Source organism: Streptomyces virginiae (assembly GCF_000720455.1).
In the GTDB taxonomy this organism is placed as follows: Bacteria; Actinomycetota; Actinomycetes; order Streptomycetales; family Streptomycetaceae; genus Streptomyces; species Streptomyces virginiae.
The window spans coordinates 1-56304 of record NZ_JOAK01000015.1; the positions used below are offsets into that span (position 1 = coordinate 1).

Below are 56304 nucleotides of genomic sequence, written 5' to 3' on the forward strand. Positions count from 1 at the left end.
GCAAGCCCGTGAACGTCTCCACCCACACCGGCTCAGCCCGCAACACCCCACCCATACAGGCAAAATGCCCAAGACTGAGCCTTCTGCAACACCCTTTAGAGCGCCCGGCCCGGCGGGAGGGGTTCGGCCATCGGCCGGGCCCCTCCCGCCGCGCGTGGCGCGACCTAGGAGGCGACGCCCACCGCGCGGCCCCTGCAGGAGGGGTCCGTCAGGGCGGTCAGGAGGGCGTCGGCGACGTCGGCGCGGGGGATGACCCGGCCGCCGGGAACGTTGGCGTCGATCGCACGGCGGTAGGTGCCGGTGCGGGGGGTGTTCCGCAGCATCGGCGGCCTGACGACCGTCCACTGCGTCCCGCTCGCGGCCATCGCCGCCTCCATGTCCGCGAGGTCCGCGTACAGGTCCCGCAGCAGTCTGCGCAGCAACGGGTAGACGACGGCGCGGGTGAACAGCCCCTCGCCGTCCGGCAGCCGGCCGACCGGCGCGGCGCTCACCGCGGACAGCCGGCGCACCCCCGCACGCTCCATCGCCGCGGTGATCGCCGCCAGGGCCGGTCCGGCGACGGGCTTCGCCTTCGCCTGCTTGTTGTTCGCCGCGCCCAGCGCCGAGACCACCGCGTCCCGCCCGCTCACCACGGGCAGCACCGTCTCGACGTCGGTCACATCGGTCACCGTGGCCACGAGGAGCCGTTCGTGGGCGGGCACGGCAAGCCGGGCCGGGTCCCTCACGACCGCGGTCACCTCGTGCCCCGCGTCGAGCGCCTGCCGTACGACCTCGCGGCCGACACCGCCCGTGGCACCGAACACCGTGATCCTCATCGGACACCCCCATGGTCGAAGTGGGATCGGGGGTGGGTGAGTATTCACTCACCCCCGCTTCGACTAGGGTGAGTGAATGCTCACCTCAAAGTCAAGCCGTCCCACCCCGGAGCGGCTGCTGGACGCGGCCGAGAAGCTGATGCGCACCGTCGGGCTGGCGAGCGCCACCACGAAGGCCATCGCCAGGGAGGCCGGCTGCTCGGAGGCCGCGCTCTACAAGCACTTCGCGAACAAGGAAGAGCTGTTCGTGCGCGTGCTGATGGAACGCACCCCCAACGCCGGCCCGCTCATGGCCGCCCTGCAGGCCGGCCCCGGCGACCCGGGCGCCGGTGTCGAGGAGGCGCTCGCCGACATCGCCCGGCACGCCTCGCTCTTCTACGCCGACGCCATGCCCATGGCCGCCTCGCTCTTCGCCGACCCCGCCCTGCTCACCCGCCACCGCGAGGGCGTCCAGCAGCTGGGGACGGGCCCGCACGTGGTGCTGGACGCGCTCGCCGGCAGGCTGCGGCGCGAGCGGGACGCCGGCCGCCTGGGGCCCGACGCGGATCCGCGCACGGCCGCCGCGCTGCTGCTCGGCGCCTGCTTCCAGCGGGCCTTCTTCCTGCACTTCTCCGGCGCCCATGTGGTCCAGCCGGTCGAGGAGTTCGCCCCGGCAGTGGCCCGCAGCGTCTGGGCCGCTATCCGCTGAGTTCCGCCGCGTACGGGGGCTCCGCCCCCGGACGGGTGCAGGTCAGGGCCGCCGCGTGGGCGGCGTAGGCCAGGACGTCCGGCCAGTCCACCGGGCCGCCCGGCGCCGCGGCGAGGCGGTGCAGGAGGGCGGCGTTGACGGTGTCGCCCGCCCCGATCGTGTCCGCCACCGTGACCGGGCGGGCCGCGGCCGAGTGCTCGGCGCCCTCCCGCGTCCAGACCGTCAGGCCCGCCGCACCCCGGGTCAGCACCACCGCCGAGGGCCCGGCCGCCAGCCAGTCGCCGACCCGCCCGCCCAGCCAGGCCGCGTCCTCCTCCGACAGCTTCAGTACACCCGTGTGCGGCAGCAGCCGGTCGGTGAAGCGGGCGCGGTAGCCTGCCGGGTCCGCGATCAGCGCCGGCCGGATGTTGGGGTCCAGCAGGGTCAGCAGTCCGCGCCGCGACTCCCGGCGCAGCAGCGCCTCGTACGCGCTCGCGCCCGGCTCCAGGACGAGCGAGCAGGTGCCGAGCGCCAGGGCCCGTACCCCCTCCGGGAGGGCGGGCGGCAGGGTGAACAGCCGGTCCGCGGTGCCCTCGACGTAGAACCCGTACGAGGCCGAGCCGTCCGGGGCCAGCGACGGCACCGCGAGGGTGGTCGGCTCCGGCCCGCGCTGGACCAGCGACACGTCCACCCCGGCCGCCCGCAGGCCGGCCAGCAGGCTCTCGCCGAAACCGTCCGTCGAGACCCGGGAGCAGAAGGCGACGCCTGCGCCGAGACGCCCGAGGGCGCGCGCGGTGTTGTACGGGCCGCCGCCCGGGCGGGGCAGCAGCGCGCCCGGCGGCCCGGCCGCGGGCACCAGGTCGATGAGGGCTTCTCCGCCGACGACGATCACGCGGAGGAAGGTACTCCATGGGGCGGCGGTATCGTCGGGTGGGCCGTCCGGCCCGTGACCCCCGTCCGTGCACCTCAGGAGAACCGCATGCCCGCGCCGCAGTCCGCCGCCCGCCGTACCGTCCTCAAGGGCGCCGCCGCGCTCGCGGGGGCCGCCGGCGCCGGGGCGGCGCTCACGGCCTGCTCCACCGAGACCAACAGCGGCGGCAACACCCCCGCCACCCCCACCGAACCCGTCGAGCTGGGCGCCGCGGCCGACGTCCCGGTGGGCGGCGCGAAGCTCTACCGGGAGCGGAAGCTGATCGTCAGCTGCCCGGCCGAGGGCCGGTACAAGGCATTCAGCGCCCAGTGCACCCACGCGGGCTGCGTCCTCGACAAGATCGACGAGGGGGAGGGGAACTGCCCCTGCCACGGCAGCCGTTTCGACGTCTCGACGGGCAAGGTCCTGCGCGGCCCGGCCGACCGGCCGCTGCCGGAGGTACCGGTCCGCGCGGAGAACGGCAGGCTCGTCGCGGGCTGACCCGCGCCGGGCGGCGCCAGGCCGTCGCGCGTCAGTCCCAGTCCCAGGCGATCCCGAGGATCCCGCGCCGCACCGCCTGCTCCACCAGGTGCACCGCCCGGTGCCGGCCGCTCGGCGTCAGGTCCGCCAGGCCGGTGCGCGGGGCGTCCGGCCCGCTGCGGGCGAAACGCCGGCAGCGCACCGGGAGGGCCGCCTCGTCGAAGCGGACCTGGAGCACGTACTGGCCGCCCGCGTAGCTGAAACCACGCACGTACTCACCGCTGCGCGGCCCCGTGCCGTCCTCGACGCCGTAGCCGAAGACATAGGTGTCGCCGCGCCGCAGCCGGGCGTCGAAGAGCAGCTCCGCGACCACCACCCCGGTCTCCGGATGGCACCGCACCCGGCCCGTGCGGCAGTTCTCGTACGCGCTCACGCGCACGCGGGACACGTCGCAGCCCGGGTCGCCGTGGTGGACGGCCAGGTAGCGGTCTACCCCGTCCCGGTGCGCCCGGACGATCTGCTGCGACTCGCGGACCCGCAGCTCGCCCGCCGGTCCGATGCGGACCCGCTCGTGGTGGCCGAGCGAGTGCAGCCCGCCGTCCGGCGGGAGTTCCATCCCGTCCAGCAGCCGTTCCACCGTCCCGCCCCCGCTGAACAGGGCCCGGTAGGAGCGCCCGGCGGGCCGGGAGGCCCCGGCACCGGGGACCGGGGCGGCCAGCAGCCGGACCAGGGCGCCGTCGGGCAGCTCCAGGATCCGCTCCAGGGCGGTGACGGCCCGCAGGGACTCCGGATGGCGCGGCCTGCGCGCTCCCTGCTGCCAGTAACTGAGGCTGGTCACGCCGACCTTGATGCCCTGTGCCGCGAGCCGGTGCTGCACCCGCTGCAGCGGCAGCCCGCGGGCGGCGAGGGCGGCGCGCAGGGCGAGGTGGAAGGGGCCGCCGCGCAACAGCCGGTTCAGTTCGGCCGTGTCCGCCGGATCCGTGGAAGGTCGCATGGCGACTCCTCTGTGAACGTTCACACGCGCCGGGGTGGGGGATCACGGCGGCAGTCCCGGGGGACCAGGTGGAACGGCAGTAACCGTTCACACCGCAGCCCCACCGTTCACACTGCAACGTCAACGCGTATTCAAGCGCGTTGACCTGATCGCGACAACTCCCTGATGCTCCTCCACAGCGTCCGGACGCGCTCCTCCACCCCCCCCACTCCCCACCTCGGGAGGAACGCGATGCGCAACCGAAACCGGCGGCTTTCCCCGGCCGCCGCCCTCACCGCCCTGCTCACCGCCCTGCTCAGCGCCCTGGTCCTCGCGCTGCCCGCCGGCACCGCCACCGCCGCGGAGGCCGGCGCCGACTCCGCCCTCGCCTACAAACGCCTCGACATCACCATGCAGGCGCAGGCGAAGACCAACTGGTGCTGGGCCGCAGGAGGCAACACCATCGCCACCTGGTTCGGCCGGAACCACTCGCAGAACCAGTTCTGCAACGCCGCCTTCAACCGCCAGCAGGGCACCGAATGCCCCAACAACCAGGCCACCCTCGGCAACGTCCAGACCGGACTGCGCTGGGCGGGCGTCAACCCCGGCTCTTACGTCACCGGCTGGCTGCAGTACTCCACCGTCCAGACCGAGATCAACGCGGGCCGGCCGATCGAGACCCGGATCCAGTGGTCGAACGGCGGCGGCCACATGCACGTCGTCTACGGCTACGACACCGCGAGCAACTGGGTCTACTGGGGCGACCCCTGGCCCTCCAGCGACCGCTACAACTGGGCCTCCCACGCCTGGTACGTCAACAACAACACCTTCTCCTGGACCCACTCCCTCTACCGGATCGGGGCGTGAGCGCCATGACCCTGCGTGCTTCGGCCGCCGCTGCCGTCCTCGCCGCCACCGCCCTCCTCGGCCCCGCCCCGCAGGCCGTCGCGGCCCCCGTGCCGCAGCCCGTGCCACAGCCCGAGGCGGCCACCGCCGAGCACCGGGCCGCCGCCGGGCGGGCGGCCGGCGCCCCCGACACCCTGGCCACGCTCGCGCGGTTCTTCGCCCGGGAGGGCAAGGTCTCCCTCACCGCCGCGCAGCCCCGCATCGAGGGCGAGGCGGTCCCGGTCAACCACCTCTCCCCGGACTTCGTCGCGGGCCGGCCGGGCGCGTCCGTCGCCCGTCTGGAGTTCCTCGCCAGCCAGGCGGTCTCCTCCGACGGGCAGCAGGCCGCGCTGTGGACCGCGCGGACGGAGAACGGCTGGCAGGTGGTGAACATCGCCACCGGCGACGACGAATTCCGCTACGCGCGACTGGGCGCCGCGAAACTGCCCGGCGGGACCGTGTTCCGGGAACCGCAGATCGACGCCTGGTACGTGGCCGGGGGCGGGCGGGTGCTGCCGCTGGACGAGGACGGCGTGCGGGCCGTGGGAGGCGGGGGCACGACGCTCGACGCCTACCGGGCGCGGGTCGCCGAGGCGTACGGGGACAAGCTCCCCGGCTCCGCCTACGCCGGGCGCGGCGCGGCCGGCGGCTACGCGGAGTCCGGCGCGGATGCCGATGCCGTGCCGGACGCCGTGCCGGACGCCGTGCCGGGCGCCGTGTCGGCTGCCTCCGAGGGCGCGCAGGTGCCTTGGACGGCGGGGGCCGGTGTGCTGGCGCTCGGCGCGCTGGCCGGGGCCGCCGTCCGGCGATCCCGCCGCCGGGTGGGCGCGCGGGCCTGAGCGGCGGCGTCCCGCCCGCAGGGCCCGGTCCGTCCCCCACCTAGGGGCCGGGCCCTGCGGGCGGCTCTCCCCGCCCCGCCCTTTCGCCGTTTCCCGGGGCTCCGCCCCGGACCCCGCGCCTCAAACGCCGGCGCGGCTGAAAGGGCGGAGCCCGCGCCCCAGGCGTACGGGTCGTTGTCGGTGCGCGCCAGTAGGGTGGTTGGCATGGCCGACCCTTCCAGCTACCGCCCCCAGCCGGGGCAGGTCCCCGACTCCCCGGGGGTCTACAGGTTCCGCGACGAGCACCGCCGGGTGATCTACGTCGGGAAGGCCAAGAGCCTGCGCCAGCGCCTGGCCAACTACTTCCAGGACGTCGCGGGCCTGCACCCCCGTACCGCCACCATGGTGACCACGGCGGCCTCCGTCGAGTGGACGGTGGTCTCCACCGAGGTCGAGGCGCTCCAGCTGGAGTACTCCTGGATCAAGGAGTACGACCCCCGGTTCAACGTCAAGTACCGCGACGACAAGAGCTACCCCTCCCTCGCCGTCACCCTGAACGAGGAGTACCCCCGCGTCCAGGTCATGCGGGGCCCCAAGAAGAAGGGCGTGCGCTACTTCGGGCCGTACGCCCACGCCTGGGCGATCCGCGAGACCGTCGACCTGATGCTGCGGGTGTTCCCGGTCCGGACCTGCTCCGCCGGGGTGTTCAAGCGCTCCGCCCAGATCGGCCGCCCCTGCCTGCTCGGCTACATCGGAAAGTGCTCCGCGCCCTGCGTCGGCCGGGTCACCCCCGAGGAGCACCGCGAACTGGCCGAGGACTTCTGCGACTTCATGGCCGGCCGCACCGGCGCCTACCTCTCCCGGCTGGAGAGGGAGATGCACCTCGCGGCCGAGGACATGGAGTACGAGAAGGCCGCCCGGCTGCGCGACGACATCGGAGCGCTGCGCCGCGCCATGGAGAAGAACGCCGTGGTGCTCGCCGACGCCACCGACGCCGACCTGATCGCCGTCGCCGAGGACGAGCTCGAAGCCGCCGTGCAGATCTTCCACGTCCGCGGCGGCCGCGTCCGCGGCCAGCGCGGCTGGGTCACCGACAAGGTCGAGGCCGTCGACACCGCCGGGCTCGTCGAGCACGCCCTCCAGCAGCTCTACGGCGAGGAGAAGGGCGAAGCCGTCCCCAAGGAGGTGCTGGTCCCCGCGCTCCCCGAGGACACGCCCGCGCTGGGCCAGTGGCTCGCCGAGCGCCGCGGGTCCCAGGTCAGCCTGCGGATACCGCAGCGCGGCGACAAGAAGGCCCTCATGGAGACCGTCCACCGCAACGCGCAGCAGTCCCTCGCCCTGCACAAGACCAAGCGCGCCAGCGACCTCACCACCCGCTCCCGGGCCCTGGAGGAGATCGCCGAGGCGCTGGAGCTGGACGGCGCACCGCTGCGCATCGAGTGCTTCGACATCTCCCACCTCCAGGGGGACGACGTCGTCGCGTCCATGGTCGTCTTCGAGGACGGCCTGGCCCGCAAGAGCGAGTACCGGCGCTTCCAGGTCAAAGGCCGTGTCGGAGACACGCAGGTCTGGCACGGCGAGGGCCAGGACGACGTCCGGTCCATGCACGAGGTGGTCTCCCGGCGCTTCCGCCGCTACCTGCTGGAGAAGTCCAGGACGGGGGAGTGGGACCCGCAGGACGGCGAGGACGGGCTGCCCGAGGACGACGGGAAGCCCAAGCGCTTCGCCTACCCGCCCCAGCTCGTCGTCGTCGACGGCGGGCAGCCGCAGGTGGCCGCCGCCCGGCGGGCCCTGGACGAGCTCGGCATCGACGACGTCGCAGTCTGCGGCCTGGCCAAGCGGCTGGAGGAGGTCTGGGTGCCCGGCGAGGACGACCCCGTCGTCCTGCCCCGCACCAGCGAGGGCCTCTACCTGCTCCAGCGGGTACGTGACGAAGCCCACCGCTTCGCCATCCAGTACCAGCGCAGCAAGCGCGGCAAGCGCCTGAAGTCGGGGCCGCTGGACGAGGTGCCCGGCCTCGGCGAGAGCCGCAAGCGGGCCCTGGTGAAGCACTTCGGTTCGGTGAAGAAGCTGAGACAGGCGACAATCGACCAGATCTGCGAGGTCCCGGGCATAGGACGGAAGACGGCCGAGACCGTGGCCGCGGCCCTCGCCGGGGCGGTCCCCGCCGGTCCTGCCGTCAACACGGCCACAGGAGAGATCATTGAGGATGAGAACCCCGCGCCAGCGGGAGCATCGTCCGAACGGGGGACCGAGCAATGACCGAGCACGAGACCACGCACGACCGAGACGGAGCACAGGTGAGTACGGGCACGACAATGGAGCCCGGCGAGACCGCCGAGGCGGCCATCCCCGAGCTGGTGATCATCTCCGGCATGTCCGGGGCCGGCCGCAGCACGGCGGCCAAGTGTCTGGAGGACCTCGGCTGGTTCGTCGTCGACAACCTGCCGCCCGCGCTGATCCCCACGATGGTGGAGCTCGGCGCCCGCTCCCAGGGCAACGTGGCCCGCATCGCCGTCGTCGTCGACGTCCGCGGCCGCCAGTTCTTCGACGCCCTGCGCGAGTCCCTCGCCGACCTCGACAGCAAGGGCGTCACCCGCCGCATCGTCTTCCTGGAGTCCTCCGACGACGCGCTGGTCCGCCGCTTCGAGTCGGTCCGCCGCCCGCACCCGCTCCAGGGCGACGGGCGCATCACCGACGGCATCGCGGCCGAGCGCGACCTCCTGCGCGAGCTGCGCGGCGACGCCGACCTGGTGATCGACACCTCCAGCCTCAACGTGCACGAGCTGCGCGCCAAGATGGACGCCCAGTTCGCCGGTGACGAGGAGCCCGAGCTGCGGGCCACCGTCATGTCCTTCGGATACAAGTACGGCCTCCCCGTCGACGCCGACCTCGTCGTCGACTGCCGTTTCATCCCGAACCCGCACTGGGTCCCGGAACTGCGCCCCTTCACCGGGCTCAACGAGGAGGTGTCGGGGTACGTCTTCAGCCAGCCCGGCGCCAAGGAGTTCCTCGACCGCTACACCGAGCTGCTCCAGCTCATCGCCACCGGCTACCGCCGCGAGGGCAAGCGGTACGTGACCATCGCGGTCGGGTGCACGGGCGGCAAGCACCGCAGCGTGGCCATGTCCGAGAAGCTCGCCGCCCGCCTCGCCTCCGAGGGAGTCGAGACCGTCGTCGTCCACCGGGACATGGGGCGCGAGTGACCGCACGGACCCCGCGGCTGAGCCGCCTGCGCCGCCTGACCCCGGGACGGGGAGAGGAAGGCGCGGGCCGCTCGGGCCGCCGGAGGGGCGCCACGCCCAAGGTGGTCGCGCTCGGTGGCGGCCAGGGCCTGTCGGCCTCCCTCGCCGCCCTGCGCCGGATCACCGGTGACCTCACCGCCGTGGTCACCGTCGCCGACGACGGCGGCTCCAGCGGACGGCTCCGTGAGGAGCTCGGCGTGCTGCCGCCCGGCGACCTGCGCAAGGCGCTGGCAGCGCTGTGCGGGGACGACGACTGGGGCCAGACCTGGGCCCGCGTCATCCAGCACCGCTTCCAGTCCGAGGGCGACCTGCACGGGCACGCCGTCGGCAACCTGCTGATCGTCGCCCTGTGGGAACAGCTCGGCGACCCCGTCCAGGCCCTCGACCTCGTGGGCCGGCTGCTCGGCGCACAGGGCCGGGTGCTGCCGATGTCGGCCGTGCCGCTGGAGCTCCAGGCCCTGGTCAGGGGCCACGACCCGGCACGTCCCGAGGACGTCGACACCGTCCGCGGCCAGGCCACGGTGGCCCTGACCCCGGGCGAGGTGCTCTCCGTACAGGTCGTGCCGAGCGCCCCGCCGGCCGTGCCGGAGGCCGTCGCCGCGGTCCTGGACGCCGACTGGGTGGTGCTGGGTCCCGGCTCGTGGTTCTCCTCCGTGATTCCGCACCTGCTGGTGCCGGAACTGCTGGACGCGCTCGTCGAGACCAAGGCCCGGCGGGTGCTGTCGTTGAACCTCGCGCCGCAGCCCGGCGAAACAGAGGGCTTCTCTCCGCAGCGTCATTTGGAGGTTTTGGCCCGACACGCCCCTAAACTCGCCCTGGACGTGGTGCTGGCCGACGAGGCCGCCGTGCCCGACCGCGAGTCCCTTGCCGATGCCGCGAAACGGTTCGGTGCCGCGGTCGAGCTGGCCCCCGTGGCCAGGCAGGACGGCTCACCGAAGCACGACCCGGAGCTGCTGGCCGCCGCGTACGACCGTATTTTTCGGATGCATGGAAGGATCGGCCCATGGCGATGACGCCAGCGGTGAAGGATGAGATCTCCCGGCTCCCCGTCACCCGGACCTGCTGCAGAAAAGCGGAGGTCTCGGCGATCCTTCGGTTCGCGGGCGGGCTGCACCTGGTGAGCGGCCGGATCGTCATCGAGGCGGAGCTCGACACCGGGATCGCCGCCCGCCGCCTGCGCAAGGACATCCTGGAGATCTTCGGCCACTCCTCGGACCTGGTGGTGATGGCCCCCGGCGGACTGCGCCGCGGCAGCCGCTACGTGGTCCGCGTCGTGGCCGGGGGCGACCAGCTGGCGCGCCAGACGGGCCTCGTGGACGGCCGCGGACGCCCCATCCGGGGTCTTCCGCCCCAGGTGGTCTCCGGGGCCACCTGTGACGCCGAGGCGGCGTGGCGCGGCGCCTTCCTGGCCCACGGCTCGCTCACCGAGCCGGGCCGGTCCTCCTCCCTGGAGGTCACCTGCCCCGGCCCGGAGGCCGCCCTGGCCCTGGTGGGCGCCGCCCGCAGGCTCTCCATCGCAGCCAAGGCGCGCGAGGTGCGCGGGGTGGACCGGGTCGTGGTCCGCGACGGCGACGCGATCGGCGCCCTGCTGACCCGGCTCGGCGCGCACGAGTCGGTGCTGGCCTGGGAGGAGCGGCGGATGCGGCGCGAGGTGCGCGCCACCGCCAACCGCCTCGCCAACTTCGACGACGCCAACCTGCGCCGTTCGGCACGGGCCGCCGTGGCCGCCGGAGCCCGCGTGCAGCGCGCGCTGGAGATCCTCGGCGAGGAGGTCCCCGAGCACCTCGCCGCGGCCGGCCGGCTGCGCATGGAGCACAAGCAGGCCTCCCTGGAGGAGCTGGGCGCGCTCGCCGACCCGCCGCTGACCAAGGACGCGGTCGCCGGCCGGATCCGCCGCCTGCTGGCGATGGCCGACAAGCGGGCCCAGGACCTCGGCATCCCGGGCACCGAGTCGAACCTCGACCTCAGCGAGGAGATGGCCGACAACATGGCCGGATAGGCCGGCCGGGCGGGAGACCGCCTACGGCAGAAGGGGCTCGCGCGATCACTCGTGCGGGCCCCTTTGCGGTATGCCCCATTGACATGAGCATGGGCCGGTCTTGAGTCTGGCGTCCGAACCTTTCGTGGCAGCCGACGCCCAGGGGGGCACATGAGTCACCGCGCGAGAGTCGTCCTCGCCGCAAGCGCACTCGTCATCGGAACCACACTCGCCGCCTTGCCCGCGACCGCCCAGGCCCGGCCCGGCACCGCCGCGCCCGGCCCCGCGTCCGGCGCCGAGGAGGTGCGGGTCTACGACGCCGACATCACCAGGGAACAGGTGCCGCTCGTCCTCGCCGCCGGCCAGGACGCCCACGAGCTCACCGAGCGCGCCCCGGAGACCGGGACCGCCCGGGTCGAGCTCTTCCTCACCGCAACCCAGGCCGGCGAGCTCGCCGGCCAGGGCGTCAAGCTCGCCGAGCGCAGGATCCCGGCCCAGGGCCTGGCCCGGGCCGAGGCGGCCGGCGACGGCGTCTTCCGCCCGTACAGCGGTGAGGGCGGCCTCCAGCAGGAGATCCTGCGCACGGCCCAGGAGAACCCGGCGCTCACCAAGGTCGTCTCCATCGGCAAGACCCTCCAGGGCAAGGACATCCTCGCCCTGAAGGTCAGCAAGAACGCGAAGAAGACCAGGGACGGCGACAAGCCCTCCGTGCTCTACATGTCCAACCAGCACGCCCGCGAGTGGATCACCCCCGAGATGACCCGGCGGCTGATGCACCACACGCTCGACAACTACGGCAAGGACCAGCGGATCACGAAGCTGGTGGACTCCAGCGAGCTGTGGTTCCTGCTCAGCGCCAACCCCGACGGCTACGACTACACGCACGCCGCCGACAGCCAGCGGCTGTGGCGCAAGAACCTGCGCGACAACAACGGAGACGGCAAGATCACCGCCGGCGACGGCGTCGACCTCAACCGCAACTTCGCCTTCAAGTGGGGCTACGACAACGAGGGCTCCTCGCCGAACCAGGCGAGCGAGACCTACCGCGGCCCCAAGGCCTCCTCCGAACCCGAGACCACCGCCCTCGACGCCTTCGAGAAGCGCGTCGGCTTCGACTACGCCGTCAACTACCACTCCGCCGCCGAACTGATCCTCTACGGCGTGGGCTGGCAGGTGGCCACCCCCACCCCCGACGACGTCGCCTACAAGGCCCTCGCCGGCACCCCCGAGAACCCTGCCGTCCCCGGCTACTACCCGCAGGTGTCCTCCGAGCTGTACACCACCAACGGCGAGGCCGACGGCCACGCCTCCAACGTCAACGGCATCATGATGTTCACGCCGGAGATGACCACCTGCCAGACCGCCTCGGCGGCCGACCCGGACGACCGGTGGAAGCCCGAGGACTGCGCCTCCGGCTTCAACTTCCCGGACGACGAGAAGCTCATCCAGGCGGAGTTCGCCAAGAACGTCCCCTTCGCCCTCGCCGTCGGCGAGAGCGCCGCGCACCCGGACCGGCCCTCCTCCTCCGTCGGCCTGAGCGCCGCCGACTTCACCGTCGACCCCTTCACCACCTCCTACGCCGCCCGCGGCCAGGACCAGGAGGTCGCCGTCACGGCCCGCAAGGCGCTGAAGGACAAGGAGCTCAACTACCGGATCAACGGCGGCCGCACGCACGACGAGGACCTCAAGGCCTGGAAGGGCGGCGACGTCTACGGCGGCGAGGACAACAACTGGTTCGACGAGTACCGCGCCGAGGTCGACGGCACCAGGCCGGGCGACAGGGTCGAGGTCTGGTTCACCGGCCGCGACCGCTCCGGCAAGCAGGTCTCCAGCGAGCACTTCACGTACACGGTGGCCGAGCGGCCCCGCGCGGACGTCCTGGTGATCGCCGAGGAGGGCGCCGCGGCCCAGCACGCCCAGAAGTACGTCGACGCGCTGCGCGCCAACGGCAGGTCCGCTGCGGTCTGGGACGTCGCCGTCCAGGGCGTCCCGCACCACCTCGGGGTCCTCTCCCACTTCGGTACGGCCGTGCACTACACCGGCGCCAAGACGCCCGGCGGGGACACGCAGCTGGCGGTCCGCGACTTCCTGAACGAGGGCGGCAGGCTGATCGAGGCCGGCGAGCTGGCCGGCGGCAACGCCCAGGTCGGCCGCGCCGTGACCAACGACTTCAGCCAGTACTGGCTCGGCGCCTACGGCCGCGCCAGCACCCCCGGCGCCACCGGGTTCACCGGCGCCGGCACCCTGCAGGGCGCGAACGGCGGCCTCGGCGACGCCGCGGGCAACCCGCTGAACGCCCCCGGCGCCTACACGGTCACCTCCGAGACCCTGGCGCCCGCGCAGTTCCCGCAGTTCACCAGCGCGCAGGCGGGCCGCTACACCGGGATCACGAACCCGTACGCCCCCTACGCCGGCGGCGGCATGGCCTCGGCACTGCACGCCGACAGCGACTGGAAGCGGCTCGTCCGCACCATCGACCTCACCGGAGTCACCGCGGCCGACCGGCCGCAGCTGAAGCTCGCCCTCAACTGGAACCTCGAGGAGGGCTACGACCACGCCGCGCTGGAGGCCCGCAGCGCCGGCGGCGACGACTGGACCATGCTGCCGGAGGCGGGCGGCCTGAGCAGCCCGGCCGTCCCCGAGGAGTGCGCGGCCGGGTTCTTCATCAACGGCCACCCCTTCCTGCGCCGCTACCTCACCCTGGAGGGCGGCGGCTGCGCCCCGCACGGCACCAGCGGCCAGTGGAACACCTTCACCGGCTCCTCCGGCGGCTGGAAGCAGGTCTCCTTCGACCTGAGCGCCTACGCGGGCCGGTCGGTCGAGCTCTCCCTCTCCTCCATCACCGACCCGAGCACGGGCGGACGAGGCGTCTTCGCGGACGAGGTGCGGCTGTCGACGGGCGGCGGGGAGGCGGCGGCCGAGGGGTTCGAGACCTCCCTCGGCGCGTGGGCGGCCCAGGGCGCACCTGCCGGAAGCCCCGACGTCCCGGGCGACTGGTCCCGGACCGGAGAGCTCTTCCGGTCCTACGCCTCGGTGACCACGCGTGACACCGTACTTCTGGGCTTCGGCCTGGAACACCTGCCCGCGGCGGCGGATCGCGCCCTACTCGTCGGTAAGGCGCTCCGCTCGCTCAACCGCTGAACAGCGCCACCCCCGACGCTCACCCAGAGTGACAGCGACCGAGGTCCCCGAGGCCCGCACCGGAGCGTCCGGGGCGGGCCCCGGCGGGGATACCCCGCGAAGTGGGGGGAGTGTCAGCCCTCGACCGATGTCACCCAAAAGCTCACGGAGAGGTAGGGTCGTAAGCGGTCGGGGACATCCCATTTACAGCTCGCCGGCGCTCTCACCGGCGCACCAACGAGGAGATCGGTTCGTGACGATCCGCGTAGGCATCAACGGTTTTGGCCGCATTGGCCGCAACTACTTCCGGGCCCTCCTGGAGCAGGGAGCGGACATCGAGATCGTCGGTGTCAACGACCTGACTGACAACGCCACCCTGGTGCACCTTCTCAAGTACGACACCATCCTGGGCCGCCTCAAGGCCGAGGTGTCCCACACCGACGACACGATCACCGTCGGCGGCAACACCTTCAAGACCTTCGCCGAGCGCGACCCCGCGAACCTCCCCTGGGGCGAGCTGGGCGCCGACATCGTCATCGAGTCGACCGGCATCTTCACGAAGAAGGCCGACGCCGCCAAGCACATCGCGGCCGGCGCGAAGAAGGTCCTCATCTCGGCTCCGGCCAAGGACGAGGACATCACCATCGTGATGGGCGTCAACCAGGACAAGTACGACGCGGCCAACCACCACGTCATCTCCAACGCGTCCTGCACCACGAACTGCGTGGCGCCGATGGCCAAGGTCCTCGACGAGAACTTCGGCATCGTCAAGGGCATGATGACGACGGTCCACGCGTACACGAACGACCAGCGCATCCTGGACTTCCCGCACTCGGACCTGCGCCGCGCCCGCGCCGCCGCCGAGAACATCATCCCGACCTCCACGGGTGCCGCCAAGGCCACCGCGCTGGTCCTGCCGCAGCTCAAGGGCAAGCTGGACGGCATCGCGATGCGCGTCCCGGTCCCGACCGGCTCGGTCACGGACCTCGTGCTGGAGCTCGACCGCGAGGTCACCAAGGACGAGATCAACGCCGCCTTCCAGAAGGCCTCCGAGGGCCAGCTGAAGGGCATCCTCGACTACACCGAGGACGCGATCGTCTCCTCCGACATCGTGAACTGGCCGGCGTCCTGCACCTTCGACTCCTCCCTGACCATGGTCCAGGGCAAGCAGGTCAAGGTCGTCGGCTGGTACGACAACGAGTGGGGCTACTCCAACCGCCTCGTGGACCTGACGGTCTTCGTCGGCGGCCAGCTCTGAGTTCCAGGGCTGACACCACGATGTGAAGCACAGGGTCCGGGCCGCGCGACGATGCGCAGCCCGGACCCTGTAGCTTGCCAGTCGTTCTTCGCCCCCGACACGGGCGCCCAAAGGAGTCAGAAACACATGAAGACGATCGACGAACTGCTCGCCGAAGGCGTCAAGGGCAAGCGGGTCTTCGTACGCGCGGACCTCAACGTTCCGCTCGCCGAGGGCACGATCACCGACGACGGCCGCATCCGCGCCGTCCAGCCCACGATCGCGAAGCTCGCCGAAGCCGGCGCCCGCGTCGTCGTGGCCTCGCACCTCGGCCGCCCCAAGGGCGCCCCGGAGCCGGCCTTCTCGCTCGCGCCGGCCGCCGCGCGCCTCGGTGAACTGCTGGGCGCGGACGTCGCGTTCGCCACCGACACCGTGGGTTCCTCCGCCAAGGAGACCGTCGCCGCCCTCACCGACGGCCAGGTGGCCGTCATCGAGAACCTCCGCTTCAACGCCGGCGAGACCTCGAAGGACGACGCCGAGCGCGGCGCCTTCGCGGACCAGCTCGCGGAGCTCGCCGACATCTACGTCGGCGACGGCTTCGGCGCCGTCCACCGCAAGCACGCCTCGGTCTTCGACCTGCCCGCGCGGCTCCCGCACGCGGCCGGCCAGCTCATCGCCACCGAGGTCGGCGTCCTGAAGAAGCTGACGGACGAGGTCAAGCGCCCCTACGTCGTGGTCCTCGGCGGCGCCAAGGTCTCCGACAAGCTCGCCGTCATCGACGAGCTGCTCGGCAAGGCCGACCGCCTCCTGATCGGCGGCGGCATGGCCTACACCTTCCTCTACGCCAAGGGCCACGAGGTCGGCATCTCCCTGCTCCAGAAGGACCAGGTCGAAAAGGTCAAGGAGTACATGGCCCGGGCCGAGTCCACCGGCGTCGAGCTGGTCCTGCCGGTCGACATCCTGGCCTCGTCGGAATTCCCCGACCTGAAGACCAAGGCCCCGGCCGACCACATCACCGTCGACGCGGACAAGATCCCCGCCGACAAGGAGGGTCTGGACATCGGTCCGAAGACCCGTGAGCTGTACGCCTCGAAGATCGCCGACGCGGCCACCGTCTTCTGGAACGGCCCCCTGGGCGTCTTCGAGCACCCCGACTACGCCGGCGGCACCCGCGCGATCGCGCAGGCTCTCGTCGACAGCGACGCCTTCACCGTGGTCGGCGGTGGCGACAGTGCCGCCGCGGTCCGCACGCTCGGCTTCGACGAGAACGCTTTCGGCCACATTTCTACCGGCGGCGGCGCCTCCCTCGAGTACCTCGAGGGCAAGACGCTCCCCGGCCTCGCCGCCCTGGAGGGCTGAACCCGTATGACCACCCGCACCCCGCTCATGGCGGGCAACTGGAAGATGAACCTCAACCACCTCGAGGCCATCGCCCACGTCCAGAAGCTCGCCTTCGCGCTCGCCGACAAGGACTACGACGCCGTCGAGGTCGCGGTCCTGCCGCCCTTCGTCGACCTGCGCTCCGTCCAGACCCTGGTCGACGGCGACAAGCTGAAGATCAAGTACGGCGCCCAGGACATCTCCGCGCACGACTCCGGCGCCTACACCGGTGAGATCTCCGGCCCGATGCTGTCGAAGCTGCGGTGCACGTACGTGGCCGTCGGCCACAGCGAGCGCCGTCAGTACCACGGCGAGACCGACGAGATCTGCAACGCCAAGGTCAAGGCCGCCTTCAAGCACGGGATCACCCCGATCCTGTGCGTCGGCGAGGGCCTGGACATCCGCAAGGCCGGCCAGCAGGTCCCGTACACGCTCGCCCAGCTCGACGGCGGCCTGGCGGACGTCCCGGCCGAGCAGGTCGAGTCCATCGTGATCGCCTACGAGCCCGTCTGGGCCATCGGGACCGGCGAGGTCGCCACCCCCGAGGACGCCCAGGAGGTCTGCGGAGCCATCCGCGGCCGCCTCGCGGAGCTGTACTCGCAGGAGCTGGCCGACAAGGTCCGCATCCAGTACGGCGGCTCCGTGAAGTCCGGGAACATCGCGGCGATCATGGCGCAGCCCGACGTCGACGGCGCCCTGATCGGCGGCGCGGCGCTCGACGCGGACGAGTTCGTCAAGATCGTCCGCTTCCGCGACCAGTGAGTATGCGGTAGGGCCGATCCGTCGTACCCTTGCGGGGGCCAGAGGCTGAACCACCAGCCGCTGGCCCCCGCGCACATCTCGCAAAGCCGGAAAGCCTGAAAAAGCCAGAAAGTAGGAATCAGCCGTGATTATGGGGTTCTCGATCGCCCTGATCGTCTTCAGCGCCCTGCTGATGCTGCTCGTGCTGATGCACAAGGGCAAGGGCGGCGGCCTCTCCGACATGTTCGGCGGCGGCATGCAGTCGTCGGTCGGCGGCTCCTCCGTCGCGGAGCGGAACCTGGACCGCATCACCGTCGTGGTGGGTCTGCTCTGGTTCGCGTGCATCGTCGCGCTCGGCCTCGTGATGAAGTCGGGCAGCTGACCGTTCTCGCCATTCCGGCAGTCCGGTCGGCATTGCCCGGCCTATCATGAGGCAGGCGTTCACAGCGCGGAATCAGTAACTCCGCTCAGTGGACGTGCGTTGGGCCTTACGTAGACTTGGGCGCTCCGCGGCGGAATTTCCACTCACACTCCGCGGCACCATCACGCAGGGAGTTACGACCGTGGCAAGTGGCAACGCGATCCGTGGTAGCCGGGTCGGAGCGGGGCCGATGGGTGAGGCAGAGCGCGGCGAGTCCGCGCCCCGCCTGCGCATCTCCTTCTGGTGCTCGAACGGGCACGAGACGCAGCCGAGCTTCGCCAGCGACGCGCAGGTGCCGGACAACTGGGACTGCCCGCGCTGCGGGTTCCCGGCCGGCCAGGACCGGGACAACCCGCCCGCGCCGCCGCGCACCGAACCGTACAAGACGCACCTGGCGTACGTGCGGGAGCGACGCTCCGACGCCGACGGCGAGGCGATCCTCGCCGAGGCGCTCGCCAAGCTCCGGGGCGAGATCTGACCCCGCCCGGCGAATGTGACGTGAGGCCCGGCCCCGCAGGAATCTCTCCTGCGGGGCCGGGCCTCTTTGTGTGCGTTGCGCCGCTTGTGATCCCTTAAGTTGGTGAACGGCGGGGCACGACAGGACGGAAGAAACGGGTTGATGTCCGAGATGAACACAGAGAGCAGGGCGAAGCTCAACCGGACGCCGGAGTGGCTGGCACTCGGCAAGCACCGGGAGGAGTTCGGGCACACGCACCTGCGGCAGCTGTTCGAGGAGAACCCCGGCCGCGGCGCCGGTTACACCCTGCAGGTCGGCGACCTGCACATCGACTACTCCAAGCACCTCGTCACCGACGAGACGCTGGAGCTGCTGCGCGAACTGGCGGCGGCGACGGGCGTCGCCGAACTGCGCGAGGCCATGTTCCGCGGCGAGAAGATCAACACGACCGAGGACCGGGCGGTCCTGCACACCGCGCTGCGCGCACCGGCCGACACCGTCGTCGAGGTGGACGGCGAGGACGTCGTCCCCGGCGTGCACGCCGTCCTCGACAAGATGGCGGCCTTCTCCGAGCAGATCAGGTCGGGGAAGTGGACCGGCTTCACCGGCAAGCGCATCAGGAACGTCGTCAACATCGGCATCGGCGGCTCCGACCTGGGTCCCGCCATGGCCTACGAGGCCCTGCGCGCCTTCGCCGACCGCGGCCTGACCGTGCGCTTCGTGTCCAACGTCGACGGCGCGGACCTGCACGAGGCCGTGCGCGACCTGGACCCGGCCGAGACGCTGTTCATCATCGCCTCCAAGACCTTCACCACCATCGAGACCATCACGAACGCCACGTCGGCGCGCGGCTGGCTGCTCGCGGGACTGGGCGGCGACCAGGCCGCCGTGGCACGGCACTTCGTGGCGCTGTCGACCAACGCGGAGAAGGTCACCGAGTTCGGCATCGACCCGGCCAACATGTTCGAGTTCTGGGACTGGGTCGGCGGGCGCTACTCCTTCGACTCGGCCATCGGGCTCTCCCTGATGATCGCGATCGGCCCGGGCGCCTTCCACGACCTGCTCGCCGGATTCCACCTGATGGACCAGCACTTCCGCACGGCACCCGCCGAGGAGAACGCCCCGCTGCTGATGGGCCTGTTGGGGATCTGGTACGGCGCCTTCTTCGACGCGCAGTCGCACGCGGTGCTCCCGTACAGCCACTACCTCTCGCGCTTCACCGCCTACCTGCAGCAGCTGGACATGGAGTCCAACGGCAAGTCCGTGGACCGCGACGGCGACCCGGTGGAGTGGCAGACCGGCCCGGTGGTGTGGGGCACCCCCGGCACCAACGGCCAGCACGCCTACTACCAGCTCATCCACCAGGGCACGAAGGTCATCCCCGCGGACTTCATCGGCTTCGCGAACCCGGTGGCCGAGCTGGAAGCGGCCCCGGCGGCCCAGCACGACCTGCTGATGGCCAACTTCTTCGCGCAGACCCAGGCACTGGCCTTCGGCAAGACGGCCGACGAGGTCCGCGCGGAAGGCGCTCCGGAATCGCTGGTACCGCACAAGACCTTCCACGGCAACCACCCGACGACCACCATCCTGGCCACGGAACTCACCCCCGGAGTGCTGGGCCAGCTGATCGCGCTGTACGAGCACAAGGTGTTCGTCCAGGGCGCCGTGTGGAACATCGACTCCTTCGACCAGTGGGGCGTCGAGCTCGGCAAGGTTCTCGCCAAGCGCATCGAGCCGGCCCTGACCGAAGGCGCGGACGTGCCCGGTTTGGACGCCTCGACGCAGGCGCTGGTGACCACCTACCGCAAGCTGCGCGGACGCGGCTGACCCGTGCGCGAAGGGCCCGCTCTCCCGGAGGAGGGCGGGCCCTTCGCGTCGGTCTCCGTCGGGCGGACCGTCAGGAGTCAGGAGGAGGCCGGGGGGTACATCCCGGACGGCAGCTTGGCCGCGGCCGCACGGTCCAGGAGCCACAGGGTGCGCGAGCGCCCGTACGCCTCCGCGGCCGGCGCCTGCACCCCGCCCGCCCCGCCCAGGGCGATGGAGACCGCTCCGGCCTTGTCCTCGCCGGCCGCCAGCAGCCAGACCTCGCGGGCCGCCCGGATGGCGGGGAGGGTCAGCGAGATCCGGGTCGGCGGGGGCTTGGGGGCGCCGTGCACGCCGACCACCGTACGGTCGGTCTCCCGGGCCGCCGGGTGCTCGGGGAACAGCGAGGCCACGTGCGTGTCCGGGCCGACGCCCAGCATCAGCACGTCGAAGGTGGGGACCGGACCGTGGTCCTCCGGACCGGCCGCCGCGGCCAGCTCGGCCGCGTAGGCGGCGGCCGCCGCGTCCACGTCGGCGCCGTACGGGCCGTCCGAGGCCGGCATGGCGTGCACGCGGGCGGGGTCGACCGGGACGGAGTCCAGAAGGGCCTCGCGGGCCTGGGTGTGGTTGCGCTCGGGGTCGTCGGCGGGCACGTACCGCTCGTCGCCCCACCACAGGTCGAGCCGCTGCCAGTCGATCGCGTCGCGGGCCGGGGCGGTGGCCAGTGCGGCCAGGAGGCCGTTGCCGTTGCGTCCGCCGGTGAGGACCACGGACGCGGTGCCGCGGGCCGTCTGGGCGTCCACGATCTTCGTGATGAGCCGGGCCGCGGTGGCCTGGGCCATCAGTTCCTTGTCCCGGTGGACGACGACCTGAGGAGTCGTCATACCCATGTGCTGCCGCCTTCTGTGTAGTTCAGGGGGTGCGGTTCCGCGGGTGCGCTGCGCGGAGCCTTTTCCCCGCCCCGCCCTTTCGCCGTTTCCTGGGGCTCCGCCCCAGACCCCGCGCCTCAAACGCCGGCGAGGCTGGATCTACCAGCCCGTCCGGCGTTTGAGGACCGGGGCCCGGGGCGGAGCCCCGGTTTCGGGAAGGGGCGGGGCGGGGAAGGGCTCCGCGCAGCGGATGCGCCTACTTGGCCGGGGCCTTCTTCGCCGGCTTTGCGGCCGGCTTGGCCGCCGGCTTCTCGGCCGGAGCCCCCTCTGCCGGAGCGTCGGACTCAGGCGCCGGCGAAGCCGCCGCCAGTTGCGACACGCCGTACTTCAGCGAGGCCGCGTACGTGTTGTCCGGGTCCAGCCGGCGCAGCTCCTCCGCCAGCAGCTCGGCCGTGTCGCGGCGCTTGAGCGCCACGTTCCGGTCGGGCTGTCCCGGCATGCACAGCGTGGCCAGCCCGCCGTCCGCCCTGTTCAGGACGATGTCGCCGTCCTTCGTCGCCAGGCGTACGGCCGTCAGACCCGGCCCCGACGACAGCGTGCGGCGGACGGGAACCTGCAGCCGGTCCGCCAGCCACATGGCCAGCAGTTCACAGCTCGGGTTGTCGTCCTCGCCCTCGACGGTCGCCGAGACGACCGTCAGGGCCTGCTGGTCCAGCGCCGCCGCCAGCATGGAGCGCCACGGGGTGATCCGGGTCCACGCCAGATCCGTGTCCCCGGGTGCGTACGCGCCCGCCCGGGCGCCGAGCGTCCCGACCGGGTTCTCGCAGGAGTACGTGTCCGTGATGCGGCGCTGCCCGAGCGCACCCAGCGGATCGCCCGCCAGGTCCGTGGGAGCACCGTCCGGCCACCAGACGACCACAGGCGCATCCGGAAGGAGCAGCGGGAGAACCACCGACTGGGCGTGGTCGACCAGTTCGCCGTGAAGGCGCAGCACGACCGTCTCACCGCTGCCCGCGTCCGCCCCGACGCGGACTTCCGCGTCGAGCCGGGCGTCACGGCGGCTGCGCGGCGAGCGGCTGGCCCGCTTGATGACGACGACGATCCGCGAGGGGTGTTCGTGGGACGCGTCGTTCGCCGACTTGAGCGCGTCGTACGCGTTCTCCTCGTCGGTCACGATCACCAGCGTGAGGACCATGCCGACGGCCGGCGTGCCGATGTCCCGGCGTGCCTGCACCATCGCGGCATTGATCTTGCTGGAGTTGGTCTCCGTGAGGTCGATCTTCATGGCCGGCGCCAGCTCCGTCCGTCTCGTGCGAGCATCTCGTCCGCCTCGACCGGCCCCCAGGTGCCCGACGGGTACTGCGCGGGCTTGCCGTGCTTGTCCCAGTACTCCTCGATCGGGTCGAGGATGTTCCAGGACAGCTCCACTTCCTGGTGACGGGGGAAGAGGTTCGCGTCGCCGAGGAGCACGTCGAGGATGAGCCGCTCGTACGCCTCGGGGCTCGACTCCGTGAAGGACTCGCCGTAGGCGAAGTCCATCGTGACGTCCCGGACCTCCATGGAGGTGCCCGGAACCTTGGAACCGAAGCGCACCGTCACGCCCTCGTCCGGCTGGACCCGGATGACCAGGGCGTTCTGCCCCAGCTCCTCGGTCGCGCCCGACTCGAAGGGCAGGTACGGGGCCCGCTTGAAGACCACCGCGATCTCCGTCACCCGGCGGCCCAGGCGCTTGCCCGTCCGCAGGTAGAAGGGGACGCCCGCCCAGCGGCGGTTGTTGATCTCCAGGCGGATGGCCGCGTAGGTGTCGGTCTTCGACTTGGGGTCGATGCCGTCCTCTTCGAGGTACCCGACGACCTTCTCGCCACCCTGCCAGGCCGCCGCGTACTGGCCGCGCACGGTGTGCTTGCCCAGGTCCTCCGGCAGCTGCACCGCGGTCAGGACCTTCAGCTTCTCCGCCACGAGCGCCTTGGGGTGGAAGGAGCCGGGCTCCTCCATCGCGGTCAGCGCGAGCAGCTGCAGCAGGTGGTTCTGGATGACGTCACGGGCCGCGCCGATGCCGTCGTAGTAGCCCGCGCGGCCGCCGATGCCGATGTCCTCGGCCATGGTGATCTGCACGTGGTCGACGTACGACCGGTTCCAGATCGGCTCGAACATGGTGTTGGCGAATCGGAGCGCCAGGATGTTCTGGACGGTCTCCTTGCCGAGGTAGTGGTCGATCCGGAAGACCTCGTCACGCGGGAAGACCTCGTGGACGACCTTGTTGAGCTCCTCGGCGCTCTTCAGGTCGTGGCCGAAGGGCTTCTCGATGACGGCACGCCGCCAGGAGCCCTCCTTCTGCGCCAGACCGTGGTCCTTGAGCTGCTGGACCACCTTGGGGAAGAACTTCGGCGGGACGGACAGGTAGAAGGCGAAGTTGCCTCCCGTGCCCTGCGCCTTGTCGAGCTCGTCGATCGTCGCCTTCAGCGTCTCGAAGGCGGCGTCGTCGTCGAAGTCGCCCTGGACGAAGCGGCAGCCCTGCACCAGCTGCTGCCAGACCTCCTCACGGAAGGGGGTGCGCGAGTGCTCCTTGACCGCCTCGTACACCTCCTGGGCGAAGTCCTCGTGCTCCCACTCCCTGCGGGCGAACCCGATGAGGGAGAAGCCCGGCGGGAGCAGGCCGCGGTTGGCCAGGTCGTAGACGGCAGGCATCAGCTTCTTGCGCGACAGGTCACCCGTAACGCCGAAAATGACCAGGCCGGACGGCCCCGCGATGCGCGGGAGCCGCCGGTCCTGTGCGTCACGAAGCGGGTTCGCTCCGTTTACAGACAAGGTGTTCAGGCCTCCGTGGGGGCGAGGCGCTCAAGCTCCGCCTCGGTCGACTTCAGCAGGTCGTTCCAGGACGCCTCGAACTTCTCGACGCCCTCGTCTTCCAGCAGCTGAACGACATCGTCGTACGAGATGCCCAGCTTCGCGACCGCGTCGAGCTCGGCGCGGGCCTGGCCGTAGGTGCCGCGGACGGTGTCACCGGTGATCTGGCCGTGGTCCGCGGTGGCCTCCAGGGTGGCCTCCGGCATGGTGTTCACCGTGTTCGGGGCGACCAGGTCGTCCACGTACAGGGTGTCCTTGTACGCCGGGTCCTTGACGCCCGTCGAGGCCCACAGCGCACGCTGCTTGTTGGCTCCGGCGCGCTCCAGGGCGGTCCAGCGGTCCGAGGAGAAGACCTCCTCGTAGGCCTCGTAGGCCAGACGGGCGTTGGCGAGCGCCGCCTTGCCCTTGAGGGCCTTCGCCTCGTCGGTGCCGACGGCGTCCAGGCGCTTGTCGATCTCGCTGTCCACGCGGGACACGAAGAAGGAGGCGACCGAGTGGATCAGGGAGAGGTCCAGGCCGGAGGCCTTGGCCTTCTCCAGACCCGCCAGGTACGCGTCCATGACCTCGCGGTAGCGCTCCAGCGAGAAGATCAGCGTGACGTTGACGCTGATGCCCTTGCCGATGACCTCGGTGATCGCCGGCAGGCCGGCCTTGGTCGCCGGGATCTTGATGAGCGTGTTCGGGCGGTCCACCAGCCAGGCGAGCTGCTTGGCCTCGGCGACGGTCGCCGCGGTGTCGTGGGCCAGACGGGGGTCGACCTCGATGGAGACACGGCCGTCCTGGCCGTCGGTGCGGTCGTAGACCGGGCGCAGGATGTCGGCGGCGTCCCTGACGTCCGCCGTCGTGATCATGCGCAGGGCCTCTTCCACGGTGACCTTGCGGGTCGCGAGGTCGGTGAGCTGCTGCTCGTAGCCCTCGCCGCCGCTGATCGCCTTCTGGAAGATCGCCGGGTTGGTGGTGACACCGACCACGTGCGACTGGTCGATGAGCTCGGCCAGGTTGCCGGACGTGATGCGCTTGCGGGACAGGTCGTCCAGCCAGATCGCGACGCCTTCGTCGGAGAGGCGCTTGAGTGCGTCTGTCATGGGATTACATCTCCTACTTGGTTGCGTGCGGCGTCAGCGCGCGGCGGCGGCGAGGGATTCCTGGGCGGCGGCCACCACGTTCTCGGGGGTGAAGCCGAACTCGCGGAAGAGCACCTTCGCGTCGGCGGAGGCACCGAAGTGCTCCAGCGACACGATCCGGCCGGCGTCGCCGACGTAGCGGTGCCAGGTCAGGCCGATGCCCGCCTCGACCGCGACGCGCGCCTTGACCGACGGCGGCAGGACGCTGTCCTTGTACTCCTGGCCCTGCTCCTCGAACCACTCGACCGACGGCATCGAGACGACCCGGGTCGGGACGCCCTGGGCCTGGAGCTGCTCGCGGGCCTCGACGGCCACGTGCACCTCGGAGCCGGTGCCGATGAGGACGACCTGCGCCGGGCCGCCCTCGGCCTCGAACAGGACGTACCCGCCCTTGGCGGCGGCCTCGTTGCGCTCGTAGGTCGGCACGCCCTGGCGGGTCAGCGCGAGGCCGTGCGGGGCACCCTTGCCGAAGACCTTGGTGTGGCGGCGCAGGATCTCGCGCCAGGCGATGGCGGTCTCGTTCGCGTCGGCCGGGCGGACGATGTTCAGGCCCGGGATGGCGCGCAGCGAGGCGAGGTGCTCGACCGGCTGGTGGGTCGGGCCGTCCTCGCCGAGGCCGATGGAGTCGTGCGTCCACACGTAGGTCACCGGCAGGTGCATCAGCGCGGACAGGCGCACGGCGTTGCGCATGTAGTCGGAGAACACCAGGAAGGTGCCGCCGTAGATGCGGGTGTGGCCGTGCAGCGCGATGCCGTTCATGGCCGCGGCCATGGCGTGCTCGCGGATGCCGAAGTGGATGGTGCGGCCGTACGGGTCCGCTTCCGGCAGCGGGTTGCCCACCGGCAGGAACGAGGAGTCCTTGTCGATGGTGGTGTTGTTGGAGCCGGCCAGGTCGGCCGAGCCGCCCCACAGCTCCGGGATGACCGCGCCGAGCGCCTGCAGGACCTTGCCGGACGCGGCGCGGGTGGCGACGCCCTTACCGGTCTCGAAGACGGGGAGCTCGTCCTCCCACCCCGCGGGCAGCTCGTTGGCGTTGACGCGGTCGAACTCGGCGGCGCGCTCGGGGTTGGCGGTGCGCCAGGCGGAGAAGTCCTTCTCCCAGGCGGCCTTGGCCTCGCGGCCGCGGTCCAGGGCCTTGCGGGTGTGGGCGATGACCTCGTCGGAGACCTCGAAGGTCTGCTCCGGGTCGAAGCCGAGCACGCGCTTGGTGGCCGCGACCTCGTCGTCGCCGAGCGCCGAGCCGTGGGCGGCCTCGGTGTTCTGGGCGTGCGGGGCGGGCCAGGCGATGATCGAGCGGGCCGCGATGAAGGACGGGCGGTCCGTGACGGCCTTGGCGGCCTGGAGCGCGGCGAAGAGCGCCTTCGGGTCGAGGTCGCCGTTCTCCTGCTGCTCGACGCGCTGGACGTGCCAGCCGTACGCCTCGTAGCGCTTGAGGGTGTCCTCGGAGACGGCGGTCTCCGTGTCACCCTCGATGGAGATGTGGTTGTCGTCCCACAGCAGGACCAGGTTGCCCAGCTTCTGGTGGCCGGCCAGTGCGGACGCCTCGTGGGAGATGCCCTCCTGGAGGCAGCCGTCGCCCGCGATCGCGTAGACCATGTGGTCGAACGGGGAGGTGCCCGGGGCGGCCTGCGGGTCGAAGAGACCGCGCTCGTAGCGGGCGGCCATGGCCATGCCCACCGCGTTGGCGACACCCTGGCCGAGGGGGCCGGTGGTGGTCTCGACGCCGATCGTGTGGCCGTACTCCGGGTGGCCCGGGGTCTTGGAGCCCCAGGTGCGGAACGACTTCAGGTCGTCCAGTTCCAGCCCGAACCCGCCCAGGTACAGCTGGGTGTAGAGGGTCAGGGACGAGTGCCCCGCGGAGAGCACGAAACGGTCGCGGCCCACCCACTCGGGGTCCGCCGGGTCGTGCCGCATCACCTTCTGGAAGAGGGTGTAGGCGGCGGGGGCCAGGCTCATCGCCGTACCGGGGTGGCCGTTTCCGACCTTCTGGACCGCGTCAGCGGCCAGGATCCGGGCGGTGTCGACGGCCCGCTGGTCCAGTTCGGTCCACTCGAGCTCTGTGGTGGTCGGCTTGGTGCTCACCGTGGGTCAGGGCTCCTCTCCACATGTTTGTATCCCGGTGACGAACGGTGCACCGGCGATTCCGAGCCTACCCCCGCAACGGCGTGCAGCTATTCGAGTGCAGGCGGTCCGTCACCGCGCCGCCGGCCCGCGTTCACCCGGCCACGGGGGCGCGGGCGGTCTCGTCCCCCGTATGTATGCACGGTCCGATCGGCTCAACACGAGGCGACCCCGGCGCGGGGCGACGTAAGCGCAACGTCTACAGTGGCGTGGTACGCGCAAGCCTTAACCGGGCCTTCATGTTGTGAACGGCCCGAGTCGGAGCTTGCTGGATTCTCTCTCAGGGGTGTGCGTGACGGCCGTCGAATCCCGTCCAGCGGGGGTGCTCGGGACGAGCCCCGGTCACCGGCCGTTCGGGACCCGCGTCATGGCTTTCGTGGCATTGACCAAGCCGCGGATCATCGAACTTCTGCTGATCACCACAGTGCCGGTGATGTTCCTCGCGGAGCAGGGCGTTCCGTCGCTGTGGCTGGTCCTGGTGACCTGCGTCGGCGGATACCTGTCCGCGGGCGGCGCGAACGCGCTGAACATGTACATCGACCGCGACATCGACGCGCTGATGGACCGCACCTCGCAGCGCCCGCTGGTGACCGGCATGGTCAGCCCGCGGGAATGCCTGGTCTTCGGCATCACGCTGGGCGTGGTCTCCACCTTGTTCTTCGGGCTGCTCGTCAACTGGCTGTCGGCGGCGCTGTCCCTCGGGGCGCTCCTCTTCTACGTCGTCGTCTACACGATGCTGCTGAAGCGGCGCACGACCCAGAACATCGTCTGGGGCGGCATCGCGGGCTGCCTGCCGGTGCTCATCGGCTGGTCCGCCGTCCGCAACGAGGTCTCCTGGGCCGCGGTCATCCTCTTCCTCGTCATCTTCTTCTGGACGCCGCCGCACTACTGGCCGCTGTCGATGAAGGTGGCCGACGACTACGCGCGCGTCGGGGTGCCGATGCTCCCCGTCGTCGCGGGCAACAAGGTCGTGGCGCGCCAGATCGTGCTCTACAGCTGGGTGATGGTCGGCGTCTCGCTGCTGCTGACCCCGCTGGGGTACACCGGCTGGTTCTACACCTCGGTCGCGCTGCTGGCCGGCGGCTGGTGGCTGTGGGAGGCGCACGCGCTGCACGCGCGGGCCAAGTCGGGCGTGACGGGCGCGAAGCTCAAGGAGATGCGCCTGTTCCACTGGTCGATCACCTATGTGTCGCTGCTGTTCGTGGCGGTGGCCGTGGATCCCTTCCTCCGTTGATTACTCGCCGGTAGCATGGCTTCCATGGGAGACACCGCAGACAGCGCGGCCGCCGCAGGCGCCGCGGACAAGAAGCAGGACCGTACGGCCGCGAAGCTGGCCAAGCAGATCGGCGCCTTCGCCAAGCAGCACGGCGGCGCCGAGGGCCAGCTCGCCCACATCGGCCAGGCCGGCACCCGCATCGTGCTCGTGGGCACGGACGGTGGCTGGGGCGACCTGGTGGCCCCGACCTTCGCGGTGGCGCAGCTCGCCGCGGAGAAGGCCGGGCTGACCCTCCACGAGGAGTTCGACGGGGAGTTCGCCGCGCGCGTGCGGACCGGCCCGTACGAGTGGTCCCGGATGGCGGGCATCCAGCTCGGCGGATCCGAGAACCCGGCGGCCTGACCGCCCCCGGACCGGCGTCCGGGGACCGGAGTGCGGGCTCGGTCAACAGCCCGAGCAACACCTCACACCCCGCTCACCCGTTAGGACGTGTGGAAGCGCCTTCCCCACGTCCGCAACGGGATGCCCGGATGATCGAAACGCCGCCCCTGGTGGACCAGTCCTGCCACGGGGTCCTCCGTACGGAGCTGGGCCTGGGCACCTTCGAGGCCCAGCTGATCCACTCGGCCGGCCCGCCCGCCGCGGGCACGACCTTCTTCGACACCCAGACCGGCTTCGCCGTCCGCCGGTGGTGTCCGCCGCTGCTGGGGCTGGAGCCGCACGCCGCCCCCGCCCGCTATCTGGCCAGGCGCCGCGAGCTGGGCCCGGCCGAGTCCGCGCGGCGGCTGCTGCGCGGGTCCGGGGTCGCCGCCTACCTGGTCGACACCGGTACGACCGGGACCGGGGACCTCACCGGCCCCAAGGACATGGCGCTCGCCGCCGACGCCGAGGCCTTCGAGACGGTCCGGCTGGAGTTACTGGCCGAACAGGTCGCCGACACCTCCGGGACGGTGGCCGCCTTCCTCGCCAATCTCGCCGAGGCCGTGCACCACGCCGCCGCCGGGGCCGCCGCCTTCTCCTGCGCCACGGGCCCCGCGGACGGCCCGCTCCTCGATCCCGATCCGCCCGGTCCGGGGGAGGTGCGCGGGGCGGCCGGACGGTGGCTGGCCGGGCGATCGCGCGGTGGGGCGCTACGGGACCCGGTACTCCTGCGGCACCTGCTCTGGAGCGCGGTGGCGTCCGGGCTGCCGCTCCAGCTGCACACGGGTACGGGGGATCCCTCGGCGCTGACCGGGTTCGTACGGGCCACGGCGGGGCCGGGCACGCGCCTGGTGCTGCTCGGCGGATATCCGCACCACCGGCACGCGGCGCGGCTCGCGGAGGCCTTCCCGCACGTCTACGCCGACGCGGGCGCGGGCCTCGGGCGGACGGGGGCGCGGGCCGCGGCGGTCCTGGCCGAGCTGCTGGAGCTCGCGCCGTTCGGGAAGCTGCTGTTCTCCAGCGGGGGACGCCGGCTGCCCGAACTGCACGCGGTGGGCGCCCTGGTGTTCCGGGAGGCACTGGCCCGGGTGCTGGGCGGCTGGGTCGCCGAGGGGTCCTGGTCCTGGCGGGACGCGAACCGGGTGGCGGCCATGGTCGCGGCGGGCAACGCCCGCCGCGTCTACCGGCTGGACCGGCCGTGAGGCCGGTCCGGGGGCCTGCGGCCCGGCCGGCTCAGACGGAGGAGAGCTGGGCGTCGCCCGGTGCGGGGATCCCCGCCTCGTCCGACGGCCGCTCGCGCAGGCTCAGGGTGAGCCGGAGCACCGCGATCCACACCAGGCAGGAGCCCAGCATGTGCACGGCGACGAGGACCTCGGGCACGTCGGTGAAGAACTGCACGTAGCCGATGCCGCCCTGGGCGAGCAGCACCAGAAGCAGGTCGCGGGCACGGGCCCGGGTGTCGACGGGGGCGTCGACGACGCGCAGCACCAGCCACATCGCGACGGCGAGCGCGCAGACCACCCAGGCGGCGATCGCGTGCACGTGCGCGGTCGCCTCCCAGTCGAACGGCATCCGCTTGATCTCGCTGCTGTCGCCGGCGTGCGGGCCGGAACCGGTGACCACCGTGCCCGCGGCGATCAGCACGAGGGTGGTGGTGATCAGCGCCCACGACAGCTTGCGGACCGGGCCGGGGACGCGCGGGCGGGGGGCGGTGTCGCCCTCGCCGACGCGCTGCCAGGTGACGGTCGTCACGGCGATCAGCGTGGTGGCGAGCAGGAAGTGCCCCGCCACGCTGTACGGGTTGAGGCCCGTCATGACGGTGATGCCGCCGAGCACGGCGTTGCACATCACGATGGCGAACTGGATCCAGCCGAGCTTCGTCAGCGAGCGGCGCCAGGGCTCGGCCGAGCGGGCCGCGACGATCACCCAGCCGACGGCGGCGCAGAGCACGTACGTCAGCATCCGGTTGCCGAATTCGACGGCGCCGTGGAAGCCCTGCTCCTGCGTCACGATCAGGCTGTCGTCGGTGCACTTGGGCCAGGTGTCGCAGCCGAGACCGGATCCGGTCAGCCGCACCGCGCCGCCGGTGACGACGATGGCCACGCTCATGAAGAGCGCGGCGAGCGCGGCCCGCCGGACGATCCGGGGTGACGGAGTCCAGCGGCTGGCGATGTATGCGAGGGGGTTCAACACGCCCCATATCGTAGGCGACCCCTTGTGCAAAGTTTCACGAGGGGGTGGGGGACGGTGCGTCGGGGCCGGCGAGCAGCCGGAACCGGGCTCCGGCGGGGTCGCCCTCCTCCTGCCACCACAGGAGGACGCGCCAATGCGCCGCGTCGCCCGGGTAGTCCGGCGAGCTCGTGAACCCGCGCACTAATTCGCCCGCTACGTCCTCCGCTGTCCGGTTCCTCACTTCTGTGGCGCTGTGCCAGGGATGGGGGAGTGCGTTCCACAGTCCCTCAGGGCCTCGGACGTCGAAGCGCCACACCGCGAGCCACGGCGTGACCTCCAGCATCGTGCGCACCTGTTCGGCGTCGAGGTGCAGCCGGGCCGCGATCTCGGGCTCCGCCACCGACCGGATGCGGGCGGCCACCACGGCCCGGGGCAGCAGCCGTTCGGGCAGCAGCCCCCGGGTGCGCAGGCCGACCAGTTCGTCGAAGGCCAGGTAGCGCAGACGCAGTTCCAGCTGGCGGCCGATGTGGTCGAGGGCCTCCTCGGCGGCCTCGGCCTGCTCCGCGCCGGGGTCCGCCAGGAGCAGCTGCCGGAAGTCGGACTCCGCGTCCACGGCCCAGGCCACCGCGTCCTCGGTGGAGCCCAGCTCGGCGAGGCGGTCCCCGAGGAACACCTTGGCCTGGGCGAGGCCGCGCCGGTTGACCGGATCGGCCTGGTCCAGTCCCGCCCACACCTCCACCGCGGTACGGGTCAGATCGCGGGCCCGCTCACCGGCGGCCCGCTCCATGGCGCTCGGGCCGTCGCCGGCGGCCGGACCCAGCGGGTGCCTGGGCAGCCGGTCCGCGTCGCTCAGCGGCCAGGCCAGCCACACCCCGTGGTTGATCAGCCCGCGGGCGTACCAGCGGGCGTACTCCGGGGTGTGCCGGGCGGCGCGTTCGGAGCTGCGCAGGCCCTCCTCGATGGTGGCGAGGGCGCCCGCGCGGTCCCCCGCGGCGAACCGCAGGGCGGCCCGGTCGGCGAGGCGCAGCCCGAGCAGGGCGGTGCACTCGGGGTCGTCCGGGAGCGTGCGCAGGGCGCCGATCAGCTCGTCCAGGAGCCCCTCGCGCGCCGTCGGATCCGTCCCCGCGGCCCCCGCCCGCACCCGCGCCCATTGGTCGTCCAGCCGAAGAACGGCCTCCCGCTGCACCATGTCCGCCCCCCGGCTTCATGTGTGGAGGCGCCCATCCTCCCGGCTGCGGCGCCGCGAGGGAAAGGGTTTCATTCCCAGCGGAAGAGCCGCGCGGCGGCGCCCAGACCGAGTACGGACCAGGCCGTCAGGACGGCCGCGTCACCCCACGGCAGCACGGCCCCGTTGCGGAGCACCTCGCGCAGCCCGTCGGACAGGGCCGAGATCGGCAGCAGTCCCAGGACGGACTGCGCCGCCTCGGGGAACTTGTCGAGGGGCACGATCACCCCGCCGCCGACCAGCAGCAGCAGGAAGACCAGGTTGGCGGCGGCCAGCGTGGCCTCGGCCTTGAGCGTGCCCGCCATCAGCAGGCCGAGCCCGGAGAAGGCGGCGGTGCCCAGCAGCACCAGCACGGCGACCGACAGCGGATCGCCCTGCGGGGACCAGCCCAGGGCGAGGGCGATCACCGTCAGCAGGGCGATCTGCAGCACCTCGGTGACCAGCACCGAGAGGGTCTTGGCGGCCATCAGCGCCCAGCGCGGCAGCGGGGAGGCCCCGAGTCGCTTGAGCACCCCGTAGCGGCGGTCGAAGCCGGTGGCGATGGCCTGGCCGGTGAAGGCGGTCGACATCACGGCGAGCGCCAGGATGCCGGGGGCGAGGAAGTCCACCGACTTCCCGGCGCCCGTGTCGACGATGTCGACGGCGGAGAACAGCACCAGGAGCAGCGCCGGGATGATCACGGTCAGGAGCAGCTGCTCGCCGTTGCGCAGCAGCATCCGCGTCTCCAGCGCCGTCTGGGCGAGGATCATGCGGGACACGGGCGCGGCCCCCGGGCGGGGGGCGAACGTACCGGCGCTCATGCGCGCAGCTCCTTACCGGTCAGTTCGAGGAAGACGTCTTCGAGGGTGTGCCGTTCCACCGCGAGGCTGTCCGGCATCACGCCGTTCTGCGCGCACCAGGAGGCGACGGTGGCCAGCAGCTGCGGGTCGACCTCGCCGGTCACCCGGTAGACGCCCGGGGCGACCTCGGCCGCCTGGGTGCCGTCGGGCAGGGCCTTCAGCAGCGAGGCGAGGTCCAGGGAGGGGCGGCCGGTGAAGCGCAGGGTGTTCTCGGCGCCGCCGCGGCACAGCTGCTCGGGGCTGCCGTGGGCGATGACCCGGCCCGCGTCCACGATGGCGACCTCGTCCGAGAGCTGCTCGGCCTCGTCCATGTGGTGGGTGGTGAGGACGACGGTGACCCCGTCGGCGCGCAGTTCCCGTACGAGGTCCCAGGTGGCGCGGCGGGCCTGCGGGTCGAGGCCGGCGGTGGGCTCGTCGAGGAAGACCAGCTCGGGGCGGCCCACGACGGCCATGGCCAGGGCGAGGCGCTGCTGCTGGCCGCCGGAGAGCCGTCGGTAGGGGGTGCGGCCGCAGCCGCCGAGTCCGAGGCGTTCCACCAGGGTGTCCGGATCGAGCGGGTCGGCGTACAGCTTGGCCATGTGGCGCAGCATCTCGACGGCGCGGGCCCCGGAGTACACGCCTCCGGACTGGAGCATCACGCCGATCCGCGGGCGCAGGGCCTCCGCCCGGGCGACCGGGTCGAGGCCGAGGACGCGGACGGTGCCGGCGTCGGGGCGGTGGTAGCCCTCGCAGGTCTCCACCGTGGTCGTCTTGCCCGCGCCGTTGGGACCGAGTACCGCGGTGACGGAGGCCCTGCGGACGGTGAGGTCCAGTCCGTCCACCGCGGTCTTGGCGCCGTACCGCTTCACCAGTCCGCGGATCTCCACGGCGGGGTCGTTGCTCATGGTGGGTGAGTCTACGGAGCCGCGGGGCGGGTCCCGGGTCCCGGGTCCTGAGGGCCGGTTTATTCGAACGCCCGGTCGCGGAATCGGCTTTTTTCAGTCCGGTGGTCCTGGGCGGCCCATCCGGTTTCGGTGATCTTTTATGGAACGCGGCGTTCGGGGCGCCAGGAGCGGCCGTGGGCGCATGAGTGCTGGTGGGGGCCGGGAATCCGGTGGGGCGGGGTGCTCGCAGGGTGAGTGGAATAAGTCCCTCCGAATAACTCTCCGTCGATAAATAAGGTAACCCTTAGTGATGGAGGCCACCAGGGGTGGCCTCCGTCACGGCTTGTCCGGGCTCGGTTAATTACGCAACAATGGCGTTGTGAAATACGGCGAACGGCAGAACGAGGCCCCCCAGGGGGAGCTCGCCACCGGGGAGCGGTCAACCCGCAACCGCGTGGCGCGCTCGATCCTGGACCACGGCCCGTCCACCGTCGCCGACCTCGCCCAGCGCCTCGGCCTCACCCAGGCCGCCGTCCGCCGCCACCTCGACACGCTCGTCGCCGACGACGTGGTCGAAGCCCGTGAGCAGCGCGTGTACGGAGCGCGGACCCGGGGTCGGCCCGCCAAGGTCTTCGCGCTCACCGACTGCGGCCGCGACGCCTTCGACCAGTCCTACGACAAGCTCGCCGCGGACGCCCTGCGCTGGATCGCGCAGTCCGTCGGCGGCGGCGAACAGGGCGAGGCGGCCGTCGCCGCCTTCGCCCGGTCGCGGATGGAATCGCAGGCGCAGGCCTACCGGGAAGCCGTCGAGGCGGCCGCCCCCGAGGGCCGCACGGAGGCCCTTGCCAAGGCGTTGACGCAGGACGGGTACGCTGCTACGGCGAAGAGCGCTCCCGGTCCGCACAGCGGTGAACAGCTCTGCCAGCACCACTGCCCGGTCGCCCACGTGGCCGAGCAGTTCCCGCAGCTCTGCGAGGCGGAGACCGAGGTCTTCTCGCGCCTGCTCGGGACGCACGTGCAGCGCCTCGCCACGATCGCCCATGGCGACGGAGTGTGCACGACGTTCATTCCGCGAAGCGCGGGCACCACACAGACCGACACATCAGTATCTGCAAGTACGGCCGGGAGGAACCCCGCATGACCACGGAGACCGCTCACCCTGAGCTCGATGGCCTGGGCACCTATGAATACGGCTGGGCCGACTCCGACGCGGCCGGTGCCGCTGCCAAGCGGGGTCTGTCCGAGGACGTCGTCCGCGACATCTCGGCGAAGAAGTCCGAGCCGGAGTGGATGCTGAACCTCCGCCTCAAGGGCCTCAAGCTCTTCGACAAGAAGCCCATGCCGATGTGGGGCTCCGACCTCTCGGGCATCGACTTCAACAACATCAAGTACTTCGTGCGCTCCACCGAGAAGCAGGCCGCTTCCTGGGAGGAACTGCCCGAGGACATCAAGAACACCTACGACAAGCTCGGCATCCCGGAGGCGGAGAAGCAGCGCCTCGTCGCCGGTGTCGCGGCCCAGTACGAGTCCGAGGTCGTCTACCACCAGATCCGCGAGGACCTGGAGGAGCAGGGCGTGATCTTCCTCGACACGGACACCGCGCTCAAGGAGCACCCGGAGCTCTTCCAGGAGTACTTCGGCACGGTCATCCCGGTCGGCGACAACAAGTTCGCCTCGCTGAACACCGCGGTGTGGTCCGGCGGCTCGTTCATCTACGTCCCCAAGGGTGTCCACGTGGACATCCCGCTCCAGGCCTACTTCCGTATCAACACGGAGAACATGGGCCAGTTCGAGCGGACGCTGATCATCGTCGACGAGGACGCCTACGTCCACTACGTCGAGGGCTGCACCGCCCCGATCTACTCCTCGGACTCGCTGCACAGCGCCGTCGTCGAGATCATCGTGAAGAAGGGCGGCCGCTGCCGCTACACGACGATCCAGAACTGGTCGAACAACGTCTACAACCTGGTCACCAAGCGCGCCGTGGCGTACGAGGGCGCGACCATGGAGTGGATCGACGGCAACATCGGCTCCAAGGTCACCATGAAGTACCCGGCCGTCTACCTGATGGGCGAGCACGCCAAGGGCGAGACCCTGTCCATCGCCTTCGCGGGCGAGGGCCAGCACCAGGACGCCGGCTCCAAGATGGTCCACATGGCGCCCAACACCTCCTCGAACATCGTCTCCAAGTCGGTGGCCCGTGGCGGTGGCCGCACCTCCTACCGCGGTCTGGTCGAGATCGGCGAGGGCGCAGCCGGCTCGAAGTCCAACGTCCTGTGCGACGCGCTGCTCGTGGACACCATCTCCCGCTCGGACACGTACCCGTACGTGGACGTCCGCGAGGACGACGTGACGATGGGCCACGAGGCCACCGTCTCCAAGGTCTCCGACGACCAGCTCTTCTACCTGATGCAGCGCGGCCTCACCGAGTTCGAGGCCATGGCCATGATCGTGCGCGGCTTCGTCGAGCCGATCGCGAAGGAGCTGCCCATGGAGTACGCGCTGGAGCTCAACCGGCTGATCGAGCTGCAGATGGAGGGCTCGGTCGGCTGACCCGCCGAACGCCCCCGTACCGCAGCACAGCGACGATTCTGTAGACGTAGGAAGAGAGCAACACGACAGCCATGGCTGAGGCTCAGAACATTCCGGCGGGCTCCACCACCGCCGGCGCGATCGCGGTGGCCGCAGAGTCCACCGTCGCCACCCGGATGAGTGCGCCCCCGTCCTTCGACGTGGCCGACTTCCCGGTTCCGCACGGCCGCGAGGAGGAGTGGCGCTTCACGCCGCTCGCCCGCCTCAAGGGCCTGCACGACGGCACCGCTGTCGCGGACGGCACCATGAAGGCCCAGATCGACGCGCCCGAGGGCGTCACGGTCGAGTCCGTGGAGCGCGGCGACGAGCGGATCGGCAAGGCCGGCACCCCCGTCGACCGCGTCGCCGCACAGGCCTTCTCGTCCTTCGCCAAGGCCACGGTCATCACCGTGCCCAAGGAGACCGTGCTCGGCGAGCCGATCCGGGTCGCCCTGCACGGCGAGGGCGGCACGACCTTCGGCCACACCGTCTTCGACGTGAAGCCCTTCGCCGAGGCGATCATCGTGATCGACCACACCGGCGACGGCGTGCGCGCCGCCAACGTGGACATCCTCGTCGGCGACGGCGCCAAGGTGACCTTCGTGTCCGTCCAGGACTGGGACGACACCGCCGTCCACACCTCGCAGCACAACGCCCTCGTCGGCCGCGACGCGAGCTTCAAGTCCGTGGTCGTCACCTTCGGCGGCGACCTGGTCCGCCTCCACCCGCGCGTCACCTACGCGGGCCCCGGCGGCGAGGCCGAGATGCTCGGCGTGTACTTCACGGACGCCGGCCAGCACCAGGAGCACCGCCTCCTCGTCACGCACGACGCCCCGCACTGCAAGTCGAACGTGGTCTACAAGGGCGCCCTCCAGGGCCAGGACGCCCACGCCGTCTGGATCGGTGACGTGCTCATCGAGAAGAGCGCCGAGGGCACCGACACGTACGAGATGAACCGCAACCTCGTCCTCACCGACGGCGCGCGGGTCGACTCCGTGCCGAACCTGGAGATCGAGACCGGCGAGATCGTCGGCGCCGGCCACGCCTCCGCCACCGGCCGCTTCGACGACGAGCAGCTCTTCTACCTGCAGGCCCGCGGCATCCCGGCCGACGAAGCCCGTCGCCTGGTCGTCCGCGGCTTCTTCGCCGAGCTCGTCCAGCAGATCGGTGTCGACGACATCGAGGAGCGCCTGATCTCCAAGATCGAGGCCGAGCTCCAGGGTTCCGTCTGATGAACTACGTCAAGGCCTGCGCGCTGAGCGAGCTGGAGGAGAACACCCCCAAGCGGGTGGAACTCGACGGCACGCCGGTGTCCATCATCTCCACCGACGGGGAGGTGTTCGCCATCAACGACATCTGCTCGCACGCGAACGTCTCGCTCTCGGAGGGCGAGGTCGAGGACTGCATGATCGAGTGCTGGCTGCACGGGTCGGCCTTCGACCTGCGCACCGGCAAGCCCTCCGGTCTGCCCGCGACGCGCCCCGTTCCCGTATACCCCGTAAAGATCGAAGGGGACGACGTGCTCGTCTCCCTCACCCAGGAGTCCTGAGGTATCCATGGCAACGCTTGAAATCCACGACCTGCACGTCTCCGTCGAGGCCGAGAACGGCGCCCGCGAGATCCTCAAGGGCGTCGACCTCACCGTCAAGCAGGGTGAGACGCACGCCATCATGGGTCCGAACGGCTCCGGCAAGTCCACCCTGGCGTACTCCCTGGCCGGTCACCCGAAGTACACCATCACCAGTGGCACCGTGACCCTCGACGGCGAGGACGTCCTGGAGATGTCCGTCGACGAGCGCGCCCGCGCCGGCGTCTTCCTCGCCATGCAGTACCCGGTCGAGGTCCCCGGCGTCTCGGTCTCCAACTTCCTGCGCACCTCCGCCACCGCCATCCGCGGCGAGGCCCCCAAGCTGCGCACCTGGGTGAAGGAGGTCAAGTCCGCCATGGAGCAGCTCCAGATGGACCCGGCCTTCGCCGAGCGCAACGTCAACGAGGGCTTCTCCGGCGGTGAGAAGAAGCGCCACGAGATCCTCCAGCTGGAGCTCCTCAAGCCGAAGATCGCGATCCTCGACGAGACCGACTCCGGTCTCGACGTCGACGCCCTGCGCCAGGTCTCCGAGGGCGTCAACCGCGTCCGCGCGACCGGCGAGGTCGGCACGCTGCTGATCACGCACTACACGCGGATCCTCCGCTACATCAAGCCCGACTTCGTCCACGTCTTCTCCGAGGGCCGCATCGCCGAGTCCGGTGGCGCCGAGCTCGCCGACAAGCTGGAGGCCGAAGGCTACGAGTCGTACAGCACGAAGGGTGGCGCGACCGCGTGACACAGTTGCCTGGCCTCCTCGACATCGAGGCGATCCGAAAGGACTTCCCCCTTCTGGATCGTGTGGTCCACGACGGGAAGAAGATCGTTTACCTGGACAACGCGGCGACCTCGCAGAAGCCGCGCCAGGTGCTCGACGCGCTGAACGAGTACTACGAGCAGCACAACGCCAACGTCCACCGTGGCGTGCACGTGCTCGCCGAGGAGGCCACGGCGCTGTACGAGGGCGCTCGCGACAAGGTCGCCGCCTTCATCAACGCGCCGAGCCGCGACGAGGTGATCTTCACCAAGAACGCCTCGGAGTCGCTCAACCTGGTCGCGAACATGCTCGGCTGGGCGGACGAGCCCTACCGGGTCGACCGCGACACCGAGATCGCCATCACGGAGATGGAGCACCACTCCAACATCGTGCCGTGGCAGCTGCTCTCGCAGCGCACCGGCGCGAAGCTGAAGTGGTTCGGCCTCACCGACGACGGCCGGCTCGACCTGTCCAACATCGAAGAGGTCATCACGGAGAAGACGAAGATCGTCTCCTTCACGCTGGTCTCCAACATCATGGGCACGGTCAACCCGGTCGAGGCGATCGTCCGGCGCGCCCAGGACGTCGGCGCGCTGGTGCTGATCGACGCCTCCCAGGCCGCTCCGCACATGCCGCTGGACGTGCAGGCGCTCGGCGCCGACTTCGTGGCCTTCACCGGCCACAAGATGTGCGGCCCGACCGGCATCGGCGTCCTGTGGGGCCGCCAGGAGCTGCTGGAGGACCTGCCTCCGTTCCTCGGCGGCGGCGAGATGATCGAGACCGTGTCGATGCACGCCTCGACCTACGCCCCGGCGCCGCACAAGTTCGAGGCCGGTACGCCCCCGATCGCCCAGGCCGTCGGTCTCGGTGCGGCCGTGGACTACCTGTCCGCCATCGGCATGGACAAGATCGCCGCGCACGAGCACGCGATCACCGAGTACGCGATCAAGCGCCTCGCCGAGGTGCCCGACCTGCGGATCATCGGCCCCACCACGGCCGAGGACCGCGGAGCCGCGATCTCCTTCGTACTCGGCGACATCCACCCGCACGACGTCGGCCAGGTCCTGGACGAGCAGGGCATCGCGGTCCGCGTGGGACACCACTGCGCGCGCCCCGTCTGCCTGCGCTACGGAATTCCGGCGACGACGCGAGCGTCTTTCTACCTGTACTCCTCTCCGGCCGATGTCGACGCGCTGATCGACGGGCTGGAGCACGTACGGAACTTCTTCGGCTGACGGACGAGGCGACGAGGACGCAGTGAAGCTGGATTCGATGTACCAGGAACTGATCCTGGACCACTACAAGCACCCGCACGGGCGTGGCCTGCGCGACGGCGACGCCGAGGTGCACCACGTCAACCCGACCTGCGGTGACGAGATCACGCTGCGCGTGAAGTACGACGGTGAGACGCTGACAGATGTCAGCTACGAGGGCCAGGGCTGCTCCATCAGCCAGGCCAGCGCCTCCGTACTGAACGAGCTGCTCGTGGGCAAGGAACTGGCCGAGGCGCAGAAGATCCAGGCCGTGTTCCTGGAGATGATGCAGTCCAAGGGCAAGATCGAGCCCGACGAGGCCATGGAGGAGGTGCTGGAGGACGCGGTCGCGTTCGTCGGCGTCTCGAAGTACCCGGCCCGTGTGAAGTGTGCTCTGCTGAGCTGGATGGCGTGGAAGGACGCGACGGCCCAGGCTCTGGGCGACGCGGAGAGGAAGACGGCATGACCGAGAATGCGACGCCCGAGGCGTCGACCAAGCCGGCCACCGAGGAGGAGGTCCGCGAGGCCCTCTACGACGTGGTCGACCCCGAGCTGGGCATCGACGTCGTCAACCTGGGCCTGATCTACGGCATCCACATCGACGACGCGAACATCGCCACCCTCGACATGACCCTGACCTCGGCGGCCTGCCCCCTGACGGACGTCATCGAGGACCAGGCGAAGTCGGCGACGGACGGCATCGTCAACGAACTCCGGATCAACTGGGTCTGGATGCCGCCGTGGGGCCCGGACAAGATCACGGACGACGGTCGTGAGCAGCTCCGCGCGCTCGGCTTCAACGTCTGATCGCCCCCGCTCGCACAGCAGGGCCCCCGGCACACGCGTGCCGGGGGCCCTCCTGTTTGCCCGCCGGCGGCCTTTCCGGATCCTTTCCCTGATCGACTCCCGGATCCGGACGGCTGTTCTCCGGGTGGACGGACGGCGTGCACCCCGTGTTGTCCACCGTCACCGAACCTGCTCGACGGCCGTCACGACGTGGCGCCGCATACGAGAGGACCCTCCGTGACCGTTCGTTTCGCCGCCGGGACCGCCGGCCTCGCCGCGCTGCTGATCGCCGGGCCGACCGCGCCCGCACAGGCCGTGACGTACGGGACGCCGACGATCGCACTGTCCGCGTCCTACCTCTCCGGGGCCGTCGGGGCGACCGGGGACCCGGTCGTGAACGTGACCGTCGGCCAGAGCGGGGCCGACGCCTCCGCGCTGACGGTCAGCGCCTCGGCGTCGAGCAAGGCCTCGGTCGCCGGGACCGGGGACGTCACCGTCACCGGCGCCGGTGCGGTGCGGCAGCTGGCCGTGACCGCGCGCGGCCGCGGCTACACCAACCTCACCGTCAAGGTCGCCGGACTGGGCGGCAAGAGCGCCACCAAGACGCTCTACTACGCCGCTTCGGCCGCCGTGCAGAACCCGGCGGACGCCCGCTACCTCACAGGCTCCGCGGACGCCTCGGCAGCCGTGGACGTGGGCGGCGGCTACGCGGTGGTCGCCGACGACGAGTCCAACGTGCTGCGCCTGTACGACCGTTCCCGTTCGGGCGCGCCGGTGAAGACCTGGGACTTCAGCTCCCAGCTCGGGGTCAGCAAGGAGGTGGACATCGAGGGGGCGACCCGGATCGGCAACACCATCTACTGGACCGGCTCGCTGGGCAACAACAAGGACGGCGAGTACAAGGCGCCCCGGAACACGGTGTTCACCACCACCGTGAGCGGCTCCGGCTCGGGCACGCAGCTGGCGTACGGGCGCTCGTACAAGAAGCTCCGCGACGACCTGGTCGCCTGGGACCAGGCCAACGGGAACAGGTACGGCTTCGCCGCGGGCACCGCGGACGGGGAGGCGCCCAAGCAGATCGACGGCTTCAACGTGGAGGGGCTGGAGTTCGCGCCGGGCTCGACGACCACCGCCTACCTGGGCTTCCGCGCCCCGCTGGCGCCGGCCGTGCCGGGCGGCAAGGCGCTGCTGGTGCCGGTCACCAACTTCGACCAGGTCCTGGCGAGCGGCGCCAAGGCGGTCTTCGGCGCGGGGGTCGAGCTGGACCTCGGCGGGCTGGCCGTGCGGGACATCCGCAAGAACGCGGCCGGGCAGTACCTGATCCTGGCCGGCTCCTGGGCCGCCGACGACAACTCCGACCCGTACGCGCTCTACCAGTGGGACGGCGTCGCGGGCCACGCCCCCGTCAAGCGGGCCGACCTGCCGACCACCGACCCCGGCGGCTGGGAGGCGATCGCCGAGGTCCCCGACCTGACGGCGGCGGGCGCCCGGGTGCAGCTGGTCACCGACAGCGGGTCCGCGGACCTGTACGGGGACGGCACCGAGGCCAAGGACCTCACGCACCCGGAGTGGAAGAAGGCGCGGGCGGCCTGGTTCACGCTGAACCCGTGATCAGCGGCTCCGCCGTAAGGGGCCCGGCGAGCTGCTCGCGGCGCAGCCGCCGGTCGGCGTAGAGCAGTCCGACGGCCAGTTGGGGGAAGGTCAGCAGCAGGGCGGGCGCGAGCAGGAGCCCGAAGGCGCCGAAGGACTGCTGGAGGGCGTACGAGGCGCCCAGCGCGAGCGCGCCCGCCGGAGCCGTCACGGCGAGGGTCCGCCACCAGGCGCCGCGCACCAGGCGGGCCGACCGGCGCAGGGCCGCCACGGGGCCGAGCCCCTCGTACCCGGCGGCCGTGGGCGCCAGGGCGAACAGCACGGACAGCCAGAGGGCGACCGGGGCCAGGGGGAGCAGCGCCGCCGGCGGCAGACCGGCGGCGAAACCGGCGGCGCCCGGTCCGGCGGCGGCGAGCAGGGCCAGCAGCCGGGCGCCGAGCACCGCCGGCGTCCGGGGCAGGGCGGCCCGCAGCAGCTCGCGCGCGGCGACGGGGCGGCCGAGCACGGCCGGCCGGAGCAGGGCCGCGGCCAGGGCGCCGGCCAGCGCCCAGCTGAAGAGCAGGAACAGGGCGGCGGCCGGGACGAGGACGTAGACGAAGGCCCGGCTGCCGGCGGTGCGGGTGAGGGAGGCGAGGGTGGCCGCCCCCGCGACCGCGGTGATCAGCAGCAGCCCGCCGAGCTGTCCGAGGAGCAGGGCGCCGAGCAGCCGGCCGCCGTAGCGGCGCAGCGCGGTCAGGGCGCCGCCGAGGATCTCCCGGGCGGCCAGCGGACGCAGGGGTACCACCCCTGGCCGGGGCGCGCGCGGGGGAAGCCAGCCGCCGCCCTGGTGGCTCCGATGCTGCGCCATGCGCGGCCCGCCCCTTCGTCGCCCGAGGAGGCGACAGGGTAGCGCCGCGGGCCGCAGGAGTCCCGGGTCGTGCGGCCCCCTCTTGTGCGTACAGGTGTACGCATCGATGTGTACCCTTGTACACATGCCCTACGTCCTGCTCGCCGCAGCCATTGCCGCCGAGGTCGCCGGCACCACCGCCATGAAGTACAGCGACGGCTTCACGAAGCTGTGGCCCTCGCTCGGCACCCTGCTGGGATACGCCATCGCCTTCACCCTGCTCGCGCAGACGCTGAAGTCCATGTCGGTCGGCACGGCCTACGCGATATGGGCCGGCGTCGGCACCGCCGCCATCGCCGCGATCGGCATGGTGTTCATGGGGGAGGCGGCCACCGCCGCGAAGATCGCCGGGATCGCCCTCGTGATCGGCGGTGTGGTCCTGCTGAACCTGGGCGGGGCGCACTGATGCCGCAGGGCGTGCGGCGCTACGACCCGGACCGGCGGCAGCGGATCATCGACGCCGCGATCCGCGTGGTGGGCGCCAAGGGCATCGCCGGGCTGAGCCACCGCAGCGCGGCTGCGGAGGCCGACGTACCGCTGGGCTCGACGACGTACCACTTCAAGACCCTGGACGACCTGCTGGTGGCGGCACTGCGCCAGGCCAACGAGGGCTTCGCCCGGGCGGTGGCGGACGCGCCGGTGCTCGCCGACCCGGACGCCGACCTCGCCGGGGCGCTGGCCCGCCTCCTGGGCGAGTTCCTGGCGGCGGACCGGGGCCGGGTGGAGCTGGAGTACGAGCTCTACCTCGCGGCCCTGCGCCGCCCGGCCCTGCGGCCGGTGGCCGCCGAGTGGTGCGAGGCCGCGTGCCGGGCGCTGACCCCGCGCACCGACCCGGTGACGGCGCGGGCGCTGGTCGCCGCGATGGACGGCATCAGCCTGCAGGTCCTGCTGACGGACGCCGAGTACGACGAGCCGTACGCCCGCGAAGTGCTGGCCCGCGTCCTGCGCCCGGCCTGATCGGCAAGACGCCCCTAGGTCGTGTCGCCCGCGGAGCGGACTGCCGTCAGGGCCGTCCGGACGCTCGCCTCGATGTCGCGGATCGGATAGATCACCTCGCGCACGGTGCGGTCGCGGTCCACGACCAGGGTCAGCCGCTTGATCCGGCTCACCCCCGCCGCGCGGAACGTCGGCAGGCGCAGCGCGGCCGTCAGGGCCAGGTCGGCGTCCGAGAGGAGGGGGAAGCGCAGCCGTTCCTGCTCCGCGAACTCCCGCTGCTCGTCGGGGCGCTGGGTCGAGACACCCTGCACGGTGGCCCCGGCCGCGGTGAACTCCGCGAGCTGGTCGCGGTACGTGCACGACTCGAACGTACAGCCCTTGGCGCCCGGGATCCCGGCCCAGCCGGGCGGGTAGGACTCGGCCCGGGCGTACGCGCCCGGGAAGAAGTACAGGACCGTGAACGGCGTGTCCGCCACCGGGTCGCCGAGCCCGCCGAAACGGTCCGGCAGCAGGAGCGGCGGCACCCGCGTGCCGTGCAGTGCGTGCACCCGTTCCGCCTCGCGCGATGCCTCGTCGGTCGTCGCCGTCATCTCTCCCTCTCCCAGGACCCAGGTGTCTCCCCAGTCCTGGAGGGCCACCAGGACCGGCAGCAGCCCCCGCCCGCGCGGGGTCAGCCGGTACTCGTGCCGCACCGGACGTTCCTGGTACGGCTCGCGCGACAGCACCCCGGCCTCCACGAGCAGCTTCAGCCGCTCCGCGAGCACCTTGCGGGACACCCCCAGCTCGCGCTGGAGCTCGTCGAAGCGGTGCAGGCCGCGCGCGGTGTCGCGCACGATCAGCAGCGTCCACCAGTCGCCCACCACGTCGAGGGCCTGGGCGATGGCGCAGTCCGCGTCGCCGAGGTGTGTGCGCTGGGCCATGGGAACTCCTTCGTCCGTTGACCCAAGGCTGTCATGCTGACATAGTCAGTTCCCAAAAGGAACTCACTAGGTCGAAGCGGGGGACACGGGTGTGCTGCAGGGGTTCAAGGACATACCGAGGGTCGTGTGGCTGCTGGCTGCGGGGGTGTTCGTCAACGCCGTCGTCAGCTTCACGTTCGTCTTCGTCTTCCTCTACCTGACCGGCCCGCGCGGCCTCGGCGCCGCCCAGGCCGGCCTCGTCACCGGGATCGGCGGCATCGGCCTGGTCGCGGGCAACTTCAGCGGTGGCTGGTACGGGGACCGCTTCGGCCACCGCCGGGTGCTGCTCGCCGCCGCCACCCTCGCCGGAGTGACCCTCGCGGCCCTCCCGCTGCTGCCCACGCCGCTCCTCTTCGCGGCCATGCCGCTGGCCCAGTACGCCTCCGGCGTGATCCGGGCCGCCAACTCCGCGCTGGTCGCGGTCACCGTCCCGGAGGGCAGCCGCCGCCAGGCCTTCGCCCTCGTGCGCTGCGTCTCCAACGGCGGGTTCACCCTCGGGCCGCCGCTGGGCGCCCTGGTCGCGACCGGGCTCTCCTACGACTGGCTCTTCGTCGCCGACGGCGTCGGCACCCTCGTCTTCGCCCTCTGGACCGCCCGCGTCGTCCCGGCGCGCGGCGCGTCCCGCAAGGCCTCCGCGGCCCCGGACGGGGGTCGGGGCCGCGGACTCGCCGCCGAACTGCGCTCCCGGCCGGCCCTGTTGGTGCTGCTCGGCGCGATCCTGGTGACCGACGTCGTCTACCGCCAGCAGTACTACACCTTCCCCGTCTTCCTCACCGACCACGGCATGGACCCGCGCGCCTTCGGGCTCGTCATCGCCCTCAACGGCGGCGTGATCCTGCTGCTGGAGCTGCCCGCCGCCGTCGCGCTGCGCGAGCGGCCGGCGCTGCCGGTGATCGCCGCGGGGCTGGTGCTGGTCGGGGCCGGGTACGGGGCGCTGCTGTTCGGGGCGGGGATCGCGAGCGCCGTGGTGATGATGGTCCTGCTGAGCCTCGGGGAGATCCTCTACAAGACCACCGCCACCGCCTACGTCGCCGACGAGGCGCCCGAGCACGCCGTCGGCCGGTTCCAGAGCCTGTACGCGGGCATCTCGGTCAGCGGGGTAGTCATCGGGCCGCCGCTGGGCGGTGCGCTGTACTCGGCCGCGCCCGGCCTGCTGTGGCCGCTGTGCGCCGGGCTCGCGGTGGCGGCGGGCGGGGCGGTGCTGTGGGCCTCGGCGCGGCAGCGGCGACACGCGCTCCGACCGGCACATGAGACCGGTTCGCAACCTCAGGCCGTCGCCGGTTAGGTTTCGGGCATGACTGCTACGCGTACCACCGGCGCCGTCGCCGCCGGACTTGCCACCCTCACCGCCGACGGCACCGTCCTCGACACCTGGTTCCCCGCCCCCGAGCTGGTCGCCGAGCCCGGCCCGGCCGGCACCGAGCGCCTCACCGCCGAGCAGGCCGTGGAGCTCCTCGGCGCCGCCGCGGCCAAGGCGATCCGCAACGACGCGGTCCGCGGCGTCGAGGTCGTAGCCGTCCGCACGGTCATCGCCTCCCTGGAGGACAAGCCGCTGGACGCGCACGACGCGTACCTGCGCCTGCACCTGCTCAGCCACCGCCTGGTCAAGCCGCACGGCCAGAACCTCGACGGTGTCTTCGGCCTGCTGGCCAACGTCGCCTGGACCTCGCTGGGCCCGGTCGCCGTCGACCAGGTCGAGACCGTCCGCCTCAACGCCCGCGCCGAGGGCCTGCACCTCCAGGTCACCTCGATCGACAAGTTCCCGCGGATGACGGACTACGTCGCCCCCAAGGGCGTGCGCATCGCCGACGCGGACCGCGTCCGCCTGGGTGCGCACCTCGCCGAGGGCACCACCGTCATGCACGAGGGCTTCGTCAACTTCAACGCCGGCACCCTCGGCACCTCCATGGTCGAGGGCCGCATCTCCGCGGGCGTCGTCGTCGGCGACGGCTCCGACATCGGCGGCGGCGCCTCCACGATGGGCACCCTCTCCGGCGGCGGCAAGCAGATCATCTCGATCGGCGAGCGCACCCTGGTCGGCGCCGAGGCGGGCGTGGGCATCGCCCTCGGCAACGAGTGCGTCGTCGAGGCCGGCCTCTACGTCACCGCCGGCACCCGCGTCACCCTGCCGGACGGCCAGGTCGTCAAGGCCCTGGAGCTCTCCGGCGCCGACAACATCCTCTTCCGCCGCAACTCGGTCACGGGCACCGTCGAGGCCCGCCCGTACAAGGCCAACTGGGGCGGCCTGAACGAGGTCCTGCACAGCCACAACTGACGGTCGTACACGTCACCGAGCGCCCTCCCGGACCCGCAGCGGTCCGGGAGGGCGCTCGGTCGTCGGGCAGCGGGCGGCGGCCCGGGGCGCTCGTGCCGGGGGCCCGCCGGCCGGGGGCCCGCCGGCCGGGGGTCTGCCGGCCTGGGGCCTGGTGGTCGGCCGTCAGCCGAGGCGGACGACGGCGTCCGGCTGCAGTCGCAGTTCCTGGACCTGGTAGCAGTCCGAGTGGACGGTGGCGATGACCGCGCCGCACGCGCAGACCAGGTTGGGGCCCCGTTCGCCGTCCATGCCGCAGCAGTACCCGCGGCGCAGCGCGGCGTCCGGGTGCGCCTCCAGGACGGTGCCGCCGCCGGGGTTGAGCGCGACGGTGCCGCTCGGGCCGGACTCGACCAGCAGGCCGGAGGGGCCGTCCAGTACGTACGGGGGACCGGAGGGCTCGGGGTCGACCGCGAAGGTCCCGGGCGCCATCCGCACGATCGGTCCGTCGGTGTGGCCGTTCACGTCCGTGGGTGACATCCGCGGCCGGTACCACTCGTCGTCCACGCCCGGGTCCGGCAAGGACCGCTCGGTGGGACGCTCAGTGGAGGGGGATCGTGCGGATCAGGCCGGCGAAGGCCTGCTCCTCCGCCTCGGTCAGCTGCACCGACTCCATCGGGTGCCCGGCGGAGCCGCGCTGCGCCGGGATCATCGGCAGCACCTCGGCGGCGACGGGCTCCGGCTGCCGGAAACGGCTGCCCCACAGCATGTGGCCCAGGCCGGCCACCCAGACGAGCGCTGCCACCAGCAGGACGGCGAGGCCGATTTCCTGGGCGGGGGAGATCGAGGGGAACACCAGGATCCTCCAGGGGGTGCGGGCGGTGCGAGCCCGGCCGGGACAAGATCGGGCGTGCAGACACTCAACACCACAACCGGTCGATTCGGTGGAGATGTGGCGAGCGTCACGCCAGGGCCGAAAGTCCTCATCTCGCCCGCGGGCCCGCCCTGCGGCCGGCCGCGATCGCGGCGAAGGCCAGGAGGCCAGGGGGCCGGGCCGGGACGGCGGCCTGGCCCCCTGCTGCTCCTGACCCCGGTGTTACGGGCGGAAGCGCAGCACCTGCGGGTCGTGGTCGCTGTTCTGGGCGGAGAACTCCGCGTTGATGTGCACGCTGTCGTACGTGAACTTCTTGATCGCCGGGCTGGTCAGGATCTGGTCCAGCACCTGCGCGTTGCCCTGGTAGACGTACGAGTACCGCTCGGCCTTCGGCAGCGACTTGATCGCCGGGTACAGCGCCCCGCCGTCCGCCAGCGCGTCCGTGGTCGCCGAGAACTCGAAGTCGTTGATGTCACCGAGGACGAGGACGTTGGCGTTCTTGTCCTCCGCCAGGATCTGCTTCACGAAGCCGTTCACGGCCTGCGCCTGGAGCAGCCGCTTGGCCTCCGAGGAGCGCAGCGGCGGCTGGTGGTGCGAGGTCAGGCCCTCGTCGCCGCCCTTGGAACCGAAGTGGTTGGCGATCACGAAGACCGTCTTGCCGCGGAAGACGAACTCGCCGGCGAGCGGCTTGCGGCTGTCGGCCCACGCCGGGTTCGCGGGGTCCACGCGGCCGGGGGAGTGGGTCAGGTGGGCCTTGCCGTTCTCCTTGACGACGCCGGTCGCCGTCACCGCGTCGCCCGGGGCGCGCTCGGTGAAGGAGACCCGCGCCGGGTTGAAGAGGAACACCTGGCGGATGTTGCCGCCGGGCTCGCCGCCGTCCTTCTTGTCCTCCGGGTTGACGGTCCGCCACTGGTAGGCCGGGCCGCCCGCCGCCGTGATGGCCGCGGTGAACTTCGTCAGCGTCTGCTCCGCCGAAACGGTGCCGTCGTTCTTGGCGCCGTTGTCGTCCTGGATCTCCTCCAGCGCGAGGACGTCGGGGGAGGCCAGGTTCTCGACGACCGCCTTCGCCAGCGCGTCGAACTTCTCCTGCGGGTCGGTCGGGTCGAGGTTCTCGACGTTGTACGTGGCCACCGCGAGCTCCTGCTCGGCCTGCGGCTTGGTCTTCTCGGGGGCGAGGGTGCCCGCCTTGACGGTGCCGAGGGTGCGCGCCACCAGCGTGTAGCCGCCGAACTGGTTGAAGTCCAGCGGGCCTTCCGTGGTGCCGGTCAGCTTGTCGCCGACGTTGGCCACCGGGAAGGGCTGCTGCGCGACGGGCGCGAGCTGCTGGACCTGCAGGCGGCCGGTGTTCTGGGACTCGTAGGAGCCGTAGACGGTGCCGCCGCGCTTGGCGGTGTTCTCCCAGCCCTTGACCGTGACCCACAGCTCCGAGTACGGGTCGGTGGCACCGACCACGCGCGAGGTGCCGATGCGGACGTTCATGCCCTCGAGGGACTCGTAGAAGTCCAGGGCGTAGCGGGAGGGGTCCAGGGCCAGGCCGTTGATGCTGCCGCCGGCGGCCGGGGCGCCGGCCGGGGTGTACTCGGCGGGCACCGTGTACTCGTTGATCGCGGAGGCCTCGGGAAGCGCGTTGCCGGAGGAGACCACGGTCACCGTCGGCTTGGAGATCTGGGTCACCGACTGGTTGCCGGAGTTCACACCACCGGGGATGTACTCGCCGACCGTGCCGGAGACCTTGACCGCGTCGCCGACGGCGACGGTCGGCACCGAGTTGGTGAAGACGAAGACGCCCTCGCTCGTGGCGGCGTTGTCGTCGGCGTCGGGGTCCTGGATCCAGAAACCGCGCGAACCGTACGTCCGCACGCCCGTCACGATGCCCTCGACGTCGGAGACCTGCTTGCCGTTGAGCGGGGATATCCGGGTGGTGCCCTGGATGTCGTGGATGCGTACCGGATCGGCGGACGCCGCGCCCTCGGCCGCGTCGGCGGAGCCCGCGAGGAGGCCGGTGGCCAGCGCGGTGGCGACGAGGGCCGCGACGGCGGCGGAGCGGGGATGCGAGGAGCGCATGGTCAGGAAACTCCGGTGTGGGAGAGGGGTAGGGAGAGGCTGCGAACAGCGAGATCTGCGGGGGGTTGGTCAGCCCCCAAACGTCTACGCGCGTCAATTTCCTGTGTCGCCAGCAAAGTTGTCAAGCCCTCCAGGGGAGACGGCAGCTGACTGTGGGATGAACCAAAGGCGATGGCCCGTCGGAGGCGCCCGATATGCGTCTACGCTGGGTCGCCGTACGACGGCCACGGCTGTCATCTGCGCCACATCCGCCATGCCCGCGCTGCCCCGTCATGTCGGCCATGTCGCCGGTTTTCGGGCGCGTATGACGGTCCGGCCGCCCGGCCGGACCGTCACGGCCCGCCCGTCACCACCGCGTCCGCGAGGAGAGCCGCCCCATGTCCGCTGAGTCGCACCCCACACTGCCGCCGGTACGGCTGCACTCCGATGCGGAGCTGGCACGCGACGCCCTCGGCGCCCCGCTGTTCGCGCGCGCCGTACGGCTGGCCCGCTGGGCCGGGCCCGCAACCCGCGTCGGCGTCGGCGGTGAACTGGCCGCCGAGCAGCTGCCCGGAGCCGCCGCCCACCTCGGCCTCGACGCCGACGACGAGGACGCCCCCGGGTACGCGAGCCAGGCCTGGCGGGTGGCCGTGGACACCGGGCTGGTGGACGTGACCGAGCCGGAGGAGGACGCGGCCGGGGGCGCCGGGGGCGCCGGGGGCGCCCGGGGCGACGCCGGGGCCGGCGAGGAGCCGTACGGCACGGCCGCGCCCGGCGAGGACCTGGCGCTGGTGACCGGCGGTACGCCCGGCGACGTGCTCGACCTGTGGCGGGCGGCCCTGGAGACGGTGCTCGCCGACGCCGCGGTGCCCGACCTGGAGGACCTGGTCGACGCGCTGGACGCGGGCGGGGAGATCGAATTCGACCGGCTGGACTGGAACCCGGGCCGCGAGGCGGACGTGCTCGACGCGGTCCTCGCCAACCTCTACCTGCTCACCGTCTCCGGAACCGGCGGTGCGGACCGGCCTATTCCGCTTCCGGTGCTGGCCGCCTCGATGGTCGCGCCCGACGGAATGGGCGAACCCAGCGACGCCGTGCTGGAGCAGGTCTCGGACGCGATGATGCGCCTCGACGACCAGTTCCGGCAGCTGGAGCCGATCGGACTGGTGGAGTTCCGGCCCGTCGACGAGGAGCTCATGACGCAGGCCGACGAGGAAGGCCCGCGCGGCGGGCGCGAGGACGACGAGGACGTCTCCCGCTACGGCATGGTCCGCCTGACCCCGCTCGGCCTCTACGGCATCCGCGCCCGGATGCAGGAAGCCGGAGTCGAGGCCCCCGCGGTCGGCGAACTGGCCGGCAAGGGCGCCGACGCACTCCTCGACGTCGTCGCCTCCTACCCGGAGCACGCCGCGCAGGCCGAGATCGAGCAGTGGATGGCGGGCCGCGACCTGCTCGCCGCCGTCGCCGAACTGCTCGCCGCCGCCCGCGGGGACGACGAGGGCGGCCCGCTGCGGCGGCTGCGCTGCCAGCAGGCCCTCGCGCTGGCCGGGCCGGAGGCCGAGCCGGCCGTCCGCTCGGTGCTGGACGAGGCGGAGCTCGGCGGGCTCGCCCGGGTCTGGCTGGCGGAGCACGGGGTGGCCGACGTACCGCCGCCCGCCCCGGAGATGGTGTTCTGGCTGACCGTCGACACGATCGCGGCGCAGCTCGCCGCGGACGGCGAGACCGAGGAGCTGCCCCTCCTGATGGAGACCCTGACCGCGCATCACACGGGGTTCTTCGACCAGGTGTGGCGCGTCGAGCACCCCTCGACGGTCCAGGTCCTGGAGGCGATGGGCCGGCTGCACCCGGACCGGAAGACGGCGAAGGAGGCCCGTAAGGCCGCCTTCAAGGCGCGCTCCCGCAGGCCCTGAGCCGGGCGGCCCGGGAGCTGGCGACATTGCGCCGTTCCTGGGCCGGAGTTGGCCATTGACGCCGACCGGCAAGGGGTCGGTTCCTCTTCGTGGGTAATTCAGCCGCCGTTCACGTGCGGGCGGGAGCGTGTGCGCCGACGACGGCGTGTGCGCCGACGACCGCGCGCGTGCCGACGACCGCACGACAGGCGAACCACTCCCCACCCCAGGAGACCCGATGCCGCTCAGCCGCAGAGACTTCACCGCCCGTACCGTCATCGCCGGCGCGGGAGTCGCGCTCACCGGGACGGTCGGCGCCCTCGCCACCGCTCCGGGCGCGCTCGCGGCCGAGGACGGCACGGGCCGCGACGAAAACGGGCGGCCCTGCGAGCCCGGCTACGGCCCGCTCGTCCCCGACCCGGCCGGCATCCTCGCGCTCCCCGCCGGCTTCCGGTACCGCGTGATCACGCACAGCGGCGTCACCACGCTGGAGTCCGGCGAGACCACCCCGTCCAACCACGACGGGACCGCTGCCTTCGAGGGCCACCGCGGCGTCACCCTCCTCGTCAACAACCACGAACTCAAGGGCAAGCGGGAGAACTGGGCCCGCCCCGTCCCGCTCACTGAGGGCCTCGTCTACGACCCGGCCGCGGCCGGCGGATGCACGGTCGTCGAGGTCCGGCGCGGCGGCGAGGTCGCCGAATGGGTGGGCATCGCCGGTACGTCGACCAACTGCGCGGGCGGCGCCACCCCCTGGGACACCTGGCTGACCTGCGAGGAGAACTCCGACCTCGCCGGCAAGAACGGCATGACCAAGGACCACGGCTACGTCTTCGAGGTCGACCCGCACGACCGCCGCGCCAACCGCGACCCGCGCCCGGTCAAGGCCTTCGGCCGCTACGACCACGAGGCCGTGGTCATCGACCCGCGGCAGGGCCACGCGTACCTGACCGAGGACGCCTCCGGCCCCAACGGGCTGCTCTACCGCTGGACCCCGCCCCGCGGCTTCCGGCACGGGCGCGGCAGGCTCCGTACGCTCGCCGCCGACGCGGGCGTGCTCCAGGCCGCCAAGTGCACCGACAGTTCGGGCCGGTTCGTCGACGACCTCTCGCGCGCCACGAGGATCGGCACCGTCTACGGCGTCGACTGGGTGGACGTGCCGGACCGCGACGCGCGGACCGTGCCGACGCGCAAGCAGTTCGCGGACAACGCGGTGACGCGTGGCCGCAAGCTGGAGGGCATGTGGTGGGCCGACGGGGGCGCGTACTTCGTGTCCTCCTACGCCCGTGAGGAGAGCCCGGGCGCCGCGCACGACGGCCAGGTCTGGTTCTACGACCCCAAGCGGCGCACGATCAGGCTGACCGTCCTCATCGGCGTCAACGCGGACCCGTCGGTGGACGGCGGCTACGACGGCCCCGACAACATCACCGTGTCGCCGTACGGGGGCCTGGTCATCGCGGAGGACGGCTCGGGGCTGCAGCACCTGTTCGGCGCGACCGAATCGGGCCGCACCTACCCGCTGGCGCGCAACGAGCTGAACATCGGGACGCCGGAGGAGCCCGAATACTCGGAGTTCACCGGTGTCTGCTTCTCGCCGGACGGACGGACCCTGTACGCGAACATCCAGGATCCTGGGATCATGCTGGCCATCACCGGGCCGTGGCGGCGCGCACACTGACGCCCCGCCCGGCCGGGATCGCGGGCCTCACTGGGCCGGGGAAACCTCCGTGCGGGAGGCCTCGGCCCACTCGGCGAGCAGGAACTCATACGCCTCGGAAGGCCACTCGCCGTCCACCCGGGTCTCCACGAGGTGCCGTATCGCCTCGTTCGCCTCGGCGGCGGACGGGCGGGCGGGCCCCGCGGGCGTGAGTGTCTCGTGCATGCTTCCAAGGCTACGGGCGGGCACTGACAGCCACCCACGGATTACGCGTGGCATCCATCACCCGCGGTCCGGTCCGGTGGCCGCCCGTGCCCGCCCACCTGCTCAGAGTGCCTGGGCGGCGGGCTTGACCATGCCGCGCACTGTGCGCGACTTCACAAACTCGCCCATGGCCGTCATCTCCCACTCGCCGGAGAACTGGCGGATCAGCTTCGCCATCATCACGCCCGTCTGCGGCTCGGCGCCGGTGAGGTCGAACCGCACCAGCTCCTCGCCGCTCGCCGCGTCGATCAGGCGGCAGTAGGCCTTGGCCACCTCGGTGAACTTCTGCCCGGAGAACGAGTTGACCGTGAAGACCAGGCCGGTGGCGTCGGCGGGAAGCCGGCCGAGGTCGACGACGATCACCTCGTCGTCGCCCGCGCCCTCACCCGTGAGGTTGTCCCCGGAGTGCTTGACGGCGCCGTTCAGGATGGACAGCTTGCCGAAGTAGCAGCTGTCGATGTGGTTGCGCTGGGGGCCGTACGCGATGACGGACGCGTCGAGGTCGATGTCGCGGCCGCCGAAGGCGGGCTCCCAGCCCAGGCCCATCTTGACCTGGGAGAGCAGCGGGCGGCCGCCCTTGACCAGCGAGACGGTCTGGTTCTTCTGGAGGCTGACCCGGCCCTTGTCCAGATTGATCTTCCCGGTGGCGGGCGGGGCGGCCGGCGCGGCCGGGGGCGCGGCGGGCACGGGAGCGGGGGCCGGGGTGACCGGGGCGGGGGTGCCGGCGCCGGCGGTGAGCCAGGGGGAGGGCTGGTGGGTGACCGGCGGGGCGGGCGGAGCAGGGGGCGCCGCGGGCGCGGGCGGGGTGACGGCGGCCGCGGGAGCCGGCTCCTCGTCCACGCTGACGCCGAAGTCGGTGGCGATGCCCGCGAGGCCGTTCGCGTACCCCTGGCCGACCGCCCGGACCTTCCACGCGCCGCCGCGCAGATAGATCTCCACGACGACCAGCGCGGTCTCGGTGGCCAGCTGCGGCGGGGTGAACGAGGCGATCACCGCGCCGCCGTCGGCGTTGCGCACGGTGGCGGTGGGCTCGATGCCCTGGAACGTCTGCCCGGCGGCGTCCGGGCTGGCCGTGACCACGATCCGCTCGATGCCCGGGGGCACCGCGGAGGTGTCCACGGTGACCGAGTCCGGCGCCGCGCCCCCACCGGACCGGTAGGTGACACCGGGCCCGGAGGGCTGGTTGAAGAAGATGAAATCGGCGTCCGAGCGCACCTTGCCGTCCGCCGTGAGGAGCAGGGCGGACACGTCGAGCCGCACCGGCGCAGCCACGTCGACCGTCACACGGACGGCATTGAGCGGCAGGTTGGATCCAGGGGTCATAGCGGTCATGCCCGGAGAACGACCGGAGGTGCTTTGCCGTTCCCTTACCCTCGCGATATTTCCGTTCCGCTTACGGACCCCTGGCGGCCTGCCGGGTGTCAGGGGCGGCGGTCGGGACGGAAGACCGCCGCCGCGCCCCAGGCCGTCACACCGATGGTGAACCAGTCGTCCGCCATGTCCGACCCCAGGAGGAACGCGACGAGGCCGAAGAGGAAGGCGAGCAGGCCGCACACGCCGAGCGCGACGCCGAGCGCCGGGCGGACGGTGCGCGCCGTCCGGCGGCGCAGGACGCGGCGCCGGGCACGGCTCAGGCGGCGCTTGAGCCGGCGGACCTCGGTCTTCTGCTGTTCGACCTCACCCTTGCGGCGGAGCAGCTCGTGCTCGGCCGCGGCGAGCAGGTCCTCCAGGGTGTGGCCCAGGATCGCGGGGGTGTTCGGGTGTTGCGAGGCGTGCCGATCGGGCATGCTGCCCATGGGATGTCCTTTCACAGGGGTGTCCGTCGGCCCGCTGCTCTCGGTTCCTACGCCTGGTGAGCAGCGGGCTTCATGGTGTGCGGGTGGTTACTGGAGCCGTACGGCGCAGACCGCGGTGAGGGCGGCGGCGCCGATCGCCACCCAGAGCCGGGCCGCGAGCGGCCAGCGGGGGAGGGCCGTCCAGATGTGGCCGGGAGGAATCAGCTGCCAGCCTCCGTCGGCCCGTGTGCGGCGGCCGAGACCGCGGCGTCCGCGCCAGAGCCGCCCTTCGGCCTTGTCGGCCGCGGCTTCCTCCCGCTGCGCGAGACGCCGGGCGACCTCGGCGTAGACGTGATCGAGCTCCGCTTCGACGTCCCGGACGCCGAGCCTCGTACGGGCCCAGGCGTGCAACGCCCGGACGTGTCGGCTGAACCAATCTTCGAGGCTGAGGTTTTCGTCCTCGTTCGCAGTGTGCATTCTGTCTCCAACTTGGCTCTCACTGGCCGGGGAGCGGGCGGGGTCGTCGCTGTGGTTGCAGCCGTACGACGACCCCGCGCGCGAACGTGCGGTGCTATCGCGGTTCTTCATGACTTCCGATGTGG

55 protein-coding genes (1 of these 55 only partly in view) are annotated in these 56304 nt (G+C 71.8%); 33 read left to right on the forward strand and 22 right to left on the reverse strand.

The genetic code is table 11. The features are described 5' to 3' along the window. Window positions 1–164: 164 nt before the first annotated feature. Window positions 165–815, reverse strand: a complete 651-nt coding sequence (locus tag IG86_RS0121695) for an NAD(P)-dependent oxidoreductase (RefSeq protein ID WP_030898863.1) — start codon at window positions 813–815, stop codon at window positions 165–167. Between the two features lie 76 nt (window positions 816–891). Here IG86_RS0121695 and IG86_RS0121700 point away from each other — a divergent pair, with 76 nt between their 5' ends. Then, a complete protein-coding gene (locus IG86_RS0121700; protein WP_030831266.1) occupies window positions 892–1503 on the forward strand; it encodes a TetR/AcrR family transcriptional regulator in 612 nt (203 codons plus the stop codon). Here IG86_RS0121700 and IG86_RS0121705 read toward each other — a convergent pair. Next, a complete protein-coding gene (locus tag IG86_RS0121705) occupies window positions 1493–2374 on the reverse strand; it encodes a carbohydrate kinase family protein (protein ID WP_030831268.1) in 882 nt (293 codons plus the stop codon). The two genes, IG86_RS0121700 and IG86_RS0121705, sit on opposite strands and share 11 nt — an antisense overlap. A gap of 87 nt (window positions 2375–2461) precedes the next feature. On the opposite strand from IG86_RS0121705, the gene IG86_RS0121710 reads away from it, so the two are divergent. Then, on the forward strand, window positions 2462–2893 hold the full coding sequence (locus IG86_RS0121710) for a Rieske (2Fe-2S) protein (protein WP_030898866.1): 432 nt from the start codon (window positions 2462–2464) through the stop codon (window positions 2891–2893). A 31-nt stretch (window positions 2894–2924) separates the two neighbouring features. On the opposite strand, the gene IG86_RS0121715 is transcribed toward IG86_RS0121710, so the two are convergent. Further along, window positions 2925–3866 (reverse strand): hypothetical protein, encoded by a 942-nt coding sequence (locus tag IG86_RS0121715; protein ID WP_030898868.1) that lies wholly within the window; start codon window positions 3864–3866, stop codon window positions 2925–2927. A 231-nt stretch (window positions 3867–4097) separates the two neighbouring features. On the opposite strand from IG86_RS0121715, the gene IG86_RS0121720 reads away from it, so the two are divergent. From IG86_RS0121720 to pgi, 13 genes are all read left to right on the forward strand, one after another. After that, complete coding sequence (locus IG86_RS0121720; RefSeq protein WP_030898870.1) at window positions 4098–4712, forward strand: papain-like cysteine protease family protein; 615 nt, start codon at window positions 4098–4100, stop codon at window positions 4710–4712. A 5-nt stretch (window positions 4713–4717) separates the two neighbouring features. After that, the gene (locus IG86_RS0121725; protein ID WP_037942840.1) at window positions 4718–5569 is read left to right on the forward strand and encodes a hypothetical protein; all 852 of its coding nucleotides are present in this window, start codon (window positions 4718–4720) and stop codon (window positions 5567–5569) included. A 204-nt stretch (window positions 5570–5773) separates the two neighbouring features. Continuing rightward, the gene (gene uvrC, locus IG86_RS0121730) at window positions 5774–7810 is read left to right on the forward strand and encodes an excinuclease ABC subunit UvrC (protein WP_030831281.1); all 2037 of its coding nucleotides are present in this window, start codon (window positions 5774–5776) and stop codon (window positions 7808–7810) included. Continuing rightward, window positions 7807–8754 (forward strand): RNase adapter RapZ, encoded by a 948-nt coding sequence (gene rapZ, locus IG86_RS0121735; RefSeq protein ID WP_030659985.1) that lies wholly within the window; start codon window positions 7807–7809, stop codon window positions 8752–8754. The genes uvrC and rapZ overlap by 4 nt, the downstream gene beginning before the upstream one ends. Beyond that, the gene (locus tag IG86_RS0121740) at window positions 8751–9806 is read left to right on the forward strand and encodes a gluconeogenesis factor YvcK family protein (protein WP_030831284.1); all 1056 of its coding nucleotides are present in this window, start codon (window positions 8751–8753) and stop codon (window positions 9804–9806) included. Before rapZ ends, IG86_RS0121740 begins: the two co-directional genes overlap by 4 nt. Continuing rightward, window positions 9797–10792, forward strand: coding sequence for a DNA-binding protein WhiA (gene whiA / locus IG86_RS0121745; protein WP_030009075.1), 996 nt, complete (start codon window positions 9797–9799; stop codon window positions 10790–10792). The genes IG86_RS0121740 and whiA overlap by 10 nt, the downstream gene beginning before the upstream one ends. A gap of 150 nt (window positions 10793–10942) precedes the next feature. Then, entirely contained in the window at window positions 10943–13912 is a 2970-nt protein-coding gene (locus tag IG86_RS0121750; RefSeq protein ID WP_030831287.1) for a M14 family metallopeptidase, read from the forward strand. 232 nt (window positions 13913–14144) lie between these two features. Beyond that, complete coding sequence (gap, locus tag IG86_RS0121755) at window positions 14145–15149, forward strand: type I glyceraldehyde-3-phosphate dehydrogenase (protein WP_030659979.1); 1005 nt, start codon at window positions 14145–14147, stop codon at window positions 15147–15149. Between the two features lie 126 nt (window positions 15150–15275). Beyond that, on the forward strand, window positions 15276–16487 hold the full coding sequence (locus IG86_RS0121760; protein WP_030831290.1) for a phosphoglycerate kinase: 1212 nt from the start codon (window positions 15276–15278) through the stop codon (window positions 16485–16487). A 6-nt stretch (window positions 16488–16493) separates the two neighbouring features. Next, the gene (gene tpiA / locus IG86_RS0121765) at window positions 16494–17270 is read left to right on the forward strand and encodes a triose-phosphate isomerase (RefSeq protein ID WP_030898876.1); all 777 of its coding nucleotides are present in this window, start codon (window positions 16494–16496) and stop codon (window positions 17268–17270) included. A 130-nt stretch (window positions 17271–17400) separates the two neighbouring features. Then, window positions 17401–17631, forward strand: a complete 231-nt coding sequence (secG, locus tag IG86_RS0121770; protein ID WP_030831296.1) for a preprotein translocase subunit SecG — start codon at window positions 17401–17403, stop codon at window positions 17629–17631. A gap of 181 nt (window positions 17632–17812) precedes the next feature. Further along, window positions 17813–18148 (forward strand): RNA polymerase-binding protein RbpA, encoded by a 336-nt coding sequence (locus IG86_RS0121775; RefSeq protein WP_073790820.1) that lies wholly within the window; start codon window positions 17813–17815, stop codon window positions 18146–18148. Between the two features lie 150 nt (window positions 18149–18298). Beyond that, the gene (gene pgi / locus IG86_RS0121780; RefSeq protein WP_030831303.1) at window positions 18299–19954 is read left to right on the forward strand and encodes a glucose-6-phosphate isomerase; all 1656 of its coding nucleotides are present in this window, start codon (window positions 18299–18301) and stop codon (window positions 19952–19954) included. Between the two features lie 77 nt (window positions 19955–20031). Here pgi and pgl read toward each other — a convergent pair whose 3' ends face one another. The 5 genes from pgl to tkt all read right to left on the reverse strand — a co-directional run bounded on the left by pgl (window position 20032) and on the right by tkt (window position 26852). After that, window positions 20032–20814: a 6-phosphogluconolactonase gene (gene pgl / locus IG86_RS0121785; protein ID WP_030831307.1), complete on the reverse strand. Its 783-nt coding sequence runs from the start codon at window positions 20812–20814 to the stop codon at window positions 20032–20034. A 241-nt stretch (window positions 20815–21055) separates the two neighbouring features. Continuing rightward, the gene (gene opcA, locus IG86_RS0121790) at window positions 21056–22084 is read right to left on the reverse strand and encodes a glucose-6-phosphate dehydrogenase assembly protein OpcA (RefSeq protein WP_030831310.1); all 1029 of its coding nucleotides are present in this window, start codon (window positions 22082–22084) and stop codon (window positions 21056–21058) included. Then, window positions 22081–23607 (reverse strand): glucose-6-phosphate dehydrogenase, encoded by a 1527-nt coding sequence (gene zwf, locus IG86_RS0121795; protein ID WP_030659957.1) that lies wholly within the window; start codon window positions 23605–23607, stop codon window positions 22081–22083. The genes opcA and zwf overlap by 4 nt, the downstream gene beginning before the upstream one ends. Window positions 23608–23612: 5 nt before the next feature. Further along, complete coding sequence (gene tal / locus IG86_RS0121800) at window positions 23613–24731, reverse strand: transaldolase (protein ID WP_030831313.1); 1119 nt, start codon at window positions 24729–24731, stop codon at window positions 23613–23615. A gap of 33 nt (window positions 24732–24764) precedes the next feature. After that, the gene (tkt, locus tag IG86_RS0121805) at window positions 24765–26852 is read right to left on the reverse strand and encodes a transketolase (RefSeq protein ID WP_030831316.1); all 2088 of its coding nucleotides are present in this window, start codon (window positions 26850–26852) and stop codon (window positions 24765–24767) included. Between the two features lie 325 nt (window positions 26853–27177). On the opposite strand from tkt, the gene IG86_RS0121810 reads away from it, so the two are divergent. From IG86_RS0121810 to IG86_RS0121820, 3 genes are all read left to right on the forward strand, one after another. Then, complete coding sequence (locus IG86_RS0121810) at window positions 27178–28125, forward strand: heme o synthase (protein ID WP_106981605.1); 948 nt, start codon at window positions 27178–27180, stop codon at window positions 28123–28125. 24 nt (window positions 28126–28149) lie between these two features. After that, entirely contained in the window at window positions 28150–28509 is a 360-nt protein-coding gene (locus IG86_RS0121815) for a hypothetical protein (RefSeq protein ID WP_030659949.1), read from the forward strand. A 128-nt stretch (window positions 28510–28637) separates the two neighbouring features. Next, entirely contained in the window at window positions 28638–29729 is a 1092-nt protein-coding gene (locus IG86_RS0121820) for an amidohydrolase family protein (protein WP_030831320.1), read from the forward strand. A 31-nt stretch (window positions 29730–29760) separates the two neighbouring features. Here IG86_RS0121820 and IG86_RS0121825 read toward each other — a convergent pair whose 3' ends face one another. From IG86_RS0121825 to IG86_RS0121840, 4 genes are all read right to left on the reverse strand, one after another. Beyond that, entirely contained in the window at window positions 29761–30720 is a 960-nt protein-coding gene (locus IG86_RS0121825) for a COX15/CtaA family protein (protein WP_030831323.1), read from the reverse strand. A gap of 34 nt (window positions 30721–30754) precedes the next feature. Then, a complete protein-coding gene (locus IG86_RS0121830) occupies window positions 30755–31888 on the reverse strand; it encodes a hypothetical protein (protein WP_051785321.1) in 1134 nt (377 codons plus the stop codon). 68 nt (window positions 31889–31956) lie between these two features. After that, on the reverse strand, window positions 31957–32724 hold the full coding sequence (locus IG86_RS0121835) for an ABC transporter permease (RefSeq protein WP_030831329.1): 768 nt from the start codon (window positions 32722–32724) through the stop codon (window positions 31957–31959). After that, window positions 32721–33647: an ABC transporter ATP-binding protein gene (locus IG86_RS0121840; RefSeq protein ID WP_030831332.1), complete on the reverse strand. Its 927-nt coding sequence runs from the start codon at window positions 33645–33647 to the stop codon at window positions 32721–32723. The genes IG86_RS0121835 and IG86_RS0121840 overlap by 4 nt, the downstream gene beginning before the upstream one ends. A 358-nt stretch (window positions 33648–34005) precedes the next feature. Between IG86_RS0121840 and IG86_RS0121845 the strand changes: the two genes are divergently transcribed. The 9 genes from IG86_RS0121845 to IG86_RS0121885 all read left to right on the forward strand — a co-directional run bounded on the left by IG86_RS0121845 (window position 34006) and on the right by IG86_RS0121885 (window position 42189). Continuing rightward, the gene (locus IG86_RS0121845) at window positions 34006–34767 is read left to right on the forward strand and encodes a helix-turn-helix transcriptional regulator (protein WP_030659938.1); all 762 of its coding nucleotides are present in this window, start codon (window positions 34006–34008) and stop codon (window positions 34765–34767) included. Further along, window positions 34764–36179 (forward strand): Fe-S cluster assembly protein SufB, encoded by a 1416-nt coding sequence (gene sufB, locus IG86_RS0121850; RefSeq protein WP_030831337.1) that lies wholly within the window; start codon window positions 34764–34766, stop codon window positions 36177–36179. The genes IG86_RS0121845 and sufB overlap by 4 nt, the downstream gene beginning before the upstream one ends. A 71-nt stretch (window positions 36180–36250) precedes the next feature. Beyond that, window positions 36251–37429: a Fe-S cluster assembly protein SufD gene (gene sufD, locus IG86_RS0121855; protein WP_030831340.1), complete on the forward strand. Its 1179-nt coding sequence runs from the start codon at window positions 36251–36253 to the stop codon at window positions 37427–37429. Further along, entirely contained in the window at window positions 37429–37746 is a 318-nt protein-coding gene (locus IG86_RS0121860; RefSeq protein ID WP_030831344.1) for a bifunctional 3-phenylpropionate/cinnamic acid dioxygenase ferredoxin subunit, read from the forward strand. The genes sufD and IG86_RS0121860 overlap by 1 nt, the downstream gene beginning before the upstream one ends. Window positions 37747–37753: 7 nt before the next feature. Next, entirely contained in the window at window positions 37754–38521 is a 768-nt protein-coding gene (gene sufC, locus IG86_RS0121865) for a Fe-S cluster assembly ATPase SufC (protein ID WP_030009136.1), read from the forward strand. Further along, the gene (locus IG86_RS0121870; protein ID WP_030831347.1) at window positions 38518–39774 is read left to right on the forward strand and encodes a cysteine desulfurase; all 1257 of its coding nucleotides are present in this window, start codon (window positions 38518–38520) and stop codon (window positions 39772–39774) included. The genes sufC and IG86_RS0121870 overlap by 4 nt, the downstream gene beginning before the upstream one ends. A 22-nt stretch (window positions 39775–39796) precedes the next feature. Then, complete coding sequence (sufU, locus tag IG86_RS0121875) at window positions 39797–40258, forward strand: Fe-S cluster assembly sulfur transfer protein SufU (protein ID WP_030027090.1); 462 nt, start codon at window positions 39797–39799, stop codon at window positions 40256–40258. Further along, entirely contained in the window at window positions 40255–40599 is a 345-nt protein-coding gene (locus IG86_RS0121880) for a metal-sulfur cluster assembly factor (protein WP_030027092.1), read from the forward strand. Before sufU ends, IG86_RS0121880 begins: the two co-directional genes overlap by 4 nt. Before the next feature lie 258 nt (window positions 40600–40857). Further along, complete coding sequence (locus IG86_RS0121885; protein ID WP_107051978.1) at window positions 40858–42189, forward strand: hypothetical protein; 1332 nt, start codon at window positions 40858–40860, stop codon at window positions 42187–42189. On the opposite strand, the gene IG86_RS0121890 is transcribed toward IG86_RS0121885, so the two are convergent. Continuing rightward, entirely contained in the window at window positions 42173–43015 is an 843-nt protein-coding gene (locus IG86_RS0121890; protein WP_030831352.1) for a hypothetical protein, read from the reverse strand. The genes IG86_RS0121885 and IG86_RS0121890 overlap by 17 nt on opposite strands. Before the next feature lie 124 nt (window positions 43016–43139). Here IG86_RS0121890 and IG86_RS0121895 point away from each other — a divergent pair, with 124 nt between their 5' ends. Both IG86_RS0121895 and IG86_RS0121900 read left to right on the forward strand, forming a co-directional pair. Further along, the gene (locus IG86_RS0121895; RefSeq protein ID WP_030831355.1) at window positions 43140–43460 is read left to right on the forward strand and encodes a DMT family transporter; all 321 of its coding nucleotides are present in this window, start codon (window positions 43140–43142) and stop codon (window positions 43458–43460) included. Further along, complete coding sequence (locus tag IG86_RS0121900) at window positions 43460–44011, forward strand: TetR/AcrR family transcriptional regulator (RefSeq protein ID WP_030831358.1); 552 nt, start codon at window positions 43460–43462, stop codon at window positions 44009–44011. The genes IG86_RS0121895 and IG86_RS0121900 overlap by 1 nt, the downstream gene beginning before the upstream one ends. 14 nt (window positions 44012–44025) lie before the next feature. On the opposite strand, the gene IG86_RS0121905 is transcribed toward IG86_RS0121900, so the two are convergent. Next, window positions 44026–44910, reverse strand: a complete 885-nt coding sequence (locus IG86_RS0121905; protein WP_030831361.1) for a winged helix-turn-helix transcriptional regulator — start codon at window positions 44908–44910, stop codon at window positions 44026–44028. Window positions 44911–45004: 94 nt separating this feature from the next. On the opposite strand from IG86_RS0121905, the gene IG86_RS0121910 reads away from it, so the two are divergent. Both IG86_RS0121910 and dapD read left to right on the forward strand, forming a co-directional pair. Next, entirely contained in the window at window positions 45005–46234 is a 1230-nt protein-coding gene (locus tag IG86_RS0121910) for an MFS transporter (RefSeq protein ID WP_030831364.1), read from the forward strand. A gap of 9 nt (window positions 46235–46243) precedes the next feature. Beyond that, window positions 46244–47224 carry a 2,3,4,5-tetrahydropyridine-2,6-dicarboxylate N-succinyltransferase gene (gene dapD, locus IG86_RS0121915; protein WP_030831367.1) on the forward strand — a complete coding sequence of 327 codons (981 nt, stop codon included), beginning with the start codon at window positions 46244–46246 and terminating at the stop codon, window positions 47222–47224. Between the two features lie 162 nt (window positions 47225–47386). Here dapD and IG86_RS40065 read toward each other — a convergent pair whose 3' ends face one another. The 3 genes from IG86_RS40065 to IG86_RS0121930 form a co-directional block, all read right to left on the reverse strand. After that, entirely contained in the window at window positions 47387–47767 is a 381-nt protein-coding gene (locus IG86_RS40065; protein ID WP_157854860.1) for a hypothetical protein, read from the reverse strand. A 34-nt stretch (window positions 47768–47801) separates the two neighbouring features. Next, the gene (locus IG86_RS0121925; protein WP_030831373.1) at window positions 47802–48056 is read right to left on the reverse strand and encodes a hypothetical protein; all 255 of its coding nucleotides are present in this window, start codon (window positions 48054–48056) and stop codon (window positions 47802–47804) included. Window positions 48057–48296: 240 nt separating this feature from the next. Continuing rightward, window positions 48297–50138 (reverse strand): endonuclease/exonuclease/phosphatase family protein, encoded by a 1842-nt coding sequence (locus tag IG86_RS0121930; protein WP_030898888.1) that lies wholly within the window; start codon window positions 50136–50138, stop codon window positions 48297–48299. Between the two features lie 377 nt (window positions 50139–50515). Between IG86_RS0121930 and IG86_RS0121935 the strand changes: the two genes are divergently transcribed. Both IG86_RS0121935 and IG86_RS0121940 read left to right on the forward strand, forming a co-directional pair. After that, window positions 50516–52027 (forward strand): hypothetical protein, encoded by a 1512-nt coding sequence (locus IG86_RS0121935; protein WP_030898892.1) that lies wholly within the window; start codon window positions 50516–50518, stop codon window positions 52025–52027. A gap of 217 nt (window positions 52028–52244) precedes the next feature. Further along, window positions 52245–53684, forward strand: a complete 1440-nt coding sequence (locus IG86_RS0121940) for an alkaline phosphatase PhoX (protein WP_030831382.1) — start codon at window positions 52245–52247, stop codon at window positions 53682–53684. Window positions 53685–53711: 27 nt separating this feature from the next. Here IG86_RS0121940 and IG86_RS43655 read toward each other — a convergent pair whose 3' ends face one another. The 5 genes from IG86_RS43655 to IG86_RS0121965 form a co-directional block, all read right to left on the reverse strand. Further along, window positions 53712–53888: a hypothetical protein gene (locus IG86_RS43655; RefSeq protein WP_167751158.1), complete on the reverse strand. Its 177-nt coding sequence runs from the start codon at window positions 53886–53888 to the stop codon at window positions 53712–53714. A 102-nt stretch (window positions 53889–53990) separates the two neighbouring features. Further along, window positions 53991–55250 (reverse strand): TerD family protein, encoded by a 1260-nt coding sequence (locus IG86_RS0121950; protein ID WP_030898896.1) that lies wholly within the window; start codon window positions 55248–55250, stop codon window positions 53991–53993. 98 nt (window positions 55251–55348) lie between these two features. Beyond that, complete coding sequence (locus tag IG86_RS0121955; RefSeq protein ID WP_030829646.1) at window positions 55349–55723, reverse strand: hypothetical protein; 375 nt, start codon at window positions 55721–55723, stop codon at window positions 55349–55351. Between the two features lie 87 nt (window positions 55724–55810). Next, on the reverse strand, window positions 55811–56179 hold the full coding sequence (locus IG86_RS0121960; protein ID WP_157854861.1) for a hypothetical protein: 369 nt from the start codon (window positions 56177–56179) through the stop codon (window positions 55811–55813). A 94-nt stretch (window positions 56180–56273) separates the two neighbouring features. Beyond that, window positions 56274–56304, reverse strand: partial view of a sigma factor-like helix-turn-helix DNA-binding protein gene (locus IG86_RS0121965; protein WP_030898901.1) — the end only. Its footprint extends 629 nt past the window's final position; the window shows 31 of its 660 coding nt (coding positions 630–660); its start codon lies beyond the right edge, outside the window — the gene reads right to left on this strand; the stop codon is at window positions 56274–56276.

Excerpts from the sequence above, each read along its gene's own strand:
- IG86_RS0121695 (WP_030898863.1), bottom strand. The coding sequence starts at position 815 with ATGAGGATCACGGTGTTCGGTGCCACGGGCGGTGTCGGCCGCGAGGTC.
- IG86_RS0121700 (WP_030831266.1), top strand. The coding sequence starts at position 892 with ATGCTCACCTCAAAGTCAAGCCGTCCCACCCCGGAGCGGCTGCTGGAC.
- IG86_RS0121710 (WP_030898866.1), top strand. The coding sequence starts at position 2,462 with ATGCCCGCGCCGCAGTCCGCCGCCCGCCGTACCGTCCTCAAGGGCGCC.
- IG86_RS0121715 (WP_030898868.1), bottom strand. The coding sequence starts at position 3,866 with ATGCGACCTTCCACGGATCCGGCGGACACGGCCGAACTGAACCGGCTG.
- IG86_RS0121720 (WP_030898870.1), top strand. The coding sequence starts at position 4,098 with ATGCGCAACCGAAACCGGCGGCTTTCCCCGGCCGCCGCCCTCACCGCC.
- IG86_RS0121725 (WP_037942840.1), top strand. The coding sequence starts at position 4,718 with ATGACCCTGCGTGCTTCGGCCGCCGCTGCCGTCCTCGCCGCCACCGCC.
- uvrC (WP_030831281.1), top strand. The coding sequence starts at position 5,774 with ATGGCCGACCCTTCCAGCTACCGCCCCCAGCCGGGGCAGGTCCCCGAC.
- rapZ (WP_030659985.1), top strand. The coding sequence starts at position 7,807 with ATGACCGAGCACGAGACCACGCACGACCGAGACGGAGCACAGGTGAGT.
- whiA (WP_030009075.1), top strand. The coding sequence starts at position 9,797 with ATGGCGATGACGCCAGCGGTGAAGGATGAGATCTCCCGGCTCCCCGTC.
- IG86_RS0121750 (WP_030831287.1), top strand. The coding sequence starts at position 10,943 with ATGAGTCACCGCGCGAGAGTCGTCCTCGCCGCAAGCGCACTCGTCATC.
- IG86_RS0121760 (WP_030831290.1), top strand. The coding sequence starts at position 15,276 with ATGAAGACGATCGACGAACTGCTCGCCGAAGGCGTCAAGGGCAAGCGG.
- tpiA (WP_030898876.1), top strand. The coding sequence starts at position 16,494 with ATGACCACCCGCACCCCGCTCATGGCGGGCAACTGGAAGATGAACCTC.
- secG (WP_030831296.1), top strand. The coding sequence starts at position 17,401 with ATGGGGTTCTCGATCGCCCTGATCGTCTTCAGCGCCCTGCTGATGCTG.
- pgi (WP_030831303.1), top strand. The coding sequence starts at position 18,299 with ATGAACACAGAGAGCAGGGCGAAGCTCAACCGGACGCCGGAGTGGCTG.
- pgl (WP_030831307.1), bottom strand. The coding sequence starts at position 20,814 with ATGACGACTCCTCAGGTCGTCGTCCACCGGGACAAGGAACTGATGGCC.
- opcA (WP_030831310.1), bottom strand. The coding sequence starts at position 22,084 with ATGAAGATCGACCTCACGGAGACCAACTCCAGCAAGATCAATGCCGCG.
- tal (WP_030831313.1), bottom strand. The coding sequence starts at position 24,731 with ATGACAGACGCACTCAAGCGCCTCTCCGACGAAGGCGTCGCGATCTGG.
- IG86_RS0121815 (WP_030659949.1), top strand. The coding sequence starts at position 28,150 with ATGGGAGACACCGCAGACAGCGCGGCCGCCGCAGGCGCCGCGGACAAG.
- IG86_RS0121820 (WP_030831320.1), top strand. The coding sequence starts at position 28,638 with ATGATCGAAACGCCGCCCCTGGTGGACCAGTCCTGCCACGGGGTCCTC.
- IG86_RS0121830 (WP_051785321.1), bottom strand. The coding sequence starts at position 31,888 with ATGGTGCAGCGGGAGGCCGTTCTTCGGCTGGACGACCAATGGGCGCGG.
- IG86_RS0121835 (WP_030831329.1), bottom strand. The coding sequence starts at position 32,724 with ATGAGCGCCGGTACGTTCGCCCCCCGCCCGGGGGCCGCGCCCGTGTCC.
- IG86_RS0121840 (WP_030831332.1), bottom strand. The coding sequence starts at position 33,647 with ATGAGCAACGACCCCGCCGTGGAGATCCGCGGACTGGTGAAGCGGTAC.
- sufB (WP_030831337.1), top strand. The coding sequence starts at position 34,764 with ATGACCACGGAGACCGCTCACCCTGAGCTCGATGGCCTGGGCACCTAT.
- sufD (WP_030831340.1), top strand. The coding sequence starts at position 36,251 with ATGGCTGAGGCTCAGAACATTCCGGCGGGCTCCACCACCGCCGGCGCG.
- IG86_RS0121860 (WP_030831344.1), top strand. The coding sequence starts at position 37,429 with ATGAACTACGTCAAGGCCTGCGCGCTGAGCGAGCTGGAGGAGAACACC.
- sufC (WP_030009136.1), top strand. The coding sequence starts at position 37,754 with ATGGCAACGCTTGAAATCCACGACCTGCACGTCTCCGTCGAGGCCGAG.
- IG86_RS0121880 (WP_030027092.1), top strand. The coding sequence starts at position 40,255 with ATGACCGAGAATGCGACGCCCGAGGCGTCGACCAAGCCGGCCACCGAG.
- IG86_RS0121890 (WP_030831352.1), bottom strand. The coding sequence starts at position 43,015 with ATGGCGCAGCATCGGAGCCACCAGGGCGGCGGCTGGCTTCCCCCGCGC.
- IG86_RS0121895 (WP_030831355.1), top strand. The coding sequence starts at position 43,140 with ATGCCCTACGTCCTGCTCGCCGCAGCCATTGCCGCCGAGGTCGCCGGC.
- IG86_RS0121900 (WP_030831358.1), top strand. The coding sequence starts at position 43,460 with ATGCCGCAGGGCGTGCGGCGCTACGACCCGGACCGGCGGCAGCGGATC.
- IG86_RS0121905 (WP_030831361.1), bottom strand. The coding sequence starts at position 44,910 with ATGGCCCAGCGCACACACCTCGGCGACGCGGACTGCGCCATCGCCCAG.
- dapD (WP_030831367.1), top strand. The coding sequence starts at position 46,244 with ATGACTGCTACGCGTACCACCGGCGCCGTCGCCGCCGGACTTGCCACC.
- IG86_RS0121930 (WP_030898888.1), bottom strand. The coding sequence starts at position 50,138 with ATGCGCTCCTCGCATCCCCGCTCCGCCGCCGTCGCGGCCCTCGTCGCC.
- IG86_RS0121935 (WP_030898892.1), top strand. The coding sequence starts at position 50,516 with ATGTCCGCTGAGTCGCACCCCACACTGCCGCCGGTACGGCTGCACTCC.
- IG86_RS0121940 (WP_030831382.1), top strand. The coding sequence starts at position 52,245 with ATGCCGCTCAGCCGCAGAGACTTCACCGCCCGTACCGTCATCGCCGGC.
- IG86_RS43655 (WP_167751158.1), bottom strand. The coding sequence starts at position 53,888 with ATGCACGAGACACTCACGCCCGCGGGGCCCGCCCGCCCGTCCGCCGCC.
- IG86_RS0121950 (WP_030898896.1), bottom strand. The coding sequence starts at position 55,250 with ATGACCCCTGGATCCAACCTGCCGCTCAATGCCGTCCGTGTGACGGTC.
- IG86_RS0121955 (WP_030829646.1), bottom strand. The coding sequence starts at position 55,723 with ATGGGCAGCATGCCCGATCGGCACGCCTCGCAACACCCGAACACCCCC.
- IG86_RS0121960 (WP_157854861.1), bottom strand. The coding sequence starts at position 56,179 with ATGCACACTGCGAACGAGGACGAAAACCTCAGCCTCGAAGATTGGTTC.